Annotated in this window: 60 protein-coding genes, 3 tRNA genes and 1 pseudogene; 7 read left to right on the top strand and 57 right to left on the bottom strand. The window is 67.7% G+C overall.

The window, feature by feature from the left end; all coding sequences use genetic code 11:
* From ACLJWH_RS30465 to ACLJWH_RS30300, 34 genes and pseudogenes are all read right to left on the bottom strand, one after another.
* Positions 1–704 (bottom strand): DNA cytosine methyltransferase (locus ACLJWH_RS30465; RefSeq protein ID WP_411144989.1); only part of this gene is annotated, 704 nt, incomplete at its 3' end.
* Between the two features lie 28 nt (positions 705–732).
* Complete coding sequence (locus tag ACLJWH_RS30460) at positions 733–3,207, bottom strand: phage/plasmid primase, P4 family (protein WP_411144988.1); 2,475 nt, start codon at positions 3,205–3,207, stop codon at positions 733–735.
* A 40-nt stretch (positions 3,208–3,247) separates the two neighbouring features.
* Positions 3,248–3,754 carry a hypothetical protein gene (locus ACLJWH_RS30455; RefSeq protein ID WP_411144987.1) on the bottom strand — a complete coding sequence of 169 codons (507 nt, stop codon included), beginning with the start codon at positions 3,752–3,754 and terminating at the stop codon, positions 3,248–3,250.
* Positions 3,747–3,881, bottom strand: coding sequence for a hypothetical protein (locus tag ACLJWH_RS30450; RefSeq protein WP_411144986.1), 135 nt, complete (start codon positions 3,879–3,881; stop codon positions 3,747–3,749). Before ACLJWH_RS30450 ends, ACLJWH_RS30455 begins: the two co-directional genes overlap by 8 nt.
* Positions 3,882–3,972: 91 nt before the next feature.
* Positions 3,973–4,218: a hypothetical protein gene (locus ACLJWH_RS30445; RefSeq protein ID WP_411144985.1), complete on the bottom strand. Its 246-nt coding sequence runs from the start codon at positions 4,216–4,218 to the stop codon at positions 3,973–3,975.
* The gene (locus ACLJWH_RS30440; protein ID WP_411144984.1) at positions 4,211–4,402 is read right to left on the bottom strand and encodes a hypothetical protein; all 192 of its coding nucleotides are present in this window, start codon (positions 4,400–4,402) and stop codon (positions 4,211–4,213) included. Before ACLJWH_RS30440 ends, ACLJWH_RS30445 begins: the two co-directional genes overlap by 8 nt.
* Positions 4,399–5,103: a hypothetical protein gene (locus ACLJWH_RS30435; RefSeq protein ID WP_411144983.1), complete on the bottom strand. Its 705-nt coding sequence runs from the start codon at positions 5,101–5,103 to the stop codon at positions 4,399–4,401. Before ACLJWH_RS30435 ends, ACLJWH_RS30440 begins: the two co-directional genes overlap by 4 nt.
* A 162-nt stretch (positions 5,104–5,265) precedes the next feature.
* The gene (locus ACLJWH_RS30430; RefSeq protein ID WP_411144982.1) at positions 5,266–6,108 is read right to left on the bottom strand and encodes a hypothetical protein; all 843 of its coding nucleotides are present in this window, start codon (positions 6,106–6,108) and stop codon (positions 5,266–5,268) included.
* Between the two features lie 476 nt (positions 6,109–6,584).
* Complete coding sequence (locus tag ACLJWH_RS30425) at positions 6,585–7,865, bottom strand: hypothetical protein (protein WP_411144981.1); 1,281 nt, start codon at positions 7,863–7,865, stop codon at positions 6,585–6,587.
* Between the two features lie 164 nt (positions 7,866–8,029).
* Positions 8,030–8,608: a hypothetical protein gene (locus ACLJWH_RS30420; RefSeq protein WP_411144980.1), complete on the bottom strand. Its 579-nt coding sequence runs from the start codon at positions 8,606–8,608 to the stop codon at positions 8,030–8,032.
* Positions 8,609–8,661: 53 nt separating this feature from the next.
* Positions 8,662–8,862 (bottom strand): hypothetical protein, encoded by a 201-nt coding sequence (locus ACLJWH_RS30415; protein WP_411144979.1) that lies wholly within the window; start codon positions 8,860–8,862, stop codon positions 8,662–8,664.
* Positions 8,863–8,970: 108 nt separating this feature from the next.
* Complete coding sequence (locus tag ACLJWH_RS30410) at positions 8,971–9,891, bottom strand: peptidoglycan-binding protein (RefSeq protein ID WP_411144978.1); 921 nt, start codon at positions 9,889–9,891, stop codon at positions 8,971–8,973.
* A 97-nt stretch (positions 9,892–9,988) separates the two neighbouring features.
* The gene (locus tag ACLJWH_RS30405; RefSeq protein ID WP_411144977.1) at positions 9,989–11,275 is read right to left on the bottom strand and encodes a collagen-like protein; all 1,287 of its coding nucleotides are present in this window, start codon (positions 11,273–11,275) and stop codon (positions 9,989–9,991) included.
* Positions 11,276–11,307: 32 nt separating this feature from the next.
* A complete protein-coding gene (locus ACLJWH_RS30400) occupies positions 11,308–11,553 on the bottom strand; it encodes a hypothetical protein (RefSeq protein WP_365370435.1) in 246 nt (81 codons plus the stop codon).
* Positions 11,554–11,564: 11 nt separating this feature from the next.
* Complete coding sequence (locus tag ACLJWH_RS30395) at positions 11,565–12,131, bottom strand: hypothetical protein (protein WP_411144976.1); 567 nt, start codon at positions 12,129–12,131, stop codon at positions 11,565–11,567.
* Between the two features lie 19 nt (positions 12,132–12,150).
* Positions 12,151–13,218, bottom strand: coding sequence for a hypothetical protein (locus ACLJWH_RS30390; RefSeq protein WP_411144975.1), 1,068 nt, complete (start codon positions 13,216–13,218; stop codon positions 12,151–12,153).
* Positions 13,219–13,226: 8 nt separating this feature from the next.
* Positions 13,227–14,216 carry a hypothetical protein gene (locus ACLJWH_RS30385; RefSeq protein ID WP_411144974.1) on the bottom strand — a complete coding sequence of 330 codons (990 nt, stop codon included), beginning with the start codon at positions 14,214–14,216 and terminating at the stop codon, positions 13,227–13,229.
* A 4-nt stretch (positions 14,217–14,220) separates the two neighbouring features.
* A complete protein-coding gene (locus ACLJWH_RS30380) occupies positions 14,221–15,075 on the bottom strand; it encodes a hypothetical protein (RefSeq protein ID WP_411144973.1) in 855 nt (284 codons plus the stop codon).
* Between the two features lie 46 nt (positions 15,076–15,121).
* Positions 15,122–17,698, bottom strand: a complete 2,577-nt coding sequence (locus ACLJWH_RS30375) for a phage tail tape measure protein (protein WP_411144972.1) — start codon at positions 17,696–17,698, stop codon at positions 15,122–15,124.
* Between the two features lie 211 nt (positions 17,699–17,909).
* Positions 17,910–18,188, bottom strand: a complete 279-nt coding sequence (locus ACLJWH_RS30370; protein WP_411144971.1) for a hypothetical protein — start codon at positions 18,186–18,188, stop codon at positions 17,910–17,912.
* Between the two features lie 4 nt (positions 18,189–18,192).
* Complete coding sequence (locus ACLJWH_RS30365) at positions 18,193–18,627, bottom strand: hypothetical protein (RefSeq protein WP_411144970.1); 435 nt, start codon at positions 18,625–18,627, stop codon at positions 18,193–18,195.
* Positions 18,628–18,634: 7 nt separating this feature from the next.
* Positions 18,635–19,645 carry a phage tail tube protein gene (locus ACLJWH_RS30360; protein ID WP_411144969.1) on the bottom strand — a complete coding sequence of 337 codons (1,011 nt, stop codon included), beginning with the start codon at positions 19,643–19,645 and terminating at the stop codon, positions 18,635–18,637.
* Between the two features lie 8 nt (positions 19,646–19,653).
* A complete protein-coding gene (locus tag ACLJWH_RS30355) occupies positions 19,654–20,088 on the bottom strand; it encodes a hypothetical protein (protein ID WP_411144968.1) in 435 nt (144 codons plus the stop codon).
* 9 nt (positions 20,089–20,097) lie between these two features.
* Complete coding sequence (locus ACLJWH_RS30350; protein WP_411144967.1) at positions 20,098–20,439, bottom strand: hypothetical protein; 342 nt, start codon at positions 20,437–20,439, stop codon at positions 20,098–20,100.
* A gap of 90 nt (positions 20,440–20,529) precedes the next feature.
* A complete protein-coding gene (locus ACLJWH_RS30345) occupies positions 20,530–21,723 on the bottom strand; it encodes a phage major capsid protein (protein ID WP_411144966.1) in 1,194 nt (397 codons plus the stop codon).
* Entirely contained in the window at positions 21,705–22,430 is a 726-nt protein-coding gene (locus tag ACLJWH_RS30340) for an HK97 family phage prohead protease (RefSeq protein WP_411144965.1), read from the bottom strand. Before ACLJWH_RS30340 ends, ACLJWH_RS30345 begins: the two co-directional genes overlap by 19 nt.
* Positions 22,393–23,751, bottom strand: coding sequence for a phage portal protein (locus tag ACLJWH_RS30335; protein ID WP_411144964.1), 1,359 nt, complete (start codon positions 23,749–23,751; stop codon positions 22,393–22,395). Before ACLJWH_RS30335 ends, ACLJWH_RS30340 begins: the two co-directional genes overlap by 38 nt.
* 26 nt (positions 23,752–23,777) lie before the next feature.
* Positions 23,778–25,259: a terminase large subunit domain-containing protein gene (locus tag ACLJWH_RS30330; protein ID WP_411144963.1), complete on the bottom strand. Its 1,482-nt coding sequence runs from the start codon at positions 25,257–25,259 to the stop codon at positions 23,778–23,780.
* Between the two features lie 90 nt (positions 25,260–25,349).
* Positions 25,350–25,793 carry a phage terminase small subunit P27 family gene (locus ACLJWH_RS30325; protein ID WP_405398415.1) on the bottom strand — a complete coding sequence of 148 codons (444 nt, stop codon included), beginning with the start codon at positions 25,791–25,793 and terminating at the stop codon, positions 25,350–25,352.
* A 383-nt stretch (positions 25,794–26,176) separates the two neighbouring features.
* Entirely contained in the window at positions 26,177–26,530 is a 354-nt protein-coding gene (locus tag ACLJWH_RS30320) for an HNH endonuclease (RefSeq protein ID WP_411144962.1), read from the bottom strand.
* A 183-nt stretch (positions 26,531–26,713) separates the two neighbouring features.
* Positions 26,714–26,784 (bottom strand) — tRNA-His (locus ACLJWH_RS30315).
* Between the two features lie 97 nt (positions 26,785–26,881).
* Positions 26,882–26,952, bottom strand: a tRNA-Trp gene (locus tag ACLJWH_RS30310).
* 462 nt (positions 26,953–27,414) lie between these two features.
* Positions 27,415–29,235, bottom strand: coding sequence for a recombinase family protein (locus tag ACLJWH_RS30305; RefSeq protein ID WP_411144961.1), 1,821 nt, complete (start codon positions 29,233–29,235; stop codon positions 27,415–27,417).
* Between the two features lie 153 nt (positions 29,236–29,388).
* Positions 29,389–29,994, bottom strand: a pseudogene (locus ACLJWH_RS30300) (endonuclease III domain-containing protein); the annotation flags it as partial.
* A gap of 367 nt (positions 29,995–30,361) precedes the next feature.
* Here ACLJWH_RS30300 and ACLJWH_RS30295 point away from each other — a divergent pair.
* Positions 30,362–31,036 carry a Crp/Fnr family transcriptional regulator gene (locus tag ACLJWH_RS30295; RefSeq protein WP_006604164.1) on the top strand — a complete coding sequence of 225 codons (675 nt, stop codon included), beginning with the start codon at positions 30,362–30,364 and terminating at the stop codon, positions 31,034–31,036.
* Between the two features lie 329 nt (positions 31,037–31,365).
* On the opposite strand, the gene ACLJWH_RS30290 is transcribed toward ACLJWH_RS30295, so the two are convergent.
* The 4 genes from ACLJWH_RS30290 to ACLJWH_RS30275 form a co-directional block, all read right to left on the bottom strand.
* Positions 31,366–32,196, bottom strand: coding sequence for an MBL fold metallo-hydrolase (locus ACLJWH_RS30290; RefSeq protein WP_411144960.1), 831 nt, complete (start codon positions 32,194–32,196; stop codon positions 31,366–31,368).
* Entirely contained in the window at positions 32,193–33,140 is a 948-nt protein-coding gene (locus ACLJWH_RS30285) for an NUDIX hydrolase (protein WP_411144959.1), read from the bottom strand. Before ACLJWH_RS30285 ends, ACLJWH_RS30290 begins: the two co-directional genes overlap by 4 nt.
* 110 nt (positions 33,141–33,250) lie before the next feature.
* The gene (locus ACLJWH_RS30280) at positions 33,251–33,715 is read right to left on the bottom strand and encodes a RidA family protein (protein ID WP_411144958.1); all 465 of its coding nucleotides are present in this window, start codon (positions 33,713–33,715) and stop codon (positions 33,251–33,253) included.
* Positions 33,712–33,873, bottom strand: a complete 162-nt coding sequence (locus tag ACLJWH_RS30275; RefSeq protein WP_003975360.1) for a DUF4177 domain-containing protein — start codon at positions 33,871–33,873, stop codon at positions 33,712–33,714. Before ACLJWH_RS30275 ends, ACLJWH_RS30280 begins: the two co-directional genes overlap by 4 nt.
* Before the next feature lie 188 nt (positions 33,874–34,061).
* Between ACLJWH_RS30275 and ACLJWH_RS30270 the strand changes: the two genes are divergently transcribed.
* Together ACLJWH_RS30270 and ACLJWH_RS30265 are read left to right on the top strand one after the other, a co-directional pair.
* Complete coding sequence (locus ACLJWH_RS30270) at positions 34,062–35,150, top strand: ArsA-related P-loop ATPase (RefSeq protein ID WP_411144957.1); 1,089 nt, start codon at positions 34,062–34,064, stop codon at positions 35,148–35,150.
* Positions 35,147–36,592: an ArsA family ATPase gene (locus ACLJWH_RS30265; RefSeq protein WP_411144956.1), complete on the top strand. Its 1,446-nt coding sequence runs from the start codon at positions 35,147–35,149 to the stop codon at positions 36,590–36,592. Before ACLJWH_RS30270 ends, ACLJWH_RS30265 begins: the two co-directional genes overlap by 4 nt.
* A 409-nt stretch (positions 36,593–37,001) precedes the next feature.
* On the opposite strand, the gene ACLJWH_RS30260 is transcribed toward ACLJWH_RS30265, so the two are convergent.
* The gene (locus tag ACLJWH_RS30260; RefSeq protein ID WP_411144955.1) at positions 37,002–37,343 is read right to left on the bottom strand and encodes a WhiB family transcriptional regulator; all 342 of its coding nucleotides are present in this window, start codon (positions 37,341–37,343) and stop codon (positions 37,002–37,004) included.
* Positions 37,344–37,734: 391 nt separating this feature from the next.
* On the opposite strand from ACLJWH_RS30260, the gene ACLJWH_RS30255 reads away from it, so the two are divergent.
* A complete protein-coding gene (locus ACLJWH_RS30255; RefSeq protein ID WP_411144954.1) occupies positions 37,735–39,969 on the top strand; it encodes a transglycosylase domain-containing protein in 2,235 nt (744 codons plus the stop codon).
* 297 nt (positions 39,970–40,266) lie between these two features.
* Here the strand turns inward: ACLJWH_RS30255 and ACLJWH_RS30250 are convergent, their stop codons facing one another.
* Complete coding sequence (locus ACLJWH_RS30250) at positions 40,267–40,728, bottom strand: GatB/YqeY domain-containing protein (RefSeq protein ID WP_411144953.1); 462 nt, start codon at positions 40,726–40,728, stop codon at positions 40,267–40,269.
* A 123-nt stretch (positions 40,729–40,851) separates the two neighbouring features.
* Here ACLJWH_RS30250 and ACLJWH_RS30245 point away from each other — a divergent pair, with 123 nt between their 5' ends.
* Both ACLJWH_RS30245 and ACLJWH_RS30240 read left to right on the top strand, forming a co-directional pair.
* The gene (locus ACLJWH_RS30245) at positions 40,852–41,778 is read left to right on the top strand and encodes a metallophosphoesterase (RefSeq protein ID WP_411144952.1); all 927 of its coding nucleotides are present in this window, start codon (positions 40,852–40,854) and stop codon (positions 41,776–41,778) included.
* Between the two features lie 228 nt (positions 41,779–42,006).
* Positions 42,007–42,080: transfer RNA gene (locus ACLJWH_RS30240), tRNA-Pro, on the top strand.
* 77 nt (positions 42,081–42,157) lie between these two features.
* On the opposite strand, the gene xerC is transcribed toward ACLJWH_RS30240, so the two are convergent.
* From xerC to ACLJWH_RS30165, 15 genes are all read right to left on the bottom strand, one after another.
* Positions 42,158–43,324, bottom strand: a complete 1,167-nt coding sequence (xerC, locus tag ACLJWH_RS30235) for a tyrosine recombinase XerC (RefSeq protein WP_411144951.1) — start codon at positions 43,322–43,324, stop codon at positions 42,158–42,160.
* On the bottom strand, positions 43,321–43,542 hold the full coding sequence (locus ACLJWH_RS30230) for a helix-turn-helix domain-containing protein (protein WP_411144950.1): 222 nt from the start codon (positions 43,540–43,542) through the stop codon (positions 43,321–43,323). The genes xerC and ACLJWH_RS30230 overlap by 4 nt, the downstream gene beginning before the upstream one ends.
* Positions 43,536–44,939: a replication initiator protein RepSA gene (gene repSA, locus ACLJWH_RS30225; RefSeq protein ID WP_411144949.1), complete on the bottom strand. Its 1,404-nt coding sequence runs from the start codon at positions 44,937–44,939 to the stop codon at positions 43,536–43,538. The genes ACLJWH_RS30230 and repSA overlap by 7 nt, the downstream gene beginning before the upstream one ends.
* Complete coding sequence (locus ACLJWH_RS30220) at positions 44,936–45,577, bottom strand: DNA methylase (protein ID WP_411145001.1); 642 nt, start codon at positions 45,575–45,577, stop codon at positions 44,936–44,938. The genes repSA and ACLJWH_RS30220 overlap by 4 nt, the downstream gene beginning before the upstream one ends.
* 62 nt (positions 45,578–45,639) lie before the next feature.
* Complete coding sequence (locus tag ACLJWH_RS30215; RefSeq protein ID WP_411144948.1) at positions 45,640–45,819, bottom strand: hypothetical protein; 180 nt, start codon at positions 45,817–45,819, stop codon at positions 45,640–45,642.
* A gap of 5 nt (positions 45,820–45,824) precedes the next feature.
* Positions 45,825–46,019, bottom strand: a complete 195-nt coding sequence (locus tag ACLJWH_RS30210; protein ID WP_411144947.1) for a hypothetical protein — start codon at positions 46,017–46,019, stop codon at positions 45,825–45,827.
* Between the two features lie 93 nt (positions 46,020–46,112).
* Positions 46,113–46,349, bottom strand: a complete 237-nt coding sequence (locus tag ACLJWH_RS30205) for a hypothetical protein (protein WP_411144946.1) — start codon at positions 46,347–46,349, stop codon at positions 46,113–46,115.
* Positions 46,350–46,363: 14 nt separating this feature from the next.
* Positions 46,364–46,912, bottom strand: coding sequence for a GGDEF domain-containing protein (locus tag ACLJWH_RS30200; protein WP_411145000.1), 549 nt, complete (start codon positions 46,910–46,912; stop codon positions 46,364–46,366).
* 5 nt (positions 46,913–46,917) lie between these two features.
* Complete coding sequence (locus ACLJWH_RS30195; RefSeq protein ID WP_411144945.1) at positions 46,918–47,247, bottom strand: SpdD protein; 330 nt, start codon at positions 47,245–47,247, stop codon at positions 46,918–46,920.
* An 11-nt stretch (positions 47,248–47,258) separates the two neighbouring features.
* Positions 47,259–47,447, bottom strand: a complete 189-nt coding sequence (locus tag ACLJWH_RS30190) for a mobile element transfer protein (protein ID WP_411144944.1) — start codon at positions 47,445–47,447, stop codon at positions 47,259–47,261.
* A gap of 4 nt (positions 47,448–47,451) precedes the next feature.
* The gene (locus ACLJWH_RS30185; protein WP_411144943.1) at positions 47,452–47,631 is read right to left on the bottom strand and encodes a hypothetical protein; all 180 of its coding nucleotides are present in this window, start codon (positions 47,629–47,631) and stop codon (positions 47,452–47,454) included.
* A 14-nt stretch (positions 47,632–47,645) separates the two neighbouring features.
* A complete protein-coding gene (locus ACLJWH_RS30180) occupies positions 47,646–48,326 on the bottom strand; it encodes a DUF2637 domain-containing protein (RefSeq protein ID WP_411144942.1) in 681 nt (226 codons plus the stop codon).
* A 67-nt stretch (positions 48,327–48,393) separates the two neighbouring features.
* On the bottom strand, positions 48,394–48,591 hold the full coding sequence (locus ACLJWH_RS30175) for a hypothetical protein (protein WP_411144941.1): 198 nt from the start codon (positions 48,589–48,591) through the stop codon (positions 48,394–48,396).
* Positions 48,592–48,680: 89 nt separating this feature from the next.
* Entirely contained in the window at positions 48,681–50,027 is a 1,347-nt protein-coding gene (locus ACLJWH_RS30170; protein WP_411144940.1) for an FtsK/SpoIIIE domain-containing protein, read from the bottom strand.
* A 2-nt stretch (positions 50,028–50,029) separates the two neighbouring features.
* The gene (locus tag ACLJWH_RS30165) at positions 50,030–50,359 is read right to left on the bottom strand and encodes a hypothetical protein (protein ID WP_411144939.1); all 330 of its coding nucleotides are present in this window, start codon (positions 50,357–50,359) and stop codon (positions 50,030–50,032) included.
* A 183-nt stretch (positions 50,360–50,542) separates the two neighbouring features.
* On the opposite strand from ACLJWH_RS30165, the gene ACLJWH_RS30160 reads away from it, so the two are divergent.
* Positions 50,543–51,301, top strand: a complete 759-nt coding sequence (locus tag ACLJWH_RS30160) for a GntR family transcriptional regulator (RefSeq protein ID WP_411144938.1) — start codon at positions 50,543–50,545, stop codon at positions 51,299–51,301.
* 6 nt (positions 51,302–51,307) lie between these two features.
* On the opposite strand, the gene ACLJWH_RS30155 is transcribed toward ACLJWH_RS30160, so the two are convergent.
* Complete coding sequence (locus ACLJWH_RS30155) at positions 51,308–51,931, bottom strand: nuclease-related domain-containing protein (RefSeq protein WP_411144937.1); 624 nt, start codon at positions 51,929–51,931, stop codon at positions 51,308–51,310.
* Between the two features lie 1,415 nt (positions 51,932–53,346).
* Positions 53,347–54,270, bottom strand: coding sequence for a PaaX family transcriptional regulator C-terminal domain-containing protein (locus ACLJWH_RS30150; RefSeq protein ID WP_411144936.1), 924 nt, complete (start codon positions 54,268–54,270; stop codon positions 53,347–53,349).
* Positions 54,271–54,277: the final 7 nt, after the last annotated feature.

The raw sequence follows: 54,277 nt of genomic DNA, 5'->3' as shown, positions 1-54,277 counted from the left end.
GAGCGGGGCATTGACGGCGGGCAGTACGACGGCGCGGACCACGGAAGGGATCTCCTCGGTGTGGCGGACGGAAGGGTGACGAACGGCGCGGAAGGGCTGGGCGCGGGCGGGGCAGGCGCGCCCTCCCCCCCCCCCCCCCCCCCCCCGCAGATTCGATCTTCTTCAGTCGTTTCAGGGGGTGTTGGGCTCCGCCATTCGAACCGAGATTCGCCGTTGGCGTCCGCAGGTACGGCGACGCAGAACCATCTATCTCGGTGGTGGGGTGCTCCGATTTCGGAAGCTCGAAGGCTGATCCATTTAGCGTCATACCCGCTCTCGGCCAGCCCCGCGAGGACTTCCGCGAGCCCGCGCGTCCGGATCGCGGCAACGTTTTCCAAGAAAACGAAATCCGGTCGAAGGACGCGAACGGCGTCAAGGACGTTGAACCAGATCGCTGACCTTGCATCACTCAGCCCCCCTCTTCGTCCGGCGTTGCTGATTCCCTGGCACGGGAAGCCCGCCGTGACAATGTCGATTTCTCCAATGAGGGCGGCCCAGTTGATGGCCTGCACATCCCCCAGGTTCGGGGCGTCCGGGTACCGGGCCGCCAGGATCTGGGAGGCGTGCGGGTCAATCTCCGCGACGTAGCGCACGCGCTCCCCGGTCAGTGCCTCCACGGCAAGCCCCAGGCCCCCGTAACCGCTGCACAATTCCAAAATGGGCATGACGAGCCCACCCCCCTTACGTGTGGGCCTACTTGGCGAAGACGCCGAGACCGGCCGGCATCGCGTCGTCGTCGGCCAGGCGGACACCCACAAGCGCGATGCCCTTGTTGGTCTTCTTGCGGACAACCCCGCGCTCCTCCATGGCCCCGAAGAACGCACGCCGCGTCCAAATCTCCTTGGCGGGCAGGTTTTCCGCCGTGCACCAATCGAGATAGGTGTTGAAGGCGGCCCCGCCCGGCATCTGGCTCTCGTCGTGTCGATCAAGGACGCCGGGAAAGAATCCGCTCAGCGCGTCGGAGGTCTCCCGGTACTCCCGCGTGGCATCTGCGATGACCGGCGGGTCCTGAAGCCCGCCCGCGTACCACTCCATGGCGCCCTGGACCGCCCAGGCTGCAATGCCCTCAGCCTCAGCTGTGAGCTTCTGGTCAAGGTAGGGATCGCGCTCTTCCGGCGCGAACCATCTCGTAAACGGAAGCATTTTGACGCGGCGCCAGAGCCCTTCGTCCTGCCCCCGGAAGCGCGGCTTGTGATTCGTGGAAAGGACGATAAGGAAGCTGGGCTTGAATTCAAAGAATTCCTGTCTCATGAACCGGGCAGACATCATGTCCTTGCCGGACGCGCGCTTGAGAATCGCTTCCGACATGGGCTTTCCGCTCTCGCCTTCGCTCGCCATGACGAGCCGGCTACCCCTGAGTGCCGCAATGTCGTTGGGGATTCCGCCGCTGGGTCGCTCTTCGAAGGTGGCAAACGCGGTGGTCTTCGTAACCGACCGGAATACGCTGGTCAACGTGTCGGTCGCCACTGACTTGCCGTTCGCGCCCTTCCCCCACAGGATCACGAAGCACTGTTCGGCCACGCTGCCGGTGATCCCGTAACCCACGAGCCGCCGGAAGTAGTCGGCCAACTCCGGCCGGTCCGGGAAGACTTCGGACAGGAAGGAGAGCCACCGCGGACACTCGGCTTCGGGCCGGTAGTCGAGATCCAGCGCATACGTGAGCATGTCGGCTTTGTTGTGCTCCCGCAGCTCCCCGGACCGGAGGTCCACCGTGCCGTTGGCGAAGGTCAGAAGCTCCGGGTGGGCGTCGAACGCCGCCGCGTCCACATGGACGGACGGAACCGCCCGCAGCTCCCGTATCAGGCTGTCGATCTTCCGGGTGAGGGTGAAGCCCTGGGCGGTCTGCTGAAGCCGGGCCCCAGGGTCGTCCTTGGGCTCCCCGCCCTTCTCCGCGTGGGCGGCGCTCAGCTCAGCGGCTGCCACGGTCAGGGCGGCGCCCATGTAGTGGATGGCCTGACGGACACGGATGTCACTGCGCTCCCAGACCGTCCCGGACCACATGTAGAAGCCCAGGCCCGGGGCATGCTTGATCGTGCCCTGCGTGAAGGCAACCAAGGCATGGGCGTTGAGCACGTCGGACGAGCCGTAGCGCTCCGCGAACTCCGTCATGAGGCGGACCGCACGGGCGGCTTCGTCAGCGTCCGGAACGAGTGCCCCCGTGGCGCCGTCAACAAGTGCGCTGCCGACCGGATTGATCGGGCAGGCTGCCTTCACCGCCCGGTGCAGAGCCGTGGGGAAGGCGGCTGGGTCGTCCTCACGCCACCGGGTCAGGTCGTGGCCGGCCGTGGGAATGTCTAGCGCAAAGACTTCCAATCCGTAGGCGGCAAGTCCCTCCGCCAGGCGCTGGGTAAACCCGGCCCCCGCCGGGTCGTGGTCACCGGCAACGATGACCTGGGAGCCCCTGAGTCCGTCAGCCAACTCCCGGATCAGGTCCGGATTTCCGGCCAGACTCGCGCCCCGTACGGCCACCGCGTCGTAGCCCACGCCTGTCACGGTGAGCGCGTCTCCGGGCCCCTCCGTGACGATGGTGACGCCGTACCCGCCTCCGCCGCGAAACACGCCGTACGCGGCCCAGTGCATCCCTTCCGGGTTCATCAGGCTCAGCCACCGCCCCGGGCACTGCCCAGTGAGATCCCGGCCCTGAAGCCCCCGGACCACGCCGGAGAAGTCCCTCAGCGGAACCGTCAGACGTGGATACGCCAGAAACGAGCGCGAGCGGTACGCGAAGGCGAAGCCGTAGCCCGGCGCGTCCACGCCAAGCATGAGGTCCGCCGCCGCCTCCACGACCAGTCCGAAGCGCTGAGCAACGTACGCCCGCGCCGCCCCGGCGGCATGGTCCGTGAAGTCCCCCAGCTTCGTTGCCGACTCGTCCACGTACCGGGCGAGCGCAGCCGTCTCCGCGACGCCCACGAGCTGGGGGCGCACGGACGACACGGTCAGACCCTCCCCGTCTGAGTCGAACAGGTCCGGGAAGCGGAGCCCCACGGCGCCGATCACGTCTTCGTTGCGGCAGCCGGCCCGGCAGACGAAACGGACCTTGTGGTCATCCCCGCGCCAGATCCGAAGTGACGGACGGGAATCCCCGTGCGCGGGGCACAAGGCGAGATAACCCCCGTCCGCCTCTTCAGAGACCTGGGAGAACCGGGCGAGTAGGTGAGTGAAAAGCATGTGCGCGCCTCCTTCACCCGGTCTCTGGGGCGCTGATTGCCTACGGCACCCCGGCGCGCATGTCGGCAACGAGCTGGGTGAAGTGCTCCACGTCGGTAGTCAGGTACCAGCGGCCGGAGTCGAGACCGCGCACCGCGGGAGCAAAGGCGTACCGCTCGCACATCTCCCGCGTGGACACCCCCAGGGCGACACGCACCCGCGTCCACGTCCGTACGCCGAAGTGCACCCTGCCCAGACGGACGTTGGCCCGCCGAAGCTTGTGCACCACCACGCCGTACGGGTAGCCCGCGTGGAACGCCTCAACGTGCGCCTGGCGGAGCCACGTGGGGACCGCCGGGGATTTCACGTCCTTGCACTCAAGGACGAAGGGCGGGCAGTGCACGTCGCCCACGTCCTTGACGCCTTCCTGGGCGGCCCGCCTGACGTTGAGGGCAGAGAAGATGTCCTTGAGCCTGCCCGTCTCGTCAACAAGCCCCAGGGCTTCGTTGAGGTGATCACGAACGGCGGACTCCCACGCGGTCCCCCGCGTTTTACTGGGGTTAGCCACGCCACCACCCCCACAGCGCAAAGGCGACCACCAGCAGGAAGGCGAGTGCGGCAAGTGCGAGTGAGCCAGCCAAGGCGAGCGCAAAGGGCTCACAGTTCAGCGCCGCTCCGGAGATCTGCGTTTTCATTCCTCCCCCTTGCACCTACTCACGTGAGTAGGTTGAAAATGCGAAAGGCCGGACAGCACCCAGCGGGTTCCGTCCGGCCCTTCCTTGCGGTCTACGCGTCGCGCTCCGTCACGTTGGACAGGCACAGCCGCGCGTGTTCGTTCGAGATCCATTCCTTCCGCAGCCGCTTACGCGGAACGAAGCCCGATTCGGCCCCGGTCGGCTGTACGAGAAGCATGGGGCGAAGGATGCCGTCCACCTTGCGGACCCTGTTTCCCTGCCGCGCACCGTAGGTGATCAGATCTCCCCGGTACAGCTCGTTGCCTGCGTAGTCGGAGACCGTCCCACGCCTACCCATAGACGAATTCCTCGTCCACGCCGAAACGTCGTCGTCGCTCGTGGATCACATGCGGAATCGCACCCGGCTTCCATTCCCAGAGCGGCGCCTTGAGCGCCGGGTCCGGCAGGGACCGAAGGAGCGTGGCGAACTCCCCGGCCCCCGTCTTCACAGTCGAGTGCGGACCGGGAAGGTGCCCGGTCACCGCTCCTCTGCAATCGCGTCGTCGTACGCGCCCAGTACCTCGATGACGGGCTTGCGGAAGTCCACCTTCTCACCGGAGCCGTTGATGAAACTGACGTGTTCCAGGGTCAGCCGGCACAGGGCCTCACCCTCAACCGCGTCAAGCGCGTCCTTGACTTCGTGAATGACCTCAGCGAGCGTCCACGCGGAAGCGATGAGCTTGCCCTTGCCCAGCTCGTAGTCATGGGCGAGACGGAACGTCACGTTGATGGACGGGGCCGGGCCGATGCCCTGACGGGCCGCGTCCTTGCGCTCACTCATGAGCTTCGGGCAGCCGCACGGCTCCCCCTTGCGCTCCGGCGGGGACAGGAAGCTCACGCCGTCGCACTCGTGGACCGGACCGGTACGGCCCCAGAGGATGAGCTTGTCTTCAATCGCCTTGCTACCGGCAATGACGATCTCCACGGACGGGGTGTCCGTCAGGACCTGAAGATTGGCTTCCTTCGTCGGGTCGTACTCCTCAACGGCGCCGCCCATGAGCTGGGCGATAGCGTCGGCAACGGTCGGGTCGCCGGTCAGCACGCGCCAGTTGGCGAGACTGACGGGCTTCTTCTTGACCACCATGCCCGACCGGAACTGAAACGCGTAGTCGTTGCTGAACTCGTGCTCCGGCTTCGGCTTCGGCTTGGCGTCCGGGTCGGTGGCGAAAATCTGAAGCGCCATATGCGCTCTCCCCCTGGGGTGTTGAGTGATCAGGGGGAAGGGCGGGACTCTGGGCCGGCCGCGCCTTCCTCCTTCACCCGGGGTCTAGGGGGCCGATTGCCCACGGCCTGGGGACGATGCGAAAGCCCCCGGCAACCGAAGTCACCGGGGGCGGAGGCGGGTCTACTTGGCGCGGCGCTGGGTGCCCGTCACGAGCTTGGCGGCAGCCTGGGCGATGGCCCGGCCAATGACGGTCTTGGACGTTTCGCGGTCCCAGGTGAAGATCTGGCGGAGCCGCAGGAAGGTGGCGAACACGTCGGCGGAGTCGATACGGACCGGCTTGAAAGCCCATGTCTCGTCCGTGATGTGGAGGACACACGCACCGTCAAGCTCCGGCATGGGCTCACTCACGCCCTGGGCGTCGATGATCCGGTCAGCGTGCGCGTACGCGGACATCTGAAGCGCCACGTCCGGGTAGGTCGCCTTCGACGTCTTCCAGTCCGCAATCACGGCGTGCCGCTCCCCGGAGCGGTCCGGGGTCGGCTTCCCGTTCTCGTCCAGCCACACGTTGAGGATGGCGTCAAAGCTCCCGGCGTACCCGTGCTGATCCGACCACGCCACGTCTTCGGCGCGGACAAGCTGGGGATTGACCGCCTCAAGGAACTCCGCGAAGTGGTCGCGGTAGGGGATCAGGTCCGGGTGCACGCGGCCCAGGGCCTCACCCCGAATCATGCGCTCAAACAGGTCGTGGGCAGCGGAGCCCACGTCAGCACGGCGCTTCGTGTACCGCCTGGCGGCGCCCTTGAGGTAGTCAACGGCGCCCTGACGGTCGCGCTCCGCCATGGATGCCACGAAGTCGATGGAGTCAATGGCCAGTTCCGCGGTCATCTTGGCCGCCCAGTGCTGCAAGAACGGCTTCGGAAGCATGGAGATCACGGACGTGACGCCGGGAACCTTGAGGTCAGGCTTTTCGGGGTCGAAGTAGAAGCGGCTGCCGCTTCGGGTGATGGTTCGGATCTGGCCCATGGGTCGGGCCCCCTTCAGGCTCGTGGTGAGTGGGTCACCACGGGTCTGGTGGGTCGATTGCCCAGGCAGTGACGGAGTGCCGGAATGACGGTCCTCCCGCAATGCAGCCCTATATATGAGTGGCTGGTCTCCTGCCTGGAACCAAACCACTCGTCATTCCGGCACTTCGTCACTCTGCCGACGCTGCCCTACCGCCGGCCCCGGCCACGGCCCCGGTGAAACGCGGTGTGGGCGGCTTGGCGGACAGCTTCGTACCTGCGCTTCCGCTCCTCCGCCGGAATGGCCGCAACGTCAGCGAGCGCCGCGCGGATCTCGTCCGCTAGCTCCTCCGCTCGCCGCGGTGATGTGAGGAGGTCTTCAACGAGCCGGGTAAGGCGGGCAATGCGCTCTTCGGATGTCATGCGGTGGTCTCCTTCGGGTACGCGAAAGCCCCGCCGGTCCGCTGGGGTCCGACGGGGCTACGGGCAACTGCTGGGTCAGATCTGCTCAGACAGCTCCTGAGCACGCGCGGCAAGCGCCTTGAGCCTGTTGCGGACCTTGCGCTTCTGGGTGCCGTTGAGCTTCGCCGCGTTTTTCTCCGCCTTGTCCAACTCCCCCTGGATCGTGGTGAAGTAGTTCTCAAGGCGGGCTTCGGGGGTCAGCTTGGACTCATCCGCCTTCCCGCCCTCAAGCTCCTTCGCGGCAGCGCGGCGCTCCCGCTCGATCTCAGTACGCCCCTTGCGGGGAAGTTCGATGTCCCGTGCCGCGTACAGCTCGTACACGGCTTCCGTGAGGCTTGCGGGGTTCTCCTCCGTCTCCTTCTCCTTGGCCTTGAGGTACGCGGCAGCGGCCTCCGGGTAGTACCGAGTGACCTCCTCAAGGCCCGCTTCCTTGTCCACGTCGAGACCACGCAGGTACTCAACGAGAACGTCAGAGCGCTTGTTCTGGACGGAGCGCTTCAGCTCGTCCAGCGCGTCCGCCCGGTCCACGTCGTCCACGGCGAGCGCATCGCTCACTCGGTTATAGATCATCTTGGCGCGGTCGCGGGTGGCCTTCGCCCCGGCGTTGAGGTCCGGCAGCTCCTTGTATTCGCTCTCCTTGCGCATGGCCAACATGATCTGGAAGACCGTCTTGCCGATCTCCCGCATCTTCACGCCCAGGCTGATCCCCTCAAGGGCCGCCTCCGCGCCCTTGGCAACGAGCGCTTCCATCTCCGGCGTGATGATGGTGCCTTCGAAAAGCGGTGTGCTTCCAGGCTTCTCTACGTCCCCGGCGGGCTCCTCGGCGTCCGCTGCTTCCGGCCCCATCACCTTGAGGGCGTCCGTCAGTTCGCCGCGGAGCGTGCTCCGGAGCTTCACGGACCCGGTTCCCTTGAGGTCCTTGAGAAGCCCTTCGGTCACCATGACGAGTTCCGCCACCGCGTCCGCGTCGGCCCCGTCCGCAATGTGCGAGCGGACCCGCTCAACGTTCGCCTTGACCTCTGCCGTAATCGCGTCGTTCGCGGTCATGTGGGCCTTCTCCCGTGTGTTCTGGTTCTCAACGGTGATCTCAAGCTCTGCTTTGCGCCGGCGGGCGTTCGGCGCAGCTTCCTGCTTCTCGTCCGCCGCCATGGCGGCAACGAGCCTTACGCACGGAGTACATGTGACGTAGGGGGTGCCACAGTGACGAACACCGTTGATCGGCTTGTTGCACAACGTGCGGATGTCGGCACCCCGGGCCGTGTGCACGACCTTGCCCGTGGCCAGGTAGAAGACCTCAAAGCCCTTCGGCTTCGTCACAGACACCACGCCAACCCCCCTACTGCCCCGTCCCGCATTTTCTGGAAAACCGTAGCAGCAACTCAGGCCCCCAGTAACCACTTTACGGAAACAAGCTACTCACGTGAGTAGCTTGGAAACGACGAAAACCCCCCACCCGCCTGGGGTGAGGGGCCATCCATCGGTCACCGGTACCGAACGAGCCGGTCAGCGGCACAGTCCAGCTCAGCGAGGCTCCCGGCATTCGTCACCGTGCGGTCCGCCGGGTGCTTGTCCAGCGCGGTCTCGCTCTCGTGATTCGCGTTCGTTCCCAGGTTCGGGGCGCCGGGCCGGTTCACCCGAACGAGAAGGAAGCCACGAGCCCTGAGCGCCGCGCATTCGTTGGCGTGGCGTACGTCGGTTACGACCACGGGGAGGTTCCACGTGTCGGCAACGGCCACCTTGTCCATGGCGAGATCAACCCAGTGGTCCGGGTTCTCATCACGGGCAGCCTGCCCCAGGCGTTGAAGGGTGCGCCGGATCTCCGGGCATGTGTTCTTGGCCTTGTCCCAGCCCCAGCGCCGGACTACCTGAGTCAGGCGAACGGGCAGCGGACCGTATCCGGCGGGCTCGTACATGACCACAGGGTCAAGGCTGAGTGCCATGTCCTTGAGCGGGTCTGCGAAGGCAACCCGTGTGAAGGCCCAGGCGGACGCGAGCCGCCGACCGATGGTGTCCTTGCCCGACCCGGCCCGGCCCATGAGTGCGACGTGTCGATAGGTCATCCCCAGTCCCCTTCGGTGAGTTGGTCTCACCTGCGCTCTGGGGAGCCGATTGCCTATGGCCGGTACTTGCCCGCGTACGCGGCCAGGGTCTTGCGGTCCTCAAGGCGCTGGACCGCCTCACCGGTGCCCAGCACAGCAGCGACCACACCCAGGATGAGCGCGGACGGCAGTGACGGGACGAAGTGGGTCACGAGCGCGAGAACGGCCACGGCCACGGTGTAGAGGCGGGCAGCGTGCGACTTGACGAACTCCATGTTGGGAACCCCCTGTTGTTGCTGTGAGTGATGGTGTGGGCCGCGTCGTGAGCCAGCTCGTCCACGCGGGGACGCTCCGGCGGCATCCCGCGGCACGTTGGGTGACGGTCAGACCTTCGGCACGCGGAGCTTGTCCCAGCTCGTCCGCCCCGGCCACCCGTCAGCGTCGGAGCCGGTGAAGCCCAACTTCCGCTGCCACTTCTGGTAGCTCTTGCGGTCTGCCTCGGTCCAGCGCGGCCCCGGGCCTTCGACGTACGCGGAGCACGCCTCAGCCACGAGCCGGCGGCCCATGGCGGTGACGAGCGCACTGTTGGGACTGCTCTTGAAGAAGGCCGCCCCGGGGAACGGCGCGTACTGCGGAGCGCTCGCCTTCGTCTTGAGTTTCTGGCCCGGCTGGATCACGTAGGGCGCCTTGATCCCATTGAGCTGTGCAAGGGTTTCCCACCTGATCCCCAGGGCCTTGCCGATGCCGGACAGGGTGTCCCCGGCCTTCACGGTGTACGTGCCGGTGGACGGGGCCGGGTTGGAGCCGCCAACGATGGTCTTCGCGCGCTTCAGGATCTCCGGGAGCTGGGCCACCACGTGGGAGCCGGGACACGACGTGTGACCGCCCCAGGCGCTTCCGCCCATACCGTGGTAGCCCAGGCCCCGACCCGAAGGGTCGGTGGTGAGCTGAAGCGGGACACCGTGGGTCTTGTGGGCCCAGGCGAGCACTTCGGCGCACCGGGTGAGCTGGGCGTCCGTCAGCGCGTCACCCCCACGGCCTTCGTTCTCGATGGAGAGCCAGCTCCTGTTGCCGCCTGCCTGGGCCCATGCCCTGTTGGCCGTGTCCACCCACTGGCAGAGCTGACCGGCGCGGCTCGTGCCGAAGTGGCTGGACGCCTGGGCCGCCGGGTTCCTGAACCAGGAGTCGGTTCCGGCGTAGGACCCGTCCATGATGTGGACGACCACGCCCCTGACTGCCTCCTGGCCGCCGGCCGTGTGGTTCACGGAAATGGGCTTCCATGCAGCCCCGTTGAATCGCGCCATGGGCGCACTCCTCCATTTTCGGGAACGCCCCGTCGGTGGACGGGGCATGTTCGTCGTGGGTCTGGTGGGCCGGTTGCCTACTCACGTGAGTAGGCACTCAGGCCAAAGCGGCCCAGAATCGGTTGGCGCCGTTCTCGATCGCGCTGACCGTGATGGACGCGGGGGCGGACATGGCGGCCGTGCCGCTGATCACGCCATAGCGCTTCACGCTGCTGAGTCCGAAGACGTTCGGCGGGGCATCGAAAGCCGAATCGGCGCACAGCATCATGGGCCCGTCATTTGTGCTCGTGTTGTAGCGAAATGCCCACGCCACGTAGTAGATCCCAGCGGGCAGGGACACACTTGCCGTCAGCGGCGCGGAGACGGCTGTCCCGCCCAAGTTGTGGACTCCGGCGATGACGGTCTCACCGGTCAGCGCTGCCGTGGTGCCCACGCGGGTACCGCTTGCGTCATAGATCGCTCCCCAGGAGCCTGCGAGCATCCCCCCGGCATACCCGCCGAAGTGCCAGACGATTTTGGCCACGGTGGTTGGGGCACGAAGGACAACGGCCGCCAGGCGAAGGGCTCCGTTGCCGGAATAGATGGGCTTGGACATTCCCACGGCCGGGTCGAAGGCCCAGGCTGTCAGGCCCAGGTCCGCGGGTCGCCAGTCATCCACGCTGCTGACGGAGCCTGCCCCAGGGTCGCCCTTGTCCCCCTTCGGACCGGCCGGGCCAATAAGCGATGCGAGCCACTGCTCTTCGCTGCCGGTGTACCCGCCGGCCACAGCTACCGCGTAGGCGCTCAGCCCCGGAGCCCCCTGAGCACCGGCCGGGCCGGTGTCGCCCGCAGGACCGGGAACTGAACTATCCGCTCCGGCTGCGCCCTTGTCACCCTTCGGACCGGGCGGGCCAACGAGCGACGCGATCCACTGCCCTTCAGTGCCGACGTACCCGCCGCTGACCGCCACCTGATAGGCACTGGCCCCGGTCTCTCCCTGGCCACCCTGGGGACCGACAACGGGCACGTAGTTGGGCGTGGTCGGGTCCGCGGGCGCGATGTCGGCAAGGTCCACGTCCGGAACGTTCTGGGGAAGCAGCATGGCGAAGGACCGGGAGCCGACCACGCCCGCAAGGTTCTCCTTGACGCTGTAGGCCCAGCCGGACGGATTCATGCCGGGGGCGTCCGTGGCGGGCAGCTCAGCGGTGAACGCGCCCCTCTCGTCAAGCTGGGCGATCACCGGGCCGGCAATGAAGAGATCCGCTTCCGGGAAGGTCAGAAGTCCCGGGGCGGAGAATGTGATGTTTCCGCTCAGGGACCGGCCGTCCGGTCCCAGATATCGGCCGTGGACACGCACGGTCGGAATGCTGGACGGCAGCGGGCTCGTCTCGGTAGGCGTGGTCATGCGTCCCCCAAAGAAATAGTCCGGATGCGCGGTTAAGGGCGCGCTAGGAGTTCCGCTATCTGTGCGCGAAGCTCTGCGTTTTCGCGCCTCAACTCAATAACCTGCTTGCGGAGTTCAACGATTTCGTCTGCCTGCCGCTGGGATTTGCTGGCGAAGGCTTCCGCTTCTTGGCGCCATGCGTCCCGCATTCCCGACTTCCACTTGTTCAGCGAGATAGCCAGGAACACGAGCACGGGAACGACTACTTCGGCGCTCGCTGCCAGGCGGGCTAGATCCATCCCGCGTCACCTCATGTCCGGTGGAGCCAGTCGGTCCCTACCCCGATGGCTCCGGCGGCCGATTCCTCAACGAATGTGTTGAGGGGAAGTCCCACAGCGAGCGTTGGGGGGCCTGCGGCCACGGTGTACCGCGTGCCGCTCTGGATCACGACCTTGTTGAGCCGGTAGTCCACGCGGATGGCCCGCCATGCGTGGTCGTCCTCAAACCCGATGGGCTGCGGGTGCCGCCATACAAAGGCCAGCTCCTGAGTCGTCCCGGTGAAGTGCGACTTGGTCACCTGAAACTCAACGGACCGCGTCCCGGTGATCGGGTCGTACAGGCTGAAGGTTGCCGCCACGTCCAGCGGATTCGTACCGTCCAGCGTCGGGATGAAGAACGGCACCACGGCAAAGACAACGGGCATGTTCGCGCCGGTCGTGTTCACTGCCCCCAAGATGTGGAAGACGTTGGCGTCAGCCACGCCTTCAAGGTAATCGGACTGGAACGAGCCGACGGGAAGCCGCTCGAAGACGCTGCCGAACTGGGGCTTGCGCTCAAGGGCGGTCAGGCGGCGCTTCATCTCGTTCAGCTCAGCCACGAGCGACGGAGGGTAGGCATTAGTCTGAATTACCACTCGCGAAGACCTCCTTGTTGGCCATGGCAAGGCTGATGGATTCGGTTCCGTTGTCGTCCACGTCCACCGCGCGCTCAGTCACCACAAATTCGTCAAAGAGCGCCACATAGCCAGATTCCGCAATTACCGTTCCGGTGTCCCCTGGAGTGAACTCCGTGGGGCTGAAAAGCCCGGGGTACAGGGTCAGCGTGGGTACCGCTATGGCCGTACGCCCCACGGCAGCCAGGGCAGCGGCCTTCGGAACGAGCGACCCGGAATCCTTCACATCGGAGTACGAAGCCGTAACCGCCTTCCGAGGAATGCGCCCGGCAACGCCCGGGTTGGCAACCTGGGCCCGTGGTCGGCCCCCGGCGCCGTTGTCCGCACCGAAGACGGTCACGGTAGTGGCCAGAGATGAGCCGTCATAGGACACCGCGGTCACGTTGCAATTCACGCCGTGCTGAAGCTGATACGGAAAGAGCGAGTCACCCCGGGCCGACTTCAGCAGGCGATTGCCCACCCGCTTCCCGCGGTCCGCCCAGTAGGGCACGTAGCGGAAGTTGAAACCGCCGAAGTCGTCGGCCAGCTCGTCGATGGCTTCGCCTATGTTCTTGTACTCATAGTCGAACCATTTGCGCGACCGCTTCCCGCCCGTGGGCGAGAGGTAGGACGTATCGGTACTGATACCGCCGTTGTCGTTGGCGTACTCGACCCACTCCGTGAGCAACAGGCTTTGATCCGAAGCGGCCCGGTCGTATCCGTTTTCCAGAAAGCGTCCGGAGTAGTACGAGTGGTATCCCGACGCGTTGAGTGTCAGCGTGCCGCCGGCCAGATCAGCGTTGAGGGTCCACAGGATGCCACCCCAGACAGGTTCGCTGTCCCGCACCACCACGAGCCCAGTGCCCACCGGGTACAAACTCCCGTCCGCCTCGGGGGCGTTCAGCGGAATCGTGACGGCCGCTGACCCAGCCGCGTTCAGGCTCTCCGTGTACCGGATGGCGGTGACCGGCAAAGAGGCGACTGCTTCACCGGTCATCATGTTCGTCTGAAGCACTTCGTACCGCGCTGCCACGCCACCCCCTACGTGTTGGCCGGAGACTTACTGAAGCTCTCGTTGATGTAGGCGTTGCCCGTCACTCCGGCCGTGCCGAACTCGATCGCGCCGGACGTCATGAGTGCGATGCGGGCCGTTCCCGCGGACGCCGACGTGTACGAAGCGCCGACGGTCCCGTACGTGTTCGTCTTCGGCTTCGTGGTGGCAGCGGGCAGGGTCGCGAGGATCACGAGCTTGTTCAAGGCAGTGTTGCCCGGGGAGAAGGTCAGGTTCCCCGACAGTTCCCAGCTCGTTGAACTTTCCCGGACCCACAGAGTGCCGGTGGTCGTGATGGTCGCCCCGGCGGAGTTCGTGAAGTTCTGAAGCGTACACACACGCCACGGCCCGGGATCGGAGGTGAACCACTCACCGGCCTTCGTGCGCACCCAGCGCTGACCGGTGCTCAGGTCCATGCACACGGCCCCCGGGCGAAACGGTGCGGGCATGGGGAGTTGGCCGTTCCAGTCCACGGCGACCGTGCCCGGCGCGGGGCTGAACATCTGGTCTTGGTACTGGCCCGTAATGCGGACGGGCGTGGTCGTGAACGTCGTGGTTGCCTTCGGCACGTCCACCCAGCCCAGCGCAACCGCGTTGTCCGGACGCGCCGGAGCGGACGGTGACGCGGCCGGCGTGCCGGGGATGAGTTCCACCTCAAAGCCGTTGATCGGGTCACCGGCTGCCGTGGACCGAAGGCGGGCAAGGATCAGGTCCCGCCTGGGGTTGTTGTTGTCGGGCATGGGCACGGCGACGGTGGCGCCTTGGCACCACGCCCAGGTGGCGCCGTTGGTCGGGTGACCCACGAGCGCGGATACGGCGCCCACATACACCGTGCGCGCGCTCTGATCGGAGGTCAGCACGAACTCATTCGCCACAAACAGGTGCCGCGCCGAACCCCGGGAGGTCAAAAGTGCATTCCAGGTAGCCATATCGGAAGCGCCGTACGTCGCCCCTTCCTGGAACCATGCGAAGCCCGCCATGCCATCACACCCATTCATCGATCCATGCCAGTTCGGCCGCAGCCGCACTGAACTCGTTGTCGTGCCTCATCCGAAGCCGGTGGTCACCGCTCGCGTACTCGGGCCATGTAGAACCCGTCATGACGAGCCCGGTGATGTCCGTGCCGTCTGTGCGCGTCACGAGCTGGGCGGCGCTGTCCACGGTGCAGGCCCCGTCGAACCTCACCCCGAACCACCGGCCCGTCGTGTCATCCCGCAAGACAGGGTTCTTCGCGTCCCGGAACTCGATGACAGGACGGGCAGCGACCGAACCCCACTGAGTGAAGCGGGATATGGGGTCGGGCGGCGGTGCGCTACTGCCCTTGATGGTGAAGGGGACGGATACGGGAAAGGTCAGTCCGCCGTCCAGCGGAGGCCGGACCGAACTCCGGACCGTCACCGTGCGGGCTCCCTGCCCGTAGATCGTCGGGTCGGTGGCGAAGAGTTCCACCACGACGTTGCACACCCGATGGGCGAAGTTCAAGTCAAGCGGACCGCTCCGCTTCCTGGTTCGCGCCTTGATCACCGCTGTCCGGTCTCCGGCCGCTCCGGGGAAGCGGAAGCGGAAGGGACGCTCAGGCGTGGCCGGCAGGAAAGCCGCCTGCACCTGTGTCAGCGCCCGCGTGAACTCCTCCCTCGTACCGTAGATTTCCAGCGTGAGCGTGACCGTCCGGCCGCCTAGGTAATCGTCCCCGGCCCAGAGCCCATGACGCTGCACAAGGGCCAGGTCCGCGGTTCTCACGTCGGGCGTGGACAGCAGCCCGTCAACGGCAACGATCGAGATGGCGGAGTCAGGGGCTCCCACGACGAGCCCGTTGAACTCACATGTCCAGTCGTCCAACTCCGCCATTTCAACCCCCCGTTACCTACTCACGTGAGTAGCTTCATTACCTCGGTGCGGTACGAAGCGCCCAGGCGACTTCGCGACCGATAGCCCACGGATCGGCGTTGGTCTGCACATTGACCACCACGCCCCCGGAGTTCGGGGCAGCATGGTTTGGGATCACGGTTGATCCGGTAGGTAGATTGACCCATTCCGGCCCGCGTTCGCCGACGCGCGTAAGGCCGGATACCGGACCGCCCATAGCGCGCACATGGGGAATCGGGTTTTTGGGCAGGTCGATCGAGAATTTACCCCAGCCCAATTTATCGGGTATTGCCCAGTTCATGAGATCAATGACGCTATTGATCGCCCCCTTCGCCGCGCGGGAGATGGCGAGAGCCAGCGAGGTGGCGAAGCCGCCCAGTTTGCTCAAGCCGCTCTTTATCCCGTCGATCACCTTTGCCCCTAGTGACTTCCCGGCGTTCAGGAGGGAAGCCGCGGCGGACAGGATGCGGCCCGGGAGGGACCTTACGAAATCCACCACCGCGTCAAGACCGGCCTTCGCCTTGTCCCTGACGAAGCCGAACGCGTTTGCCGTGGCTTCCTTGATCTTGTCCCAATGCTTGATGATCAGGCCGGGCCCGGTGAAGTTCAAGAAGAGATTCTTGAGCCATTCAAAGACGCCGGTGATCTTGTCCCAGACCCATTGAAAAGCCTCGCTCGTCTTTTCTTTGATGGTGTCCCAATGTTTGATGATCAAGCTAGCGCCGCTGAAGTTCAGGAAGAGATCCTTGAGCCAGTTGAAGACGCTGAGAATCTTGTTCCACACCCAGTCAAACGCCTCCAGCGTCCATGTTTTGATCTTGTCCCAGTTGGCCCAGATCAGGGCGGCAAGACCGGCAACGGCAGCGATGATCAGCCCCACGGGGCCCATGGCGATCAGCCACGCGGCAGCCATGCGGGCCGCCTGAATGAGCGCCTGGGCGCCCATGGCGACCCAGCCGGCCACGACGATGGCGGCGGAGATCACAGCTTGTCCGGCCGCCTTGAGCCACCCTCCGACCACTGACCAGTGGGCCAGTACCTGGGTGGCGGCGCTCGCGGTCGCCGTGGCCGTGCTTGTCACCCAGGCCGTTGCGTTGGCGAGTGCCGCCGTCGTGGCCTGAACGCCCCACGCAATGAGCGCTGGCAACAGAACGGCGGTGATGACGCCGGCCACAATGAGGATGGGGGCACGGTTGTTCCACATCCATTTCGCCACGTCCGCAAGAGCGCCGACGACGGGGCCGACATACCCCACGAGTTTCACCAGCGCCGGAATGATCACCCCGACGAATGCTTCCTTGGCCGCTTGTGCGATGGGAGCGAATTTCTGACCAAGGCTCTTGAGCATGGGAATGACGGTGCCTGTCAGCGCCGTTTTCACAGCTTCCGCGACGGGAGCGAATTTCCGCCCGATGCTCTCAAGACCTGGTATGACTTTAGCCCCGATGAAATCAACGATGTGCGTTTGAATCGTCCGGCTGAATGCCTTCACCTTCGTTGCCGCATTGTCGTTGAGTGTCTTTCCTGCTTCGTCGGCGGCCCCCTTGAAGTCGCCCAAGGACTTCACGGCCGTGCTGGGGTCCATCGCATTCAGGGCGGCACCGAGATCTTCAGCCTTCGTGCCGAAGAGCCCCAGGGAGACGGTGTTGAGGTCCACGGGGTCTTTCAGCTTGTGCATGGCGTCAAAGATCTGTTGCGTGGCCTGAGCGGCTCTCGGTCCGCCCCCGGAAAGCGCCTTCACCATTTTGTCGCCGTTGAGACCAAGCTTCTCGTAAGCGTCCGCGCTCTTGCCCAGGTCGATACTGTTGAGCGTGAATTCCTTGAGCGCGTCCGCGGCAACATCGGAGTCCCGGGCACCCGCCTGCAACGCCTGGTTCATCAGACCCAGCGCCTTCGGGCCGTCCAGCACGATTTTGCGGAACTGGGTTCCGTACTCGTTGAACGTATCCAACAGGTCTTCAGACTTGTTGATACCTAGCTGAGTGCCACGAACCAACAGGTCCATGCCGTCATCGAAGGTATCGACAAGGCCCGTCTTGACCATCTGGCCAGCCGCGTTGGCTGTGGGCCCCAGGTCTTCGCCCATGATCTTTGAGACGTTCATGAGCTTGGAGCCGATTTCGGATATCTCGTCAGCGGTGGCGCCCGCCGGCACGAGCCCCTGTTGCCACAGCGCCTTGAGACCGTCGTTGACTTCTCCCATGGAATCGCCCAGCCCGGAAGAGAAGATCTCCCCGGCTGCCCGGCCGAGCGTCTTGGCTTGTTCCGGGGTGGCACCCACTTGGGCGGCCAGCAGGTCGTTGCCCGCTTCGCGGTCCATGGCTTCCATGATTCCGGCCGTGAGACCGGCAGCGACGCCCGCGCCCGCCAGCAGAGCGGCACCCTTGATCTTGCTGCCGAAGCCGCTGGTTTCCTTCTCTGCCTTCTTGACGCCTTCGGCCACCGCGTCGCCCATCTGGGCCGCTTCGCCGGTCGCATCCTGCAAAGCGGCTGCCAGGCGGCGCCCCAGTTCGGAGACATCGTTGCCTGTCTGGGACAGGGACCGTTCAAGGTCCGACCCGTCACCCAGCAGCGTGATGACAATGGGCTTCGCCACCGGCCCCCCCTTTACGTCATGACCGGCGTACGCCGTTCCCCCGTTGAGCTACCAGACGCACGCCCCCGCGGCGCACGCCGGCTCTGTTTGTTCTGCTCTTCGATATCGGCTGCCATCTGGTCAACCAGCGCGTTGAAATCCCGCAGTTGGAGAGACCGCACGTCCGACCACGTGAGTCCACGGAAGTGACCCACGAGCCGGGCGCACGTCACTACGCGCTGGGCGCGGTAGGGTCCGGCTTGGCCTTGCCCGGCTTGAGCTGGATACGGAGCCGGCCCGCGTCCTTAATGGAGAAATTAGGGTCGGTACGGCGCTTGAGCACCACGGCCATAGCCCGCAGCATCGGGCCCCGGCGGGTACCCGGCTTCTTCAGCTCGTCCAGCGACCCGCCGGTGATCTCCTCGATGATGTCGATTTCGTCTATGGACAGGTTGTCGAGATCAAGGGACAGAAGCTCTCCCAGATCCCCGCCCGGCTTCTTCGCTGCCATGTGTTTACTCCCCCTCAAGAAACTGGCGGACTACCGCGCTGATCTCACGCTCATAGGTCTCAGATACGGCGTCGCTCTTGCGTGCCATGGCCCGGTACAGGAACCGGTTGGGCCGGATGTGGCGCTTCGGATAACCGAAGTGGATCGCCCCCGCGTAGGGCACACGAGCGGCTGAGCCCGCCTTGATCGCAGCGCCCTTGCCGGAAGCGGTCACCTTCACGGACTTCGCCAGCTTCCCCGGCTTGTAGCGCCTGCCGGACTTCGCGTCCCGCCGGCCCTTCGGCGCGGTGGACTCCGCCGCAGGCTTGACGACCTCCGCCGCCGCCTTGTTCGCGGCCCGGACCGAGTTATTCAGCTCCCGGCTTCTGAGCCTGCGTATGTTGCGCTGCATCTCTCGCATGCCTTTTACGCGCACCGTGTACGCGGACGTGCGGGCCATGCGGCCCTCACCCCTTCTCTGGGGTGCCTGTTGCCTTCAGCGAAGCAACCGGCTTCGGCTCCGTGTAGGTCGCCTTGATCGCGGCCTCACCGGTGCCTGGGTCCAGTACGCGGAAGGGCAGAGTGTGGGCGGTCACCTCATCCGGAGACGCCTCCGGAGACTCCCCGGTAAACTGGATAGCCGGAGCGTCCACACAGAAAATCGTGCCCGGGGTCAGGCCCGTGAGGTCCACCCGGAGGGAGACCACGTCACCGGCAACGAACGCCTCGTACAGCTTCAGGGACTCCCCGGTGAACTCCCCCTCCAGCTCACCCTCATACGTCGGCACGGCGGCCCGGACGGGCTTCTTCTTCAGGGCCGTGCCCCGCAGGAACCGCCGGTCCGTCTTCATGCCCAGGTCTCCGGTCATGGAGAACTTCGACGCGTCCAGCGTCACGGCGGAGCCGCCCCGGGTCAGGGTCAGCGCGGTCCGTGACCAGTCGTAAGGCCGGGCCTCCGCCGGGTAGTCGATGGGCAGCGCCTCAGCCGGCGCGGTGCTGTGCGACACGTCCTGAAAGTCAAAGGACACGTTGAGCGTGACCGCGGCCTCAGTCTCGGCGGTCAGCTCCCACTCAGTGGCGACACAGCCCACGTGCCGGTAGGCCACCTCCGTGCCCTCAACGGTCGGGCGGATCATCTGGGCCGTCCACGACGGCGCCCCGCTGAAGGTGGCGGTCTCAAAGACGTGCACCCGGGACGTGGCCGTGTCGGTAAAGGTGTACTTGTCGAACGCGGCACTCAGGAGAGCGGCGGCCCCCACGTCCAGGAGGTCAACCTCAAGCTCTCCCTCCCCGCCCATCTGAATGATGTTGCGGCGATCCGCGCGGGCGGTCTGCATACCCCGCCGGAACCCCACCGACTCAATGAATTCCTTGGCCACCTTCCACGAATCGGCCTTCCCCTCGTAACCGATGGTGGATTCGGCCGACGTGCCGTAAGCGGTCTCTTCCCCAATGCCAATGGCAGCGTCAAGCGCCATGCTTCCCCCTAAGTCGTGGTGCGTCCGCGCACTCTCACGCGGACAGTCAGGGCGCTGAACGCCCCGTCAGTGGTCTCGGCAGTCTCAACGGTCGAAGACTCCGGGCGGAGATCCACAAGCCCCGCCACGGCCGCCCGGTCCACGGCCCGGCACGCGTCCGCCACTACGTCCCGGAGCACGTAGGCGCCCCGCTCAGCTCCAACCGGGTCGCCCGGGGCAATCACCACCGCGTGAGCCTCCACGTAGCCCGTGACAGCCGTGGGCTTACGCAACCCGGCGCGCATGGCGACCGGCTCAAGCTCTTCGTCCGTGGTGGCGCCCAACCAGAGCTGTTGCCGACGGTCGGACTTGCCCGTCTCCGCGAAGGTGCACTGCACCCCCGCGGGGACGAGTCCCCTGAGCGCTTCGAAGAGCGCAACCTTGGCGTCAAAAATCAGTGGCACGGCGGCCCCTCACAGAAAGATGAACGGCAGCCGGACGCGGTAGCGGTTCAGATGCGCATTGACTTCCGGCAGGCTCGTGGGCCGCCAGTGCCCGCCCGCCTGGGCGAGCTGGATGGAGCCGAATTCGGATTGCAGCTGAAGCGCGCGGTCCGGCATGCGGGACACAAGGTCAAGGCAGTACTGGCGGGCAAGTTTGCGGACACACCACCGGATCGTTTCCGGCGGGGCATCAACGCCTTCCCACTTCCGGCCGCAGTAGCTTTCAACGGTCTCAACGGCGTAGTCGATGGCTTCGCTGAGCGTCGCGTCCGGAAAGAGCCCCGCGTCTCCCAGCCCGTCCAGATCGCGCAACTCCTCAACGGTTGCGTATGACAAGGCATCTCCCCAGGCAGGGGGTCAAGCTACTCACGTGAGTAGCTTGACCTCGGATAGTGCGGCGCCTTACGCGCCGGAGCCCCCACCGCCGACCGTCAGCACCTTGACCGCACGCTCATCCACAAGGAGACCGTCCGCGCGCTGAAGGAACCGGTAAACGATCTGGTCACTCAGGAACTTCAGGTCAACGGACCGCTCGACACGGAGCGGGCCCGCCAGGCGGACGGTGTACTTCGACAGGTCCCCGAAGGTGACCTTGGCGTCCGGGATACCCACGTCGGAGAGGACCGGGCGCCCGTTGAAGGTGTCCGGGGCGCCGACGATCACGGACGACTGCCACAGGTACTGACCGTCAGTGTTCTTGAGCTTCCGCATCTGGGCCGCCACCTTGTCGGACACGACGAAGGCCGCGTTGGCGCGGTAGGAGCTGGGCAGCTCGTAGTACAGGTCAATGAGCGCGTCACTGACCGTCGCGTCCTTCGCCGTGGCGGCAAAGGTGGCGGTGGCCGGCGAACCGGCGGTGATGAGACCACGCGGCTGGTTCGTGCCGGACCCGGTCAGGAAGTGGTCACCCATGCCCGCACCGATGGCCGGGCCCGCGTCACCCACCAGGAACCCGACAAGGTCAAGTGCCTGATCAGAGACGAACTCACTGGACACGGTGGACGCGTAGCCGTACTTGAACGCGCCAACGGAGCGCTGAACCGTGGTGGGGTTCGACTCCGGGATGTTCGCGTTCTCGTTGACAATGCTCGCCTGGGCCCGACCCACGACAACGGTGAAGTCCATGGGCTCACCGCTGGACGTGGTCAGGATCGTGGCGCCGCCACGCATGACGGTGGACCGCTCAACGGCCTCCGCCAGGAGACGCCCGTACAGGGTCCGCGCGATGACGGTGTTGCCCGGGTTGGTCTTCGTGTCGATGGCCGCGCGGGACTCCGGCGCGAAGGCCACCGTCTGGTTCACGCCCAGGGCGCGGAGCTGGGTGGCAGCCTCCGCCAACTTGTCCTGGGTCTCCTTCTTCGAGCCGGTGCCGTTCAGCCCCTGCATGAGGGCACTGACGGACTCACCGGACTTCAGGACTTCAATGCCCCGCTTGATCCGGCCGTCATAGTCCGCGATGGTGCCCAGGAGCTTGGTCTCCTTGGCCCGGGACTCCCCGTCCATCTCCTTGCCCGCGAACTCCTCGCTCAGCGAACGAAGTTCAGCGGTGGCCCGCTCGCGCGCCTCAAAGTTCGCGCTCAGGGTCGTTGCGTCCATGTGGTTCCCCCCGTGGTGATGAGCGCGCGGAACAGTGCACGCGCGTCCTTGTGCTCGTCCGGCTCGTCCGCCGGGTCCTTCTCGTCCGGCTCCCCAGCCGGTCCGTCCGTGCTCTCCGGCGACTCGTCCGGCGCGTCCTCTTCGGACTCGTCCGGGTCTTCGTCGTCCGGCTTCGCGGCACGGAGCGCGACGCCTAGCACTGCCTCAATGGACCGAAGTGCCGCGTCAGTTGTGGGATACGCCGGGTTGAGGACTGGCCCCAGTTCGGCAACATCCATTTCGGTGATCTCCCGAATCGGGAGACCGGTCTCCGGGTCGGTGCCCGCCCGGCGCTGCCCACCCCTGCCCACGCGGAAGGTGAAGGAAGATCCCTTCACGTCCCCGCGCTTGAGGAGTTCGGCAAGGTCCCGGCCCGTGGTGGTGTTCGGTAGATCCACCTCGTACCAACCGCCGTGATCGTCTTCGCCCACCCGGAGCGTGCCGGACGAGCGCCGGCCAAGTACCCCGTTGATGTTGTGGTTGAAGGTGGCCACCACGTCGTTGCGCTCAAGGGACGCCATCCCGGCCCCCGGCGCGATGCGCTCCCGGAAGCCGCCCAGGTCGTGGGACAGCTCCCCGAACCGGTACGCGTACCCGCGCATGGTGGTCACGTCGCCGTTGGCCCGGACCTCAGCCGGAGCGGTCAGGCTCCGGGTCTCCTTCGTCATCCTGGTTGTCCCCCTCGTTCGTCTCGTCCGGGGCCGGGTCTTCCGGCTCCGGCTCCGTCTCCGGCGCGGGGGGCTCGTCTTCGGCGGTCACGTCGCCCAGGTTCAGCGGCACGCGATACGCGGCGCCCTGACCATCTGGCAGGGGCTCAAGGTCTTCAGCGGCCCGGACTTCGTCAATGGAATAGATCCCGTTCTGAAGACCCAGGCTGTAAAGCTCCATGCGTTCCTTCGGGGCGCCCCGCTGAATTCCGTCAAGCGAGAACTTGACGAACTTGTGGCGGTCGGCGGTCTCCGCGAAAAGAAGCCGCGTGAATCCGGCTTCGATCCGCTCAAGCCACGGCCGAAGCGAGAACATCGAAAATGCCTGGTTCTGTTCGGCCAGTCCGCTGCCCCAGCTCGTGGAGCCGGACGCGTCCGCTATCAGGTGCGGAGGCACGCCGAAGATGCGCGCGATCTCCGGGACCTGAAAGGCCCGGGTCTGAAGGAACTGGGCTTCGTCCGGGGTGAGGCTGACCTTTGAGAATTTGGCGCCCTCCGTCAAAAGGGCGACTCTGTGCGCGTTCTCCGGGCCGGAGTTGGCGAGCCGCCACGCCTCACGGGCACGGACAAGGCCCTCTTCGCTCATGGCGCCGGGGACTTCCACGATGGCGGAAGGCACGGCACCGTTGCTGAAGAACTTGGCGCCGAAGGTCTGCGCAGCGAGCGCGAGACCGATGGACTCCCGGGCGTAGTTGATGGGGCTGACCCCGGTGAATTCCCCGGGGAGCATCATCCCGGGTATGTGCAGGATCTCCCGGGACGTGAAGTAGCCAACGGCCACCTCGTTGCCGTCCGCGTCGATGTCGAACGCCTCGAAGACCTTGCGCCGGGCACCGTCCACCACCACCGCGTGGGTCACGATGCGGGACGGGTCCAGCACGTCCAACCCCACGATCTGGGTGTTGTCCGCCGACCACCGCACGGCGAGATACGCGTTGCCCTCAAGAAGGAGGGACAAGACGATCTGAGAGATCAGGTCGATACGGCCCAGTCCGCCCGGCTCCGCCGTGGGGTAGTCCAGCCACAAGGGGGACTTCGCCTCACGGCGGACCCCGCCCCGGCGTGAGTACGTCGTGACGGGCAGGGTGGCAATCGTCTCCGACAGAAGACGGATGCACGCGAAGACCGCCGACACCTGAAGTGCCGTGGTTGCGTTGACCCGTTGACCGGCGGACGAGACCACTCCCGGGAAGGGATAGAGGTCCGTGTCCGGTTCCCAGTTTGCCCGCGTCTCAGGAGCGCGGGGCTTGAAAAGCGCAGACCAGAAGCCCACGATCCCCACCCCCCAACCTACTCACGTGAGTAGGTTCAAAGATCGTTGAAGAACTCCGCGCTACCCCCGTAGGCGAAGACCTCACCGCCGGTCTCCCAGGTGGCGAGGATTGGCGCGTCAACGAAGCCGGGGTTGTCCTCACGCCACAGAACCGCGCCGTGAACGGCGAGAATCATGGCTATGGCAAGGTCAATTTTCCGGCGGCTCGAAGCGTGCTCTTTGGTGATGCGGGCCCCGTGCCGGTCCTCCCGCAGTACGGCGTTGCCGATGTGGCGGGCAAGCGCCGGGTTCCCGTCGTGGCTGAGTCGCCCGTCCCGGGCCGCGTCGTACACGGCCTGAGTCGCGGGGATCATCCGTTTCAATGAGTTCGTTGGGAACGCTTCGACTGGGTGGCCTTCCGCCTCAAGGCGGTCAAGGGTCTCTTCCCAGCGGTACGGGTCGGCCACAAGGACGCGGACCTTGTACGTGTTCAGGGCGGAGCGGAGAGCGTCCCTCACGTCCGCCATGGGGACGCGCCAGTGAGCGTCATCCGGTGGCGCTTCCCAGTGGCCCAGTACGAAGACCCGGAGATCGTGAACGCGGGCAGCGATCAACGCTGTTGAGTCGCCCTTCCAACTTCCGTCGAAGCCCAGGACCACGGCGTCACCGGGGCTGAGTTCGTCGTCCACGGCCAGGGAGTCCCAGAGGCCATGCGGCAGCCACGAGCTACCGCCCCGCACGAATTGCGACAGGCGATAGATCCGGAAGGACGCTTCGGTACTGCGCTGACACGCGGCTTCGAAGTCGGCCACGTTCAGGATCTCGAAGGAGGGGTTGCAGCGCTCCCAGACTTCGGGGTCGGTGTGGTCCACCGTGTCCCCGATGCGCGGGCCCCAACTCCGGTAGAAGAGCGTGGGGTCCTCAAGCTCCCCAGAGTTCACGCGCTCGCCCTGAGTGCAGAGCTGGGCGAAGGCCCCATCAGGGTCCGGGCCGGCGGTGCTGATGATCCAGAACATCGGTTGAGCACGGGCAGCGGACCCCAGGGTCAACGCGTCGAACAGGTCCGCGCTCTTGGCGAAGGCGTATTCGTCCAGCGAGACCGAAGAGGGGTTCAGACCCTGTTGCCTGCCCGCGTCAGCGGACACCACGCGGTAGGTGTTGTCCGCGTACCGGATGATGTCGCGCTGGACCTCACAGACCGCAGAGAGCTTCGGGGAAGCCAGGACCATGGACTTGGCCGCGTCGAAGACCATGCGGGCCTGCGCCCGGTCGTTGGCCGCAGCGATGATCTGACGCTGAGTGTCCGCCCGGTCCGCCACAAGGTGGTACAGCATGATCCCGGCGGCAAGGGTTGACTTGCCGTTCTTCCGGGCCACGCAGACCACTGCGGTCCGGTGCTTGCGGCGCCACCGCCCGAAGGCGTCCGGCTCAAGGCGGTAGGCGTCAATGAGTAGTTCGCGCTGCCACGGGAGAAGCGTGAACGGCTGACCGGAGAAGCTCCCGGTCAGGACACAGAACTTCTCAATCCAGTTGGCCACGCGGTGGCCCTCCGACGCGGAGTCGGCCCCCGCGGGTATGTGCCGCGCGATGACAGGATCAAGCCCATCCCACATGCGACACCCCCCGGGTCAGAAGTCAGCGGGGCTTGCCGCCACACGGCGGGCCTCCGCCGCGACGATGCCCAGGCGCATCCGTGCTTCCGGGCTGAAGCCAATGGCTGTTTCGATGGCGCGGAGTTCGCGCTCCGTGGTCTCCACGTACCGCATGGCCGGATGAATGGCCGGCTGACCGGTGGACCCCACGACGGACAGGCCCTCAGCGTCGATGAGCGCCAGGAGGTCCGCCCGCCGGTCGTGAAGCTCCGCGTACCGCAGGATGATGTTGCGGTCCGTCTCCGGGCTGTACGCCCCGCTGCCCGCCTGCCAGACCGCCCGCCACACTTCCCGGCCCGATGCCTTCAGGTGGCCCGGCACGCGCGGGGCACGGCCCTCGTAGACCACCGGGGCCGCCTCCGGAGAAGCGGCTCCGTTCGGGTTGCCCGTTCGCTGGGCGGGAGACTTCGCGCGGGACATCGGACACCTACCTCAGCGGGGAGTTGGACCCCTCAGCGGGTGTGTGGCTCAGGGAAGAAGTTGCCGGAGGGGCGGCGCCACCGGCGCCAAGCTCACGAGCACGGCCACCGCCAGGCGGCGCGTCCTCCGGCGTCCCACCTCACGACTCCCTCAGTCCGCCCCGGGTGACGCGGGGCGCGGGGTGCACGGGCGGAACAGTCATGTTCAGGGGGCTTAGCAGGGGTTTAACGGGCTCGTTCTCGAACCCCTCAACCGGCGTCCACCTAGGCCAACACCGGGCCGGGCCGCCAAAAACGGAGCCGCACCTAGGGCGCGTAATCCGAGCTGGGGCCGGGATCGCCAGCAGCAACGGCCGCGAACTTTCCGGCCGCTCTCCCCCTCCATCAGAAAGGAGGAGCCTGAAAATCAAAGTCAGTTCGCGTCTTCGCCTTGTGACACGGACGGCACAAGGTCTGAACGTTGCCGTCCACGTCCTCACCACCACGCGACAGAGGAACGATGTGGTCCACGTCCATGGCCGAAGCCAGGAAGCACAGACCGCACCGCGCACACGAGCCACGACCGACACGCTTCAGCGCACGCCGCACACGAGCCGCAGCCTGGTTCCCCGAAGCGATAGCCTCACGGCGCTTGCGGTGAGACTGCACAGACCGCCCGGACTCATAGGCCCGGTGATGCTCAGCGCATCGCCCCGCATGAGTGGCGAACGCACGACAGTCCAGACAACGAGTACGCATGCCCCCCCTTTTGCCCGGCCCCCCCCATTCAGGGAGCCCCCCCTTATTCAGAGACCCCCCTCTCCGGGAAGCCCCCCCTACGCCCAAGCACCCGCCCCCGGACTCGAACCGGGAACTCTGCGGCCGACATCCCCCCAGGGCCGGTACCGCGCACCTCTACCAATTGGGTCAGGCGGGCTAGCTCGCGGTGGGCCGGATTCGAACCGGCGTTACTCCCTCACCGGAAGAGTCCTGGGCCGCTGAACGACCACCGCTTTAGGCGATTCCGTGAGAGCTACCCACCACGCCAAGGGATCGCAAACGAGCCCCTTAAACGCGCTGCCACCCCTGCTGAGGGCTTTCACGCGCTCGCACAGGCGGAAGGAATCGAACCCCCGTCAACGGTGTTGGAAACCGCCGCTCTCCCACTGAGCTACACCCGCAGAGCCTGGGGCTCAGAACCCAGACGGAAACCGCACTGGGGAGCCACACAGGCAAGGAGGGGGGGTCTCAGTCCGCCGGATGGCACGTAGCCGGAAGGGTGCGCGGTATCCCGCCCTCACCCCGTATCTAGTGTGTGGATTGCCCGACAGAGGCGGGAAGTTGGCCGGGCCGGCTGGGGCTCGTGGCGGGCCCCAGTGACGAAGTGACGGAGTGGTGGGCGGTCCGGGGTTACTCCCATAGAAGACATATTTGAGCTTCGTAGGATGGATTGGAACTCTTCGTCACTTCAGCACTTCGTCACTAGTGATCACTGGGTGTCCGATTTCCTGACTCTCTGTAGCGGACTTAACGGGGCAATCCGCGCCCCGCCCCACCGCCGAACCCCAAGATAAGACATGCGCATGTCAATATCGTACCCACGAAGAAGGGGCCGGACCCGGAAGCCCGACCCCCACCCCTTACTAGGCGCTCAGCTCGAAGGCTTCCGTGGTCGGGACCTCCGTCTTGGCCGGTCGCACGAACTCCACTGCAACGCGGTTGTCGATCTTGTACCCGCCCCTGGCGCGCCCCGCGTGGGCCGTGGCAGCCTTCTTGATCGTGACGCGGTGCACGAACATCGCTATGAACTTTCGGCGCTCGTCCAGACCCACCGAAGCCCACCACGAGCCTTCGCCCAGGGGGTCCGTCGAATCCCCGTCGTTGTGGAGCCACGCCTCAAGGGGGAGCTCCACCGTCTCAGGGGCGCTCAGGCTCTCCAACCGGGTCTTCATGCGCTCAAGGCGGGCCTCAATGTTGGTCTTGCGCTTGAGGAATCGCTCCCGGCCAACGGGCCCTTCGTACAGACCCGCGTCTAGGGCGTCGTACAGCTCGTCCATGGCCCGCTGGGCGTCATCGCGCTCCGCCTTCAGCTCGTGCCGCTCAGCGGCCGTCTTCGGGTCCTCCTTGGCCTGAGAGAAGACCATGGTTGCCGCTCGGACCGCGAGAAGCGTTTCCGGCTTCGGGTCGCTCCGCGTCGCGTCTTGGATCAAGGCGAACACCTTGCGGGCCACGTAGTCGTCAATGTGCGACTGCATGGCACTGTTGCCGCTCTCGTGCTCCCCGTCCGCCGGGACTGCCTGACTGGCGCGGGTGCACTTGTAGACCGGCTTCGGTCCGCTGTTGAGACCCTTGAGCGGCCGGTTGCACTCACACACTGAGACCGCCTTCCTGTCCGCGTCCCGGAGGCCCGAAAGGAGCGATTCGCCACGGGCCAAGCCCTCACCCGGGCCACGCCCGTTGAGCCAGTCCTGAAGCTCGTACCACTCAGCCGGCGGGATGATCGGCTTGCAGATCACGACCGGTCGTCCGTCTTCGTCCCGATGGATTCGGTACCCCTCAACCGTGCAGGTCTGGGTACCGTCCGCCTTGACCCGGTAAACAGGCTCCGCGCTCATGCCCGCGATCACCGGGTTGATGAGGATGCCCTTGAGCGTGCGCACCGACCACTGAGACGCGGTGCGCTCCTTGCCGATGTTCTGGCCCTTCGTCGGGACACCACGCTTGTTCATGTCGGTGCAGATGCCGGAGACGGAGCCGGGGTGAGCCTTACGGGGCTGAATCGGAATGTGCTTGTGCTTCTTGATCGTCGCCCAGATGCGACGGAGGTTCGCCGCTTCCTTCGGGACATGCACGAGCCGGTACAGCGGGTACTTACTGTCAGGGCTGAGGTACTTCTCCGACTCGAAGCCGTACGGCGCCTGACCGCCCAGCCAACTTCCGTGAGAGCGCTGGGCCGCCTTCACGTCCCGGACCTTCTGACTCTTCTTCTGGGACTCCTGGTGAACGGCGTCAAGTCGCATGATCAGGTAGATCAGCGCCATCGTGTCGCGCGGGGCGAAGACCCCATCCATGACGCTGACGATGGTGATCCCCAGGCGGTGGAGTTCAGTCACGATCGGGATGGCGTCAGCCACTTCCTGGCGGGAGAAGCGGCTCACGTCGTACACCACGAGCATGTTGAAGAGCCGGTTACGAGCCGCCGTGAGCATCGCTTCGAAGCCCTCACGGTAGGCGTCAGGGTTCCAGCCCGAAATGCCGATGTCCTCGAAGTGGCGGAAGAATCGGGCTTCGCGCTTGCCCGTCTCAGTCTCGTTGGCCTCCCGCTGGACCATCGGTGAGGCTTCGGTCTTGTCCGCCTTCGCGGATGACTGCCGGATGTAACTGGCGGCAATCGTCTCGATCTGGGGAAGGTCGTGGGCGTCGAAGGCTGTCGGACGGGCGGGCGCGAAGGTTGCCGGGACCATTGGTGGTCTCCCTGTCTCGTAGGTGCCATGGCCCGTGGGGGCTTGCACCTGGGGACTAGGGAGCCGGTTGCCTATCTGTACTGCTGAGCTGTGCGAACCCTAGAGAGTGCACAGGTCAGAGGCATGTTCGGACCGTAGTCCCGAACGGTGAAACCCGAAGGCGTTGCCCAGCACCACATTGGCGGTCTTGCGGCCGACGCCGGGCAGCGAGACGAGATCCTCCAGCCGGCCCGGCACCTCACCGCCGAACCGGTCGCGCAGCGCCGCCGACAGGCCGAGCAGCGACTTCGTCTTGGCACGGAAGAAACCGGCCGGCCGGATCAGTTCCTCCAGCCGCTCCGGATCCATCGCCGCCATGTCCTCCGGCGTCGGGCAGAGCGCGAACAGGGCGGGGGTGGTCTGGTTGACCCGCAGGTCGGTGGTCTGCGCGGAGAGCACCGTCGCGACCAGCAGCTCGAAGGGGTTGGTGAAGTCCAGCTCCGGGTGGGCGTACGGATACACCTCCGCCAGCTCGCGGTTGATCCGGCGGGCCCGCCGGATCATGGCGGCCCGCGACTCGGGCTTGCGCGCGGGGGCCTTGGCGGCGGGAGTCTTCGCGGCGGCGGCCTTCGCGGTCGTCCGCTTGGCCGCGGTGGTCTTCGCGGCCGTCCGCTTGGCGGCGGTCTTCTTCGGCGCGGCGGCCTTCTTCGCCGCCGGTGCCTTCGCGGCGGTCTTCGCCGGCGGCTGCGCGGCCGTCTCCCCCGCCGCCGTCCTCCCCACCGTCGACCGCGACGCGCCGGATCCGCGTCCCGCCGGTTTCCGGCCGGACGTCACCCTGGAGGACGATTTGTCGCTTTTGCCCTTATCCAGAGCATCGACGGACGGCTGTTCGCCCACAGCGGAATCACGCTCTGCGTTCACTCGTCCAACCCCCTTGTCCTGTGCTCTCACCGGCCTGTTGGACACCCGGCCAGAGTAAGGCCACCCACTGACATCCGACTCGATCACCCTCGTTCCTCACCCCAATCGGCCCCCTGCCGTATGGCTTGGGCCACGGGTCCGGCATCCTTGTGATTGATCGCACTGTTTTGCATTCCGGCATGATGGGGAGCACAGCCCCCGGAGCATGTCGACAAGGAGAGAACTCGTGGACGACGTTCTGCGGCGCGCACCGCTCTTTGCGGCGCTCGACGATGAGCAGGCGGCCGAGCTGCGCGCCTCGATGGGAGAGGTGACGCTCGCCCGCGGCGACGCCCTGTTCCATGAAGGGGACCCCGGCGACCGCCTGTACGTGGTCACCGAGGGCAAGGTGAAGCTGCACCGCACCTCCCCGGACGGCCGGGAGAACATGCTCGCCGTCCTGGGCCCCGGGGAACTGATCGGCGAGCTTTCGCTCTTCGACCCGGGTCCGCGCACCGCCACCGCATCCGCCCTCACCGAGGTCAAGCTCCTCGGCCTGGGCCACGGCGACCTCCAGCCCTGGCTGAACGCCCGCCCCGAAGTGGCCACGGCCCTGCTGCGCGCGGTCGCCCGCCGGCTGCGCAAGACCAACGACCAGATGTCCGACCTGGTCTTCTCGGATGTGCCGGGCCGCGTGGCGCGCGCCCTGCTGGATCTGTCGCGCCGCTTCGGTGTGCAGTCCGAAGAGGGCATCCACGTCGTGCACGACCTGACGCAGGAGGAGCTGGCCCAGCTGGTGGGCGCCTCCCGCGAGACGGTCAACAAGGCCCTCGCGGACTTCGCCGGCCGCGGCTGGCTGCGCCTGGAGGCGCGCGCCGTGATCCTGCTGGACGTCGAGCGGCTGGCCAAGCGCTCACGCTGACGCCGCCTCCCCCGTACGACGCACGGGCCCGTACGACACGCGGTCCATGCGACGTACGGTCCGTACGAGGCACAGCCCGCACGGGCGCGTACCTCGGCCGTGCGCCCCGCGCACCCGCCGTACCGGCATCCGAAGGGCCCCGCTCCGGCGGGGCCCTTCGCCATGGGGACCCGCGCCACCGGGGCCTTCGCCATCGGGCACCTCGCTCAGGGGCGGGGGACCGGCGCGCCCGGCCCCGTACGCGGCCGGGCGCGTGGCGGCGGCCCCCTCCCGGTGACCGGCGGAGCGCGCCGCTACCGGGCGGGGAGCCGCGGCGTCAGCCGGCCCGCTCAGATCAGCCCGTGCTCCCCCAGATACTCCAGTTGCGCCCGTACGGACATCTCGGCGGCCGGCCACAGGGAGCGGTCGACTTCGGCGTAGACGTTCGCGACAACCTCGGCGGGCGTGCGATGGCCGGATTCGACCGCCGTCTCCACCTGGGCGAGCCGGTGGGCGCGGTGCGCCAGATAGAACTCCACCGCCCCCTGGGCATCGTTCAGCACCGGTCCGTGGCCGGGCAGGACGGTCGAGACGCCGTCGTCGACGGTGAGCGAGCGCAGCCGGCGCAGCGAGTCGAGGTAGTCCCCCAGCCGCCCGTCGGGGTGGGCGACCATGGTGGTGCCGCGGCCCAGGATCGTGTCGCCGGTGAGGACCGCGCCGTCGGCCGGCAGATGGAAGCAGAGCGAGTCGGAAGTGTGGCCCGGTGTGGGCACCACACGCAGTTCCAGGCCACCGGTGGTGATGACGTCACCCGCTGCCAGCCCCTCGCCCCCCAGGCTCAGCGCCGGGTCGAGGGCCCGTACGGCCGTACGGGTCAGTTCGGCGAAGCGGCCGGCGCCTTCGGCGTGGTCCGCGTGGTGGTGGGTCAGCAGGGTCAGCCCGATGCGCTTGCCGGCCTGTGCCGCGGTGTCGATGACGGCCTGGAGGTGGGCCTCGTCGAGCGGCCCGGGGTCGATGACGACGGCGAGATCGGAGTCCGGCTCGGCGATGATCCAGGTGTTGGTGCCGTCCAGGGTCATCGGCGACGGGTTCGGCGCCAGCACGCACCGGGCGCGCGCGGTGGCCGGTCCCGAGATGACTCCGCCACGGGGCTGTCCTGGCAGGGCGGCTGCGTCGGTCATGCGGGGGTACCTCCCGTGGGTCTGGGGGTGCTCGATGGGCCGTCGGTGGCACCGGGTCCGGCGCCCCGGGTGCCGTCCCGGTCCGGCGCGATGTGCCGGGTGAACTCGTGGTGGCCCGGCCAGCTCAGCACGATCTCGCCGGCCACCAGCTCCGCGCGTGCCAGCACCGGCGTGAGGTCCTGCGCGGGCGCCGCGGCCAGGGTCCGGGCGACGCTGTCGTACGGCTCCAGGGCGCGCAGCATCGAGATGGTCGGGGGCATCATCAGCAGTTCCCCGCGGTCGTACCCGGCGGCGGCCTCCGCCGGCCGGATCCACACCGTACGGTCCGCCTCCGTGGAGACGTCGCGGGTGCGCTGGCCGGCGGGCAGCGCGGCGACGAAGAACCAGGTGTCGTAGCGCCGCGGTTCGAACTCCGGCGTGATCCAGCGGGCCCAGGCGGCGAGCAGATCGGAGCGCAGGACCAGGCCGCGGCGGCTCAGGAAGTCGGCGAACGACAGCTCGTGGGCGACCAGCGCCGCACGGTCCGCCTCCCAGTCCTCGCCCGTGGTGTCCGCCACGACGGTCCCGGCCGAGGCGCCGGCGAGCAGCACGCCCGCCTCCTCGAAGGTCTCGCGGACGGCGGCACAGACGATGGCCTGTGCGGCGGCCTGATCGACGCCCAGGCGTACGGCCCACTGGGCGCGCGACGGCCCGGCCCAGGCCACCGGCCGTTCGTCCCGCGGGTCCACGGAACCGCCCGGATAGGCGTACGCGCCTCCGGCGAAGGCCATGGAGGCGCGTCTGCGCAGCATGTGGACGGCGGGGCCGCCGGAGTCGGAATCCCGCAGCAGCAGGACGGTCGCGGCCCGCCGGGGCGCGGCGGGGGTCAGCTCGCCATTCGTGAGCGCCCGAATGCGGTCCGGCCATTCCGGCGGGTACCACTGGCCATTGGTCGTCGACGACATGGCCGGATGTTATGCGCTCACGCGTGGATGTTCGAGGGGATCTCCGGCCAGTGGGCGACCGCGCGGTGGCCGGCGCCCGCCGGTACCGCGCGGCGCCGGCCGGTCCGCCGTTATTCGGCGATCTCGACCTGGATCTCGACCTCGACCGGGGCGTCGACCGGCAGCACCGCGACGCCGACCGCGGACCGGGCGTGCACGCCCTTGTCGCCCAGGACCTCGCCGAGCAGCTCGCTGGCACCGTTGACGACGCCCGGCTGGCCGGTGAAGTCCGGTGCGGAGGCCACGAAACCGACGACCTTCACGACGCGCTGGATCCGGTCCAGGTCGCCGATCACCGACTTCACGGCGGCCAGCGCGTTGAGCGCGCAGACCGCGGCGAGTTCCTTGGCCTGCTCCGGGCCGACCTCGGCGCCCACCTTGCCGGTGGCCGGCAGCGCGCCGTCCACCATCGGCAGCTGGCCGGAGGTGAAGACATAGCTGCCCGAGCGCACGGCGGGCTGGTACTTGGCCAGCGGCGGCACGACCTGCGGCAGCTTCAGACCGAGCGCCGCGATCTTGTCCTCCACCGCGCTCATGCCTGCTTCTCCCGCTTCAGATAGGCCACCAGCTGCTCAGGGTTGTTCGGGCCCGGCACGACCTGGACCAGCTCCCAGCCGTCCTCGCCCCAGGTGTCCAGAATCTGCTTCGTCGCGTGCACGAGAAGCGGCACAGTCGCGTATTCCCACTTGGTCATGGGGCCGAGCGTAATGCCTGTCCAGGACTCGGGCGGACGCCGTCCCGCAAGCCCGCGCGCGCCAGGGGGCCGGACCGGGCCCCAGGGCACATCCCCATGGTTTCCCTGACGTTTCCGGGGCCTTTCCCAGGGATGTCCCCGGCGGATCCGGTGCGTAGCGGGGACGCGGACTGGTTAGGCTCCTTGGCGTGAGCAGGCTCCATGTCGTCAGCGGCAAGGGCGGCACCGGAAAGACCACGGTCGCCGCTGCCCTCGCCCTCGCCCTCGCCACCGAGGGACGCCGGACCCTGCTGGTCGAGGTCGAGGGCCGGCAGGGCATTGCCCAGGTGTTCGAGACCGAAGCGCTTCCGTACGAAGAGCGCAAGATCGCCGTGGCGCCGGGCGGTGGCGAGGTGCACGCCCTGGCCATCGACGCCGAGCGCGCGCTCCTGGACTACCTCCAGATGTTCTACAAACTCGGCAGCGCGGGCCGGGCGCTCAAGAAGCTCGGCGCCATCGACTTCGCCACGACCATCGCGCCGGGCCTGCGGGACGTCCTGCTGACCGGCAAGGCGTGCGAGGCGGTGCGCCGCAAGGACAAGCGCGGCAAGTTCGTCTACGACGCGATCGTGATGGACGCCCCGCCGACCGGCCGCATCACCCGCTTCCTGAACGTCAACGACGAGGTCGCCGGGCTGGCCCGGATAGGGCCGATCCACAATCAGGCACAGGCCGTCATGCGGGTCCTCAAATCGCCCGAGACCGCGGTGCATCTGGTGACCCTCCTGGAGGAGATGCCGGTCCAGGAGACCGCGGACGGCGTCGCGGAGCTGCGCGCCGCCGGCCTCCCGGTGGGCGGCACCGTCATCAACATGACCCGGCCCGCCGTGCTGGACACCGGCGATCTCGACATCGCCGCCCGCGGGGCGCGTACGGGCATCGCCAAGGCCCTCGCCCAGGCCGGCCTGGGCGGGCCCCGCCGCGCCGACGACCACCTCAAGGCGGGGCGACGCGAGGCGTCTCCGGCCGGGGCGGTGGCGGGTGACGGGCGAAAGGTGCGACGCGAAGCGTCTCCCGCCGGGGCGGTGGTGGGTGACGGGTGGGCGGACCGGCTGATCGACCCGCTGCTGGAGCAGGCCCGCGAGCATGCCGAGCGCGTCGAGCTGGAGCGCGTCCAGTATGCGGAGCTGACCGGACTCGGCCTGCCCACCTACGAGTTGGAGCTGCTCCCCGAGGGAGTGGATCTCGCCGGGCTCTACCGCCTGGCGAGAGATCTGCGGAAACAGGGGCCCATATGACCTCGGACGACACGACGCTGGACGCCTCGGCCCCCTGGCTGGAAGTGGACGCGCTGATCGACGATCCGGGCACCCGCATCGTGGTGTGCTGCGGCTCCGGCGGCGTCGGCAAGACCACCACCGCCGCCGCACTGGGCGTACGGGCCGCCGAGCGCGGCCGCAAGGTCGTCGTGCTGACCATCGACCCGGCCAGGCGGCTGGCGCAGTCGATGGGCATCTCCGAACTCGACAACGTCCCGCGGCGGGTCAAGGGCGTCGAGGAGGCGCCCGGCGGCGAACTGCACGCGATGATGCTGGACATGAAGCGCACCTTCGACGAGATCGTCGAGGGGCACGCGGACGCGGACCGGGCCCGCGCCATCCTGGAGAACCCCTTCTACCAGTCCCTGTCGGCCGGTTTCGCGGGCACACAGGAGTACATGGCCATGGAGAAGCTCGGCCAGCTCCGCGCGCGCGACGAGTGGGATCTGATCGTCGTCGACACCCCGCCGAGCCGTTCCGCGCTGGACTTCCTGGACGCGCCCAAGCGCCTCGGCTCCTTCCTGGACGGCAGGTTCATCCGGGTCCTGATGGCACCCGCGAAGGTCGGCGGACGGGCCGGGATGAAGTTCCTCAATGTCGGTATGTCGATGATGACCGGCACCCTCAGCAAGCTGATGGGCGGCCAGCTCCTGCGCGATGTACAGACGTTCGTGGCCGCGATGGACACCATGTTCGGCGGCTTCCGCACCCGCGCGGACGCCACGTACCGGCTGCTCCAGGCACCCGGCACGGCGTTTCTCGTGGTGGCCGCGCCGGAGCGGGACGCGCTGCGCGAGGCGGCGTACTTCGTCGAGCGGCTGGCCGCCGAGCAGATGCCGCTGGCCGGTCTCGTACTGAACAGGGTGCACGGCAGCGGCGCCGCGCAGCTCAGCGCGGAGCGCGCCCTGGCCGCCGCGGAAGCGCTGACGGACCGGACGCCGGACGACACGGACACCGATCCCGGCGACTGCGCTCCCGCCGACGCCGCAACCGACTCGGGCACCGAAGCCGGCACGGGCGCCGATCCCGCCTCCGCCGCCACGCCCGTCGCTCCCGGTACCGCGCACGAAGACGCCCCCGGAGCCGACTGCGCCGAAAATCTTGTCCCGACCGGCATTGTGGATCTCGACGGCGGGAATGCTGGATCTCGTACCGCCAGTGGCCACTCCCCCGCCGCGGCGGAGCATGTGACACCCCCTCCGGCCTCGGCGCCACAACTCGCCGCCGGACTGCTGCGACTCCACGCGGAGCGCATGCAGGTCCTCGCACGCGAACGGCGCACCCGGGACCGCTTCACCGCATTGCATCCCGAGGTACCGGTGACCGAGGTCGCCGCGCTGCCCGGAGATGTGCACGATCTCGCGGGCCTGCGCGCGATCGGCGAGCGTCTCGCCCTCGGCTCCGCCGACGCCGGCAGCTGACCCGCGGGCACCCTGCCCCACGGACACTCCGACCCACGGACACCCCGGCCCAGCAGCCCACCGACGGGCCGCCGGTCACCCTGGCCGCCCCGATCAACAGGCCAACGCGCTCGCCCCTGCCCGCCCCGCGGCTGACGCGTACCAGCACGGCCGCCCGCCCCGACGGCACCCCACAGCGTCGCATCACCGCACAACGCCGCACGACAGCGCCATGCGCACACGCTCCCCGACGCCACGAACACCCGGCCCCAGGGCACGCCGAACTCACGGTCGACCCCTCCGGCACACTGCCGCGCCGACCGTTCGTGGCCGCCGACCGCATGTCCGTCTCCGGCCACCGTCCGCCCGCCCCGGGCCACGTCCGCCGCCGGCCGCCCGAACCCTCTCGGCCGCCCCGGCGTGCGCGTCGCTAGCCGGCCGCGGCGTACTCGTCGAAGGTCTCGTCGTCGCAGTCCACCGGCAGGATGCCCGTGCTGCGCTCGTATTCCGTGCGCGCTGTCTCCAACAGGCGGCGCCATGACGTCACCGTCGGGCGGCGGCGCAGCAGCGCCCTCCGCTCGCGCTCGGTCATCCCGCCCCACACGCCGAACTCCACCCGGTTGTCCAGGGCATCGGCCAGGCACTCCGTACGCACCGGACATCCGGTGCACACCGCCTTGGCCCGATTCTGCGCCGCTCCTTGAACGAACAGTTCATCCGGATCAGTACTGCGGCAGGCTGCCTGTGCATTCCAGTCGGTTACCCAGCCCATGCTGGCGCCGTCCTCTCCCGAATCGAGGCTCCCCCACGGCGGCAAGCGGCATATTCACCGTTGCCAGTTGAGGACGTTACGGAAGGCAGGCAGGGCGCAACACCCCCTTCGGGCCCAATCTTGAATGGCCCGAACGGACTATGCGTATGCGGCAGATCACCCAACGGAGTGACCGGACGGCATACGTCGCTTTCCTTACAAGGCAGGACAGTTCACCGTGGTCACACCGGTTATCTCGTAACACAAGGTGGCACAAGCGACACCCGAGGCAGGGCTTATTCGGGGAGAGGAGGTTGGCGAACGAGGCAAAAGCATTCCGCTGGGACGGTTGTGAACAGGTTAAGCGAACACGTGCGCCCCTGTCCGGCGATTGAGAACGTAGGGTGCCCTCATGGCTAAGACGCACGACGGCGGGGGTCTGTCCAAGACCCAGCAGGCCGCCAAGTTCCTCGGTGTCAGCGTGCTGGCCGGAGCGGTCCTCGCCGGCCTCGCGCTCCCCGCCGCCGGCGCACTCGGCCTCGCGGCCAAGGGTTCGGTCGAGGGCTTCGACGAGATCCCGGCCAACCTCAAGAGACCACCGCTCAGCCAGCGGACCACCATCCTGGACGCCAAGGGCGGCGAGATCGCGAAGGTCTACTCCCGCGACCGCACCGTGGTGGACCTCAAGGACATGTCGCCGTACATACAGAAGGCGCTCGTCGCGATCGAGGACGCGCGCTTCTACCAGCACGGTGCCATCGACCTGAAGGGCATCCTTCGCGCGCTCAACAAGAACGCCCGTTCCGGCAACGTCTCCGAAGGCGCCTCGACGCTGACCCAGCAGTATGTGAAGAACGTCTTCATCGAGGAGGCGGGCGACGACCCGGACAAGGTCGCGCAGGCCACCCAGCAGACCATCGGCCGCAAGGTCAAGGAGCTGAAGTACGCGATCCAGGTGGAGAAGGAGCTCGGCAAGAGCAAGATCTTGCAGAACTACCTCAACATCACCTTCTTCGGGCAGCAGGCATACGGCGTGGAGGCCGCCGCCCAGCGCTACTTCAGCAAGCACGCCAAGGACCTGACGCTGGAGGAGTCGGCCCTGCTGGCCGGTATCGTCCAGTCGCCGAGCCGCTACGACCCGGTCAACGACCCGAAGGAGGCCACCCGGCGGCGCAACACCGTGCTCCAGCGGATGGCCGACCTGAAGGACATCACCCAGGCGCAGGCCGACGCGGCCGCCAGGAAGCCGCTCAAGCTGTCGGTCAGCCGCCCCAAGAACGGCTGCATCACCGCCACCAATGGCGCCGGCTTCTTCTGTGACTACGTCCGCGAGGTCTTCCTCACCGACAAGGCGTTCGGCGAGACCCGCAAGATCCGCGCACAGCGCTGGAACCAGGGCGGTATGACGATCCGCACCACCCTCGATCCGCAGACTCAGAAGTCGATCCAGGCGTCGATAGGTGATCACGTCTACGACGACGACCCGGTCGCCAGCGCGGCGTCCATCGTCGAACCGGGCACCGGCAAGATCCTCGGCATGGGCCAGTCGCGCCCCTACGGCTTCGGCGAGCACCAGACCCAGATCAATCTCTCGGTGGACCGGAGCATGGGCGGCGGCGCCGGCTACCAGCCCGGCTCGACCTTCAAACCGGTGATCGCGGCGGCCGCCCTGGAGCAGGGCATGAGCCCGTACAAGGAGTACTCCTCGCCGTACCGGATGGCCTACCCGAGCCCGGTGCAGACCTGCAACGGCGAGTGGAAGGGCCACGATTCCACCGAGAACGAGAACCCCGAGGAAGTCGGCCCGTACGGTATGAAGGAGGCGACCGCGAAGTCGGTCAACACCTACTACGTGCAGCTGATCAGCGATATGGGCATCTGCCCGGCGGTCAAGATGGCCGAGAACATGGGCGTCCAGCGGGCCGACGGCAAGAAGCTGGAGCAGGTGCCGTCGATGACGCTGGGCGTGCAGGAGATGTCGCCGCTGACGATGGCCGCCGGTTACGCCGCCTTCGCCAACGGCGGCCAGTACTGCTCGCCGGTCGCCATCGCGTCGATCACCGACGCCCAGGGCAAGGCGATGAGCGTGCCGCAGACCAGTTGCCGCCGCGCGATGTCCCAGAAGACCGCGGAGACGATCAACACCCTCCTCAAGGGCGTCGTCGAGGACGGCACCGGCAAGGAGGCCGGTCTCCAGGGCCGGGACAGCGCGGGCAAGACCGGTACCAGCGACAACCGCTACGCCGCCTGGTTCGTGGGCTACACCCCGAACGCGGCCGGTGCGGTCTGGGTCGGCGACCCGCAGCACCGGCGCAAGATGTTCGACATCAAGATCGGCGGCAGCTACCACGACAAGGTCTACGGCGCCGACACCCCCGGCCCCATCTGGCGCGACGCGATGTCCGGCGCCCTGGCCAACCGGCCCGCACCGCCCCTGCCCACTGTCGCGATCGACGACGGCGGCGACCCGGACCAGGGCGCCCCGGGCAACGACGACAACAAGGGCAAGGGGAAGGGAAAAGGCAAGGGCAAAGGCCAGCCGAACGGCAAGGGCAAGCCCGGCCACGGCGGCGACAACAAGCCGGGCGGCGGCTGGGACATCCCCGGCTTCCCCGGCACACCGGGCGGCGGCAACGGCGGCTGGTGAACCGGCTGTTGCCTGACCGGACAGCCACGGCCTGACGGGGGAACCACCCTCGTTGAACCTGCCGGACGACGTCACACCGAAGGGGCGCCCCCTACCTGGGGGCGCCCCTTCTCATGAGTGGAGTCGATGCGTACGTACGTCTACATCCACGTCTACATCTGCGTCTGTATCAGTATCTGCGTCTGCGTCATCGGGCACGGCCGGCGCGTCGGGCCTACCCGCTGCGCGACGAGGTCGCGCACCCTCCGCCTCTGCCGCCCCTGCCGCCCCTGCCGCCCCTGCCGCCCCTGCCGCCCCTCAGGCCAGCAGCTTCTTCACCGCGGCGGCCACCCGGCCACCGTCGGCCCGGCCCGCCACCTTCGGGTTCACGATCTTCATGACGGCGCCCATCGCGCGCGGCCCCTCGGCCCCGGCCTCCTTGGCCTCGGCCACGGCGGCCGCGACCAGCTCCGCCAGTTCCTCGTCGGTCAGCGGCTTGGGCAGGTAGTCGGCGAGCACCTCGCCCTCCGCGCGCTCCTGCTCGGCCTGCTCGATCCGGCCGCCCTTGTCGAACGCCTCCGCGGCCTCGCGGCGCTTCTTGGCCTCCCGCGCGATGATCTTCTCGACCTCGCCGTCCGACAGCTCACGCGCCGCGGTACCCGCGACCTCTTCCTTCTGGATCGCGGTCAGCGTCAGACGGAGGGTGGAGGAGCGCAGCTTGTCGTGCGCCTTGATCGCGAGGGTGAGGTCGTCGTGCAGTCTGGCCTTGAGCGTCGTCATGCCGTCGAGTATGCCCGTACGCACGGACAACGCCGAGCGATTTCGCCCCGGCACCCCGTGCCGGGCCCGCATCCGCTCCCCTCGGCGGCCCCGTCCGCCCTCCGCTCTGCGACGATGGGATACATGCGCGCGCGATACGGAGTACCCCTGTCCCTGACCGCAGTCGGCGCGGCCGGCCTGGCCTACGCCGCCGCCTTCGAAGTCCGCTCGTTCCGCCTCCGGCGCGTCACCGTGCCCGTACTGCCCCGCGGCATGCGGCCGTTGCGCGTCCTTCAGGTCTCCGACATCCACATGGTCCGCGGGCAACGCAAGAAGCGCCACTGGCTCCAGTCGCTCGCCGGGCTGCGCCCCGACTTCGTCATCAACACGGGAGACAACCTCTCCGACCCCGAGGGCGTCCCAGAGGCGCTGGACGCCCTCGGCCCGCTGATGGAGTTCCCCGGCGCGTATGTCTTCGGCTCCAACGACTACTACGGCCCCAGGCTGCGCAACCCCGCCCGCTATCTGACCGAGCGGTTCAAGGGACAGCACGGCCTCAACGGCAACGCACCCGCCGTGCACGCCGTCCACAACCCGTGGGAAGACCTGCGCGACGCCTTCGACGCGGCCGGCTGGATCGGCCTGTCCAATTCCCGCGGGCGCCTGAAGCTGGAGGGCACGGAGATCGCCCTGACCGGCCTGGACGACCCGCACATCAAGCGCGACCGCTACGCCGAGGTGGCCGGCGGCCCGGAATCCGGCGCCGATCTCTCCCTCGCCGTCGTCCACGCCCCCTACCTGCGCTCCCTGGACGCCTTCGCCACCGACGGCTACCCGCTGATCCTGGCCGGCCACACCCACGGCGGCCAGCTCTGCATCCCCTTCTACGGGGCCCTGGTCACCAACTGCGACATCGACCCGGAGCGGGTCAAGGGCTTGTCCACCCACACCGCGGGCGGCCACACCGCCTTCCTCCACGTCTCCGCCGGCTGCGGCACCAACCGCTACACCCCCGTCCGCTTCGCCTGCCCCCCTGAGGCCACGCTGCTCACCCTCACCGCGCGGGACTGAGGAGACGCGGGACTGAGGAGACGCGGGATCGGGGGGGCACGGGGAACCGAGGGCGCTCGGGTGCGGGCGGCCGGGGTACGTGCTCAGGGGGGCGCCCCGGGGCAGGGAGGCGGCCCGCGGCCCGGCCACCGGGAACCCGCGACCGACCAGGTCAGCCCCTCTCCCCCGCGTTCCGACAACCGGATTTCGCCTATGGGGATCAGTCCGCTAAAGTAGAGCTCGTTGCTTCGGGGTGTAGCGCAGCTTGGCAGCGCGCTTCGTTCGGGACGAAGAGGTCGTGGGTTCAAATCCCGCCACCCCGACTGAGAAGTAGCAGATCAGGGCCACCTAGGAACGTTCCTAGGTGGCCCTGACTCGTTGTGCGTGACTAAGTGCGTGACTAGCGCTGCGGATCCACCTTGAAGATGCCGTCCATGGCAACCGCTCCTGTCTGGATCACGGGGCGGATCTGCTTCCGGTAGACCTCCTCGGTGACCGCCGTCCCAGAATGCCCGACCAGACGCGAGATCTCTTCGAGCGGAACACCACTGTCCGACAGCAGCGAAACGAAGCTGTGACGTAGTTCACGTGGCGTCCACTCCTTGGCGCTCACCCCCTCCGCCTTGTTGATCGCTTGGCGGAAGGCTCTCCGGACGTTGGTCGAGTCGAGTTCCTTCCCGACGGCCGACGAGAAGACAAGCCCGTTCTCCTCCCAGGCGTCGCCGGCGGCCAGCCGATCCCATCCCTGGTCCTCCCACTGCTGCCACAGCACGTCGATGCAGCGAATCGGGAGGGCAAGGGTCCGTCGGGACTTCCGGGTCTTGGTGTCGCCGCCGGTGCGCACCGACCGCCATACCGCGATGTACGGCGGGACGGGCGGACTCGCGGCAGAGTCCCCCTTGAGGAAGACGTGATCCCATGCGAGTGCCCGCAGCTCTTCCGTACGCGCTCCCGTGAGCAGCGCCAGCACGATGTAGGCATGCATGGACGTGCCCTCAGCCGCTCTCAGGACCGCCTCAGCCTGCACCAGCGTCAGGGCCTTGGACGGACGCCCCGGCTGTCCCGTCGGAACAGAGCACAGCTCCACCACGTTGCGCTTCACCTTGTCTCGCACCATCGCCCGCTTCACAGAGCGGTTCAGGCAAGAGTGAATGCTCTGCAAGGTCCGTGTGCTGAGCAAATTCGCCTTCTGGGCAAGCCACTTATCCACGTCTTCCGCGCTCAGGTCCCGAAGCTTCCGAGCCCCGAGCGAGGGGATCACATGCGTTCGGCTGAGCGTCGTGCAGTTGTCGAGCGTGCCTTTGTCCTTGCCCGCCAACCCGTACAACAGCCAGTCGTTCACCGCGTTCTCCACCGTGTAGCCGGAGGGCGCGATGGCAAGGCCGTCTTCATGGTCCCGAAGGACTTCCCTCAGCTTGGTCTTGGCTTCGGTCTTGGTCTTGCCACTTCCGCGCTTCATGATGCGCTTGCCGCTGGGGTCGAAGCCCAGGCTGGCGGTAGCAATCCAGCGCTGTCGCGTCTCGTCCCAGTGCAGCCCGCCATCCCCGCGGCTCCGTCGTTTCGTCATCGGCGCGCACCTGCCTCACGTTCCAGCAAGTCCACGTACTCAGCAACCGCGGATACAGGAACGAGCCGCGTACGCCCCTCTTTGACAGTCCGCAAACGCCCGGCCCTGATCAGGTCGTACAAAACAGTTCGGCTCATGCCCAGAGCCCGCGTGGCTTCAGAGATCCGGTAAAGCACGGGCACGACCTCCGCTATTCGGCGGTCCGTCTTGATCACCATTCCCCCTCGGTGTCGTCGTCTTGGAGTTCCGCCAGGGCGGCGCGGGCGGTGTCGCGGTTGGTCTTGATGTCGCGGGCGATGTTGGCCGCGAGCCAGGACTCGCCGGGGGTGTGACCGTGGCCGGCATAGGCCCAGTGGGCGAGGGTCAGCGTTGTCGCTTCGGGATTGTCGTCAGGGTCGGGCAGGCCGAGAGCTTCGCGTTGCTGGCGGGCGCGGTAGTCAGCGCGGACCTGCCGGAGGGCGCCGAGGGTGGTGGAGTACTTGCGGGACTTGGTCGAGAAGTGGCCGCGGAAGCCGAGCATGTGAGCCCAGGCGGTGAGCTTGCGGTCGGGGTAGGCCGACGCGAGGTCGAAGCAGGCTTCCATCAGGCGGCGGGGGTGATCGGGGACGCCGAGGAGAAGGGCTGCTTCGCGGTTGCCGACGCGGCGGTCAACGGTGCCAGTAGTCTCAGCGGCCTTGGTGGCGTACTTGGCGACGTAGGAAGCCACGGCCTGTTCAGTGAGGTCTTCACCGGCACCGAACGCGCCGATGGGTTGGATGTCGATCTGTGTGCCCCAGCGCAGGTCCCATCCGGGATAGTCGTACTCTTCGGCGGCCGGAACGGTGACTTCGACACGGACGGCGGCGGCCCGGATGGCGTCGGTGAGCAAGTCGTGGGTGGCCCAGGCCGGGGGCGGAGTGTCGGGTCCGTCGGGTCCGTCGAAGCGGATGACCGCGTGGAAGTGGACGGCGCCGCGCTTTTGGTACTCGGCGACCTTGCCGAAGGAGACGCGGACCAGGCCGCGGGCTGCTTTCTGGGTGAGGCCGGCGTGGGCGGCGATTTCGCGGCGCAGGTAGATCGTGAAGTAGCGCCACAGGTCGGAAGCGTGGTTGTTCCACAGCACGGCGCCCGCGTAGTCGTAGGTGGCCGGGTCGAGGGCGGTGCCGAGTTCGGGTGCGTTGTCGGGGTGGTGGGTGCCGCAGCGGCAGGGGCGGTTGCCGGGGCGATTGTGGACGGGGCCGAAGGACGGGGCGGTGAGGGTGGCGAAGACTCGCGGGTGTTCGCGGACCGAGTGGGGCGTGCCTTTGGCCGGGTCGCCGGTGAGGCCAGCGCGGATGAGGTGGTAGGTGTCTCCGGCGTAGGTCCAGGCGCAGGAGGGGCAGCGGGAGGCGCGGCGGTTGCCGCACGCGACGCGGAGCCGTCCGCCGGGTTCTTTGTCGGTGGCGTAGGCGTGCAGGACGGTGCCGGTGGCCGGGTCGAGGGTCTTGGTGGAGCCGATGAGGTGGATCGGGTCGGAGCAGCCGCCGGTGCGGCGGATCTGTTCGTGTAAGCGGTCGAAGCCGGGGTCCCCGGCCACCCTGAGGAGGTCCCCCAGGGTGGCCGGGTCCAGGCCCGCCGCGGTGGCGGTGTCGGTCACACGATCACCTCTTGCCGGCATGTGCGGAAGGCCGTGCCGATCCATTCCGTGAAGGCAGGCGGGATCGCTTCCGTGAGTTCTTCGCGGACGTCGGTCCAGGTAATGCCCATCGCGGCCTGCATTTCGGGCACGGTGGCCTTGCCGCCGCCGGAGCCGTAGGCGGCGACGTATGGGCCGTCGCGGCGGACGCCATGACGGTGGCCGCGGACGTAGCCGCGGTGCCGGGGGTGCGGGGGCTGCGGGGTGGCCCAGTGGCCGAGTTCGAAGTTGCGGTGACGCAGGACACCCAAGCCGAACATCTCACCGCACAGGGTCAGGTCTTTGCGGATCTCGGCACGGCCGTTCGGCTGTTCAATCACGTACGGCAGCCCGGTCGCGTCAAGAAGCTCGTGGGTGGCGTCGATGAGGTCGGTGTGGGTGCCGCCCCAACCCTGCGACCGGTTCGTGCCAACCGTGAGGGCACAGCCGGCTTGGCAGGGCGGGGAGGCGTGCACGAGCTCGTACCGTGCGATCTCTCCTGTGGTGATCAGGTGGGCGAGGTATTCCAGGGCGTCGCCCCGGTGGTAGGCGAAGGGGTAGCGGGGGCGGTCGGTGATGTCCACACCGTCTACCTCGAAGCCGGCGCGGTAGTAGCCCATGCCGGCGCCGCCGGAGCAGCAGAACAGGTCAAGGACCCTCAGACCCTTGCGGTCGATGACGCTCACTTGCCCTCCTGCCGGTTGTCGTGCTGGGTGTGGGTCTCGATCCACTCCTCCGCGCACACCTTGTGGACGGGCTTGCCGCGGTCGGAGCGGAGCGGAGTCGGCTTGGTGCAGATCACACAGGGCTTGTCGCCGGTGCGGTCGAAGTGGGAGCTGTCGCGCCAGTTCAGGAGAGCCACGGCCGTCACCGCCCGGCGTGGATCGGGGACGGCGCGGCGAGCCAGGCGGGGGCGTACCCGGCACCGTGGCAAGACCGGCAGGTGACGGGGACGAGGACGCGGGAGCCGTCCTGGTGACGGGTGCCGGTCGTGATGGCGGCGGTGGAGAAGCCGTCGCAGGACGGGCAGACGCGAGCGTCGGTCGGCACGTGCTGGGGCATGATGGGTCTATCCCTTTCGGGTCCTTGGATCTGGGATGGGTTGAGGCACCCGGGGCGGCGGATACTTGGCAGTGGAGGCCGCCCCGGGGGCTGTCAGCGGCGCCGGGTGCGCCGGGGCTTGGAGTAGGCCGGCGGGATCGCGTCGTAGGCGTCCTTGCCGTTCTCGAACGCGGCACGGTCGGCGTCGCTCGTGTCCTTGCTGATCTGCCGGTCGATGCGGCGCGCGGTCTTGCGGTCGCCGTGGCGCTTGGAGATGGCGTACTCGCGACCGAGTTCGGTCATGGCCGGGTCGTCGGAGCTGTCGTTGGTCTTGCGGCTGAACAGGCCCATGGCGGGGCGTCCTTTCATCGGGGTGTGTTGTTGCGTCGGCCGTGACCCTTGGCCACGTACATGGCCGCGTCGGCGGCCGAGAGGGCGTCAGTGAGGGTCGGCACCGGGAGCTGGTCACGGACGCAATAGCCGACCGAAGCCGACACCGGCAGGAGGTGACCGTTGTGCATGACCGACTGATCCAGCGCGGCCCAGAGGTCGAAGAGGCTGACCGTGCCGAGGGTGGGGACGATGGCGGCGAACTCGTCTCCGCCGAGGCGGGCGGCGATGCCGTGGCGACCACACCAGTGGGCCAGGCGTTCGGCGGTGGCGGTGAGGACCGCGTCCCCGGCGGCGTGGCCGTGGCTGTCGTTGATGGTCTTGAAGTCGTCCAGGTCAATCAGGAGGACGAGGGCACCGGGGTGCTTGGCCAGCATGTGTTCGGCGCGGGTGGTCCATCCGGCGCGGGTGTGGAGGCCGGTCAGGGGGTCGCGGCGGGCGGTGGCAAGACGGCGGGTGAGCAGGCCGCTGTGAAGGGCCCAGCCGATAGCGGGTAACGCGGCGGCGAGTGCGGGGACCTCCATGTCAGTCACCGGGCCTTGTTGTTGAGGAGCGAGCGCAGGACGACGGCGCACAGCGCGACGGACGCGGCGGTGATGGCGGTGGCCAGGAGCAGGGAGACCAGTACCGTGCCGACGACGAGGACGGCGGCGGCTCCACCGGCGGCGACCGTGACCAGCGCACCGGGGGTGAGCGGCACAGACCGGCGGGGCGGCGCGACCGGAACGGGCACCGGGGAGGTCTCCGAGGTGACGGTGGTGGCGTTCTCGGCCGGGACGAGCGGGGTGGCCGGCTGCATGACCGGGGCCGGGGCCGGCGTCGAGGCGGTGTCACCGGACGGGTATTTCGGGGTGAGCATGGCGACTCCTGTCAGAGGTTGCAGCGGTGGGTGCGGGCAGCGAGTTCGGCGGCGGAGCGGTCGCGGTAGTCGGCGGAGAAGCCGCAGCCGGGGGCGGTGCAGGCGGCGGTGTGCTTGGTGCGTCCGCGGCCGTCGTGGTGACTGCCGACCTGGACGGGGCCGATGCGAAGCACGTCGTAGAAGCGGTTCGGGCGCGGCATCAGATCAGCCGTCCTGCCCGGTGAAGTCGCCGACGTGGTCAGCGAGCCACTGCTTGATCTCGGGCTGTTCATCCTCGGTGGCCTGGTTGATGGCAGCCTCTCCGACGTGCATGGCGTCAACGAGGCGGTTGTTGCGGGTCAGTTCCGCGGAGTACTCCAGCGCATTGCGGATGGACGGACGCATGGTCAGCTGTCCTTTCAGGCGAGTTGGGCGGTGATGGCCTTGGCGAGCCCCAGCGGGACGCCGAGGCGCGTGCGCAAGATCTCGACGTCGATCGGTGAGCCGGTGGTGGCGCGGTGGGTGTCGGCGACCTTGCGGGCGTGATCGAGCAGAGCCGGGGGCACGGCCACGGCCGGCACGGGCGCCGACACGATGACGGGCGGCTGTTCCGGGGTGGGCTCGGGTGCGCGTTCCACGCTGACTTCCGGCGCCGGACCCGGATCGGGAACGAGTGGCAGAACGGGGTCGGACTCGGCCACTGTGGTTTCCGGTTCGGCGGGTGCTGTGGCCGGGGCGTGGGCGAGGAGCGTGCCGCCGAGGAAGGCGAGCGCGGGCCATCCTGCGACGAGGATGCGCAGCCAGGCCGGTACGTGGTGCAGGTCGAGGAGTCCGGCGGTGGCGACGTTGGCACCCAGGGACGCGGCCAGGGCGATGACGAACCAGGTCCAGGCGGCGCGGGTGGCCCCGTCGGTGCCGTGCAGGGTGCGTAGCCGGTGCCAGGCCGCGACGAACAGCAGATCGACGGAGACGGGGTAGGCCCAGGCTTTCCAGCCGTCCTGTCCGGCAGCTTCGGCCAGGTCGTGCAGGTGGGCGAAGGACAGGGCGCCAGCGATCACGGCCTGAATCAGAACGGCGTCCGGGCGGATCTTGCGGAACACGTAGAACACCTCCTATCGAGGTGGTGCCGGGCCGGGCGGGCGGTGTCGTCCGCCCGGCGCCAAGTGGTCAGGATTTGGAGGCGATGCCGGTGCCGAAGCAGTCGAGGCAGAAGCCCTCCTGCTGGCCGACCGTGCGGCGGTGGCGACCGACGCGAACCGTCACCAGGACCACTCCGGAGCCCTGACAGGTCGTGCAGTCGGTCTGCTCGGCCGGGGCCGCGGCTTTCTTCGCGGGACGGCGGGCGGTGGCCTTGCGTGTAGCCACGGACTGTCTCCTTTCTATGAGCCGTTCCGGGCATGGGAGGGGTAGGGACTTGGCGCGAGGCGGTCACGCCGGCCGTGGAAGGCGGGGGGCTACTTGGTGACGGGAAGGACCTTGACCAGCGACGGGCCGCCCGTGGACACGGGGCCGGCGGGGATGTGCGGCCGGAACGGGGCCAGCGCCGGGAGGTCAGGCGTCAGGTGGGCGTACTGCTGGCAGACGGCCACGGCTTCGGCCGAGGTGGTCTCGGGGGTTCGGATGCGGGACCACCCACCGGAGGAGTCGCCGGCCACTGCCACACCCGGGCGGTCCGGGGCGATGGTCGTCACGGCCGAGACAGCGTCGGGAGCGATGTCCCCCAGACCCATCTCCGCGGTCTGCTTGTCATTGACGCGGTGGATCACACGGCCCGTGAGCTGCGCGCGCAGCATGGTGGCGCCCTTGCCGAGTTCGGAGCCGAAGCGCTGGCCACAGACCTCCAAGTAGATGCCGACCGCGCGGGCCATCTGCGCGAGACGGATCATCTGCATGACCATCCGGTCCCGGCGTTCCTCATCCTTCTTCGCTGCGGTCAGGAACAGCTCCGCCACCTCATCCACGAGGATCACGAGCGGCACAGGCCGTGCATCCTTGGGCAGATCCCACAGATCCGAGACCTGATGGACACTCAGCACCCTGAAACGCGCTTCCATCTCGGCCACCAGGACATCGAGCAAGTGGGAGGCTTCATCAGGAGTCGTGGCCAGCGCGGAGAGCCGGGGAGCGAAACGGCCTTGCTCCACACCACGCTTGCAGTCGATCCCCACCAAGCCCACCGGCAGCTTCGCTAAGCCGACGATAAGACTGCGCTGATACATCGACTTGCCCGACTGGTTCGCACCCAGCGTCAGGCTGTGCGGCACCTCGCGGTAGTCGCGCACGAACGCCGTACCGTCATCGCGCAGCGCAACCGGAACGACCAACGGGCCGAACTTGCCGCGGCGTGGCATCCGCACCCGCTTAAGCACGTCGTAGCCAGTCATCCGCAGTTCGACCGTTCCCGGCTTGGCCTCCACCACACGGACGGAATGCACACCCCAGGCGTGCCGCAGACGCTCCGACGCGGCAGCCACGTCCGCAGGCTCAAGACCCGCAGGAAGCCGGAGCGTCACACGCAGCCCGGTCGAGACTCCGCGCACCCGGCGAACCTTCGGCGGGACCGGCTGAACATCCCGCCGGCGGGCGACATTACGAGCCAGGAACGCCCGCAGCGACGACGGCTGTACCGTCAGCCCGCACACATCCATCGTGGAGCGGTAGGAGACGGTGAACCGGGCCCAGGTGACCGGCAGACCCACCAGCGACCAGTACACCCGGGGCGCGCGGGCCTTGGCGTAGCCGAGACCACCGACACCGGCCAGCGGCGCGGCGATCTCCAGCAGCGTGGACACGTCCGACACGGTCAGACCCCCACCGTGATCGCAACCGCGCGGAACGCGATGCCGTGACGCTTCTCGCCGTTGAACTCGTTCTCCCAGTCCCGGGCCTTGAGACCAACCACCGAGACCGGCATGCCCGGGGTCAGCCCCTCCGGGACACCCGTCTGCGGAACGGACACCTGGTAGAGGTTCCCCTCTCCCTCATCCGAGATCAGCAGGCCCACGGTCATCATGTTGGCGCCCGTCTCGCTGTCCGTGGCGACCTCACCGGTCCGCTTGTTCTTCATCTTCGGCGCCGGCGCAGTCGCGACGAACACGACCGCGGTCGAAGTGTCGATCTTGAACGAAGGCATGCGTCTCTCCTTGAATCCGGCCGCTCGGGCGGAGCGGCTACATCTCTAGAGAAGCCGAGATCTCTAGAGATGTCAATCAGGTCTCTAGAGAAGATCGAAAATGCCAGCTCAGGAGGGCAGGAGAGACATGACCGGGACGGTGAACTAGGGTTGTCTAGAGATGAGGAAGGAGGGTGAGTTTTTATGGCTAACCAGGGCAAAAACCGCCAGCCGAAGTACCAGGTGATCGCGAGTGACCTCAAGGCGGCGATCGAGGCGGGCGACTACAGCCCCGGTGACCGGTTGCCAGGCGAAAACGACCTCATGGCCACCTACGAGGTAGCCCGCATGACCGCCCGCCAGGCGATCGGGGTCCTGCAAAGTGAGGGTCTGGTCGAGGCGCGGAAGGGGGCCGGAGTGTTCGTACGCAACTTCCGCCCGCTGCGCCGGCAGGGCATCAAGCGACTCTCCGAGCAGCAGTGGGGCAGCGGTCACTCGATCTGGGCCGCCGACCTGGGAGACCGCACGCTCAACGTGGATCAGGTCGAGGTGCGCGAGGATGCCGTACCCGACCACATCGCGCCCGTGCTGGACGTGGCCCCGGGCACCACTGTCTGCGTGCGAAGCCGGCGGTTCGTACTCGACGGCAAACCGGTCATGCTGGCTACCAGCTACCTGCCCGCCGCACTCGTCGCGGGCTCACCCATCACGCAGAAGGACACCGGCCCCGGCGGTATCTACGCGCGCCTCGGTGAGCTGGGGTACAAGCCGGTCCACTTCCGCGAGGAGATCCGTTCACGGATGCCGTTGCAGGCCGAGACTGATGCGCTGCAACTCTCGCCCGGGACACCCGTCATGTTGGTGTGCCGCACGGCGTACGCGGAGGACGGCAACCCTGTCGAGGTCAACGAGATGACGCTTGATTCCGCGTCGTATGTCCTGGAGTACGCGTTCGACGCGTGAGGACCCTCAGTCGGACCATGTACGACCGATGCGGGCAACCGCGTAGATGCGCTCCACCTCATCAGGCGCGAGCACTGGGGACATGCCGCTGAGCCTCGACGGCAGATCATCGGCGGCCAGGACGAGGACCGGCGGCGCGGCCTGACGCACTTCGAGTTTCGCGGCGCCCACCACGGCAAGAACGGGCCGAGCCTTGACGGTGAAGCCGCAGGCGCGGGTGAGCGCCGCCGATGCCTTCCGCGCTTCACTGAGGCTGGCCGGGATGTGCCGGGTCTTACCGCCGTTGACGGTTATGGCGCGGTCGCCGTACCAGACCTTCTTGCCCTTGTGGTGCTTGGAGTTCACAGTGAACACTCCTGGCGGGCCGATCACCAGGTGGTCCACGTCTGTGCCGGACGGGTACTGCACGGCGTGCAGGGTGTACCAGCCGCGGCCGAGGCTGCGCAGACGACGCGCGGTATGACGTTCCCCGACGAGCCCTTGGCGCCAGCTTCTCAGTTCCCGGGTGCTGTCTGCCTTCGACCAGCGGGACAACAGGCGTTTGACCGCGCTCGGTTCCAGCTCGATGAGCTTGCGGCGGACTGCATCACCGGGGCGGTTGGCTGCGAGATCACCGTCAGGGTTAGACATGTCAGTCCCGAGTGGCCGGCGGCAGGAGAATCCCAAACTATCCGTCGGGAGCAGGGTTGTTACAGGTTTCTCTACCTCATCAAGCCCTCCCTCCGGTCGGGGAAGGGGGCGGGGAAGGGGAGCACTCCGGGGTTCTCGCGGGTGGTGCCGTTCCCTTTGCCAGGTCTCCAGGTGCCAGTCACGTTGGATCTGCCCATTGAGCCCGTAGAGAGCCGATGGAGGCCAGCAGCCACCCTTCCACCTCATCGGTCAGCACCAGGCGCACCGGACCCCACGGGAACCTTCGGCTTGTGGCTCTGGCCTGGCGGGTGCTCTTGCCTTCGGCATCCGGCGCGCCGGTCAACGGCTTTGCAGCCGCCGCTACGAAGCACACCCCACCGGCCCGCACGAGCGGGCCGGCGCGGGCACGGGGACTCGGGCGCCGCTTTCGCCTGCGGCACGCTCCGCCCGGCCCCCGGCCCCGCGCCACCGAAGTTGCCCCGGGGTTCTCCGTACACGCTTTGCCCCGCCCAAAAGCAGCGCCGGAACGAGCAGACACCCCACCAGCCGACACCACCACTCACACCTCCCCGAAAGATCGGCCGCAGCCACCACCCCAGGACAGGCCGAGCAGTCACCAGGCACCCGTAGCCCAGGAGCGAGTCCAGGCGGGAGCCCCGGGGGCGGCGAGGAAGTGTGAGGAAGAAGGTGGTGGGGTGGGGCGGAAACGGTGGGCGGTTTACGTGACGGGCGCACCGCCTACCGCGGCACGGGACTTGGTTCCCCCGAAAGGGCAAGCTACGGAAGGGGTGGGGGCGGGGCAGGCGAGCGCTCCGGGCAGAACGGCCGGCGGGGGCCGATCGCCGTACCGACGTCGTCATGGGTGCGAGAGCATGAGCGGACCGAACCCTGAACCGTGGCCGAGGGGGGAGCTATCTGCTGCCGCGATGTGGCTCATCCCGTCTTGGGCGCTCCGCTCAGCGCGCCACCCTCGTGGCAAGTTGGGCGATCCGGTGAGTGTCTAACTGCGCTACAACGGTCACGTACCAAGGCGAACAACCACGGACGCTCACGAACCGTTGCCGCAGGTCAGCAGCGAGCACTCTCCAGGTCACAGCGGCGCCCAGATTGCTTCGGGACGAAGAGGTCGTGGGTTCAAATCCCGCCACCCCGACTGAGAAGTAGCAGATCAGGGCCACCTAGGAACGTTCCTAGGTGGCCCTGACTCGTTGTGCGTGGCCAACTGCGTGACTGTCATTCCGGCGTGGACTTTTGAGGATGCCGTCCAGGAGGCGGCGCCGGTCTGGATTTCGAGGCGGCTCCGGTCAGAATTACAGGGCGGCTCCGGTCCGGATTTCGGGGCGGATCCGCTGCCGGTCCGCTGCCCGCAGACCTCGCGGTGTGGCCGCCTCCGGACCGTCTGCCGCGCAGGCGCCTCACATATCGGTGGCCGCTTGGTTGATGACATCGCTGTAGAGGCGGAAGAGGCGGACGCTCTCTCCTTCCGGGCCCGGCCCCGGCTCCAAGGCCGAGGCCGGCTCCTCGTGGTCGGCCAGGAGTGACCAGCACCGGGCGACGAGCTCACGGGCCTTCGTGCCGGGCCAGGGTTGAGAGAGAAGTTCGGGCGGCAGTAGCGGGTCGGGCTCCATGGCGCGGGTGAACTCGGCGGCGAGTTCGACCGCGATGGTGAGCCGCTGGGCCTGGGGGAGATCCTCGGGTGCGCGGAGTCGGGCGAGACGTGGTCCGGTCACGGTGGTGAGGCGGTGGTAGCGGTCGGCTATCTCCGCTTGCGGCCACCAGAGGCGAGCGAGCGCCGCGGGATCGCGTTCGCTGCCGTGCCGCAGGTCGTCCGTGGTCAGGAACGAGACATGGTCGAGGACGCCGAGGTGGCGGACCTGCTCCTCCACATACGGCTCCCAGGCGTTCGGGCTGACGTAGAGGCCGCCTTGGACGGGGCCGCCGCCCAGGCGCGTGAGGGCGGTGCGCAGTGCGTCGCGTGCCACGCGTGCGGTTTCGGGGACGGCGAAGGCGACCAGGTGCCAGGTCCCGTCCCAGGGGGCGAGGCCGGCGTCCTGCCGGTAGGCGTGGGCGACGAAGTCGGCGTCGGGGCCCAGCACTTGCTCCGTGGCGTCGGTGGCCCTCAGCAGCGCCTTGCGGCCTCTGCCTTCCTGCGTGAAGCGTCCCTCGACCACCAGCCGCTTGATGCACAGGCGCACCTGCTGATCGCTCATGCCCAGCAGGGACGCGGTGGCGTAGACCTCGCCGGTGTCGACCGTGTGATCGGTGCGGACCAGCGCCTCGACGAGCATCCGGGTGGGGACCCGCACGACGGGCGTTGACGTGTCGCGCGGGGAAGTCATGGCGTGG

This window comes from Streptomyces sp. x-80 (assembly GCF_046549095.1).
In the GTDB taxonomy this organism is placed as follows: Bacteria; Actinomycetota; Actinomycetes; order Streptomycetales; family Streptomycetaceae; genus Streptomyces; species Streptomyces celluloflavus.
The sequence above is the reverse complement of the archived record's forward strand: the minus strand, read 5'-3'. Positions and strand labels throughout refer to the sequence as shown.

What these genes read in the sequence shown, in the direction of transcription:
- ACLJWH_RS30460 (WP_411144988.1), bottom strand. Translation starts at nt 3,207, where the DNA reads ATGCTTTTCACTCACCTACTCGCCCGGTTCTCCCAGGTCTCTGAAGAG.
- ACLJWH_RS30450 (WP_411144986.1), bottom strand. Translation starts at nt 3,881, where the DNA reads ATGAAAACGCAGATCTCCGGAGCGGCGCTGAACTGTGAGCCCTTTGCG.
- ACLJWH_RS30445 (WP_411144985.1), bottom strand. Translation starts at nt 4,218, where the DNA reads ATGGGTAGGCGTGGGACGGTCTCCGACTACGCAGGCAACGAGCTGTAC.
- ACLJWH_RS30435 (WP_411144983.1), bottom strand. Translation starts at nt 5,103, where the DNA reads ATGGCGCTTCAGATTTTCGCCACCGACCCGGACGCCAAGCCGAAGCCG.
- ACLJWH_RS30430 (WP_411144982.1), bottom strand. Translation starts at nt 6,108, where the DNA reads ATGGGCCAGATCCGAACCATCACCCGAAGCGGCAGCCGCTTCTACTTC.
- ACLJWH_RS30420 (WP_411144980.1), bottom strand. Translation starts at nt 8,608, where the DNA reads ATGACCTATCGACACGTCGCACTCATGGGCCGGGCCGGGTCGGGCAAG.
- ACLJWH_RS30415 (WP_411144979.1), bottom strand. Translation starts at nt 8,862, where the DNA reads ATGGAGTTCGTCAAGTCGCACGCTGCCCGCCTCTACACCGTGGCCGTG.
- ACLJWH_RS30410 (WP_411144978.1), bottom strand. Translation starts at nt 9,891, where the DNA reads ATGGCGCGATTCAACGGGGCTGCATGGAAGCCCATTTCCGTGAACCAC.
- ACLJWH_RS30405 (WP_411144977.1), bottom strand. Translation starts at nt 11,275, where the DNA reads ATGACCACGCCTACCGAGACGAGCCCGCTGCCGTCCAGCATTCCGACC.
- ACLJWH_RS30400 (WP_365370435.1), bottom strand. Translation starts at nt 11,553, where the DNA reads ATGGATCTAGCCCGCCTGGCAGCGAGCGCCGAAGTAGTCGTTCCCGTG.
- ACLJWH_RS30385 (WP_411144974.1), bottom strand. Translation starts at nt 14,216, where the DNA reads ATGGCGGGCTTCGCATGGTTCCAGGAAGGGGCGACGTACGGCGCTTCC.
- ACLJWH_RS30370 (WP_411144971.1), bottom strand. Translation starts at nt 18,188, where the DNA reads ATGGCAGCGAAGAAGCCGGGCGGGGATCTGGGAGAGCTTCTGTCCCTT.
- ACLJWH_RS30365 (WP_411144970.1), bottom strand. Translation starts at nt 18,627, where the DNA reads ATGGCCCGCACGTCCGCGTACACGGTGCGCGTAAAAGGCATGCGAGAG.
- ACLJWH_RS30360 (WP_411144969.1), bottom strand. Translation starts at nt 19,645, where the DNA reads ATGGCGCTTGACGCTGCCATTGGCATTGGGGAAGAGACCGCTTACGGC.
- ACLJWH_RS30345 (WP_411144966.1), bottom strand. Translation starts at nt 21,723, where the DNA reads ATGGACGCAACGACCCTGAGCGCGAACTTTGAGGCGCGCGAGCGGGCC.
- ACLJWH_RS30340 (WP_411144965.1), bottom strand. Translation starts at nt 22,430, where the DNA reads ATGACGAAGGAGACCCGGAGCCTGACCGCTCCGGCTGAGGTCCGGGCC.
- ACLJWH_RS30325 (WP_405398415.1), bottom strand. Translation starts at nt 25,793, where the DNA reads ATGTCCCGCGCGAAGTCTCCCGCCCAGCGAACGGGCAACCCGAACGGA.
- ACLJWH_RS30320 (WP_411144962.1), bottom strand. Translation starts at nt 26,530, where the DNA reads ATGCGTACTCGTTGTCTGGACTGTCGTGCGTTCGCCACTCATGCGGGG.
- ACLJWH_RS30305 (WP_411144961.1), bottom strand. Translation starts at nt 29,235, where the DNA reads ATGGTCCCGGCAACCTTCGCGCCCGCCCGTCCGACAGCCTTCGACGCC.
- ACLJWH_RS30290 (WP_411144960.1), bottom strand. Translation starts at nt 32,196, where the DNA reads ATGACCGACGCAGCCGCCCTGCCAGGACAGCCCCGTGGCGGAGTCATC.
- ACLJWH_RS30285 (WP_411144959.1), bottom strand. Translation starts at nt 33,140, where the DNA reads ATGTCGTCGACGACCAATGGCCAGTGGTACCCGCCGGAATGGCCGGAC.
- ACLJWH_RS30280 (WP_411144958.1), bottom strand. Translation starts at nt 33,715, where the DNA reads ATGAGCGCGGTGGAGGACAAGATCGCGGCGCTCGGTCTGAAGCTGCCG.
- ACLJWH_RS30275 (WP_003975360.1), bottom strand. Translation starts at nt 33,873, where the DNA reads ATGACCAAGTGGGAATACGCGACTGTGCCGCTTCTCGTGCACGCGACG.
- ACLJWH_RS30265 (WP_411144956.1), top strand. Translation starts at nt 35,147, where the DNA reads ATGACCTCGGACGACACGACGCTGGACGCCTCGGCCCCCTGGCTGGAA.
- ACLJWH_RS30260 (WP_411144955.1), bottom strand. Translation starts at nt 37,343, where the DNA reads ATGGGCTGGGTAACCGACTGGAATGCACAGGCAGCCTGCCGCAGTACT.
- ACLJWH_RS30255 (WP_411144954.1), top strand. Translation starts at nt 37,735, where the DNA reads ATGGCTAAGACGCACGACGGCGGGGGTCTGTCCAAGACCCAGCAGGCC.
- ACLJWH_RS30250 (WP_411144953.1), bottom strand. Translation starts at nt 40,728, where the DNA reads ATGACGACGCTCAAGGCCAGACTGCACGACGACCTCACCCTCGCGATC.
- ACLJWH_RS30245 (WP_411144952.1), top strand. Translation starts at nt 40,852, where the DNA reads ATGCGCGCGCGATACGGAGTACCCCTGTCCCTGACCGCAGTCGGCGCG.
- xerC (WP_411144951.1), bottom strand. Translation starts at nt 43,324, where the DNA reads ATGACGAAACGACGGAGCCGCGGGGATGGCGGGCTGCACTGGGACGAG.
- ACLJWH_RS30230 (WP_411144950.1), bottom strand. Translation starts at nt 43,542, where the DNA reads ATGGTGATCAAGACGGACCGCCGAATAGCGGAGGTCGTGCCCGTGCTT.
- ACLJWH_RS30220 (WP_411145001.1), bottom strand. Translation starts at nt 45,577, where the DNA reads ATGGGCTACTACCGCGCCGGCTTCGAGGTAGACGGTGTGGACATCACC.
- ACLJWH_RS30210 (WP_411144947.1), bottom strand. Translation starts at nt 46,019, where the DNA reads ATGCCCCAGCACGTGCCGACCGACGCTCGCGTCTGCCCGTCCTGCGAC.
- ACLJWH_RS30205 (WP_411144946.1), bottom strand. Translation starts at nt 46,349, where the DNA reads ATGGGCCTGTTCAGCCGCAAGACCAACGACAGCTCCGACGACCCGGCC.
- ACLJWH_RS30200 (WP_411145000.1), bottom strand. Translation starts at nt 46,912, where the DNA reads ATGGAGGTCCCCGCACTCGCCGCCGCGTTACCCGCTATCGGCTGGGCC.
- ACLJWH_RS30195 (WP_411144945.1), bottom strand. Translation starts at nt 47,247, where the DNA reads ATGCTCACCCCGAAATACCCGTCCGGTGACACCGCCTCGACGCCGGCC.
- ACLJWH_RS30190 (WP_411144944.1), bottom strand. Translation starts at nt 47,447, where the DNA reads ATGCCGCGCCCGAACCGCTTCTACGACGTGCTTCGCATCGGCCCCGTC.
- ACLJWH_RS30185 (WP_411144943.1), bottom strand. Translation starts at nt 47,631, where the DNA reads ATGCGTCCGTCCATCCGCAATGCGCTGGAGTACTCCGCGGAACTGACC.
- ACLJWH_RS30165 (WP_411144939.1), bottom strand. Translation starts at nt 50,359, where the DNA reads ATGCCTTCGTTCAAGATCGACACTTCGACCGCGGTCGTGTTCGTCGCG.
- ACLJWH_RS30160 (WP_411144938.1), top strand. Translation starts at nt 50,543, where the DNA reads ATGGCTAACCAGGGCAAAAACCGCCAGCCGAAGTACCAGGTGATCGCG.
- ACLJWH_RS30155 (WP_411144937.1), bottom strand. Translation starts at nt 51,931, where the DNA reads ATGTCTAACCCTGACGGTGATCTCGCAGCCAACCGCCCCGGTGATGCA.
- ACLJWH_RS30150 (WP_411144936.1), bottom strand. Translation starts at nt 54,270, where the DNA reads ATGACTTCCCCGCGCGACACGTCAACGCCCGTCGTGCGGGTCCCCACC.